This window comes from Streptomyces sp. JHA26 (assembly GCF_002005565.1).
In the GTDB taxonomy this organism is placed as follows: Bacteria; Actinomycetota; Actinomycetes; order Streptomycetales; family Streptomycetaceae; genus Streptomyces.
In genome coordinates, this window is the sequence record NZ_BDJC01000043.1 from 1 (window position 1) to 57671 (window position 57671).

Sequence of the window (57671 nt, forward strand, 5' to 3'; positions counted from 1 at the left end):
CGGCTCTCCCGCCGCTCCCCCCGCGTACGGTTCGGCGGCCCCGGCGTCCGCCCCGGCGGCCGGTCCCGCTCCCCGGCCCGCGGCGCCCGAGCCGCCGCCCCCGGTCTCGCCGGAGGACGACATCCCGGAGGACGACGACCCGGACCTCGACGAGTCGGCCCTCTCCGGGAAGGACCTGCTCGTACGGGAGCTGGGGGCGACGGTGGTGGAGGAGATCGCGCACGAGTAGGCGCCGCACGCCGACCCGAGCACGACCCGGTGACCCGAGCACGACCCGGTGACCCGAGCACGACCCGGTGACCCGAGCACGACCCGGTGACCCGAGCACGACTCGCGGCCCCGGACACGACCCGGCGACGGGCGCCGACTGGAGAAAGCCACAAGTCGTCCCCGGCCGCGTCTTCGGAAGCCCGCACAAGGCACCCGGGCCCGTTCCCATTAGGCTGGCCCCCGTGAAGGTCCTTGTCATCGGCGGCGGCGCCCGCGAACACGCCCTGTGCCGTTCCCTGTCCCTCGACCCCGACGTCACCGCGCTGCACTGCGCACCCGGCAACGCCGGCATCGCCGAGGTCGCCGAACTGCACCAGGTCGACGCCCTCGACGGCGCGGCCGTGACGGCACTGGCCACCGGGCTCGGTGCCGACCTGGTCGTGGTCGGTCCCGAGGCACCCCTCGTCGCCGGGGTCGCCGACGCCGTGCGCGAGGCGGGCATCCCGGTCTTCGGCCCCTCCGGTCAGGCCGCGCGGCTCGAGGGTTCCAAGGCCTTCGCGAAGGACGTGATGGCCGGCGCCGGGGTACCCACGGCCCGCTCGTACGTCTGCACGACCCCGGCCGAGGTCGACGCGGCCCTCGACGCCTTCGGCGCCCCGTACGTCGTCAAGGACGACGGGCTCGCCGCCGGCAAGGGCGTCGTCGTCACCGACGATGTCGAGGCCGCCCGGGCGCACGCGAACGCCTGCGAACGCGTGGTCGTCGAGGAGTACCTCGACGGTCCCGAGGTGTCCCTCTTCGCCGTCACCGACGGCGTGAACGTGCGCCCGCTCCAGCCCGCCCAGGACTTCAAGCGCGCCCTCGACGGCGACGAGGGCCCGAACACCGGCGGCATGGGCGCGTACTCGCCGCTGCCGTGGGCCGACCCCAAGCTCGTCGACGAGGTCGTGGAGAGCGTGCTCCAGCCGACCGTGGACGAGATGCGCCGCCGCGGCACCCCGTTCTCCGGCCTGCTCTACGCCGGCCTGGCGATCACCTCGCGCGGCGTCCGCGTGATCGAGTTCAACGCCCGTTTCGGCGACCCCGAGACCCAGGTCGTGCTGGCCCGCCTGAAGACCCCGCTCGCCGGTCTGCTGATGGCCGCCGCCACCGGCAACCTCGCCGACCTCGAACCCCTGCGCTGGAGCGCGGACGCGGCCGTCACCGTGGTCGTCGCCTCCCACAACTACCCCGGCACCCCGCGCACCGGCGACCCGATCACCGGCCTCGACGAGGTGGCCGCCGAGGACGCCCCGCACGCCTACGTCCTGCACGCCGGCACCCGGCGCGAGGGCGACGCCGTCGTCAGCGCCGGCGGTCGCGTCCTGTCCGTCACGGCCACCGGCGCGGACCTCACCGAGGCCCGCGACCGCGCCTACCGGGCCGTCGCCCGCATCGGCCTCGACGGCTCCCAGCACCGTACGGACATCGCGGCGAAGGCGGCGGCGGACGCGGCGGCGCAGGGCACGACGGGGGCCTGACCGCCCCGGCGGGCACGCGCTCCGCACCCGGCCCGACAGGCCCCGGCTCCCTCCCAGGAGCCGGGGCCTGACCCTTGCTGTCCGTCATCCACCTTTCCCCAAAGCCATTCCATCGAGTGACCGATGCGCCATACGGCTGACGGGCGCCGAGGCCCCAACTAGGGTGCCGCGCAAGCGTTCCGGCACTTGGCCCACCGGCATTGCGATGTCAGTGGCGGGTGCCACAGTGGGGGAGTGAGCAACAGCGACAGCGCAGTCCCCGGGCGGCGAGGAGGGGGTGAGGTCCGGTCGTGACCGGTATCGGTGGTGTGGAGACGGGCGCGCAGGCCGCGCGCTCCCGGGCGCTGGCCGTGCTGCGCGTCCGCAGCCGGGCGCTGGCCGTCGCCCTGCTGCCCGCCGCCGCCGCGGTGATCCTGCTCGCGGGCGGTTCCACCGGCCGCCTCGTGGGTGCCGGCTGGGACGCCGCCCGCTGGACGGTGTCCGCGCTGGCGCTCCTCGTCCTGGCGGCCGCCGCGGGGGTCGCCCTGGTCGTCGCCCGCGCCCGGCCCGCCATGACCCCGACGGTCCCGATCGCCGAGGAGTCGGCGCCGGACCTCTACCGGATGGTGCGCGACCTCGCCGACCGGCTCGAGGTGCCCGCCCCGTCCGCGATAGCGCTCACGCCGGACTGCGACAGCTGGCTGGAGGACCGCACCCACCCCGCCCACGGCCCGCCGCCCGGGGAGCGGCGCGGCGACGTGGCCGGTCCGGGCGGACCCGGCCCCCACCGGGGACCCGCCGCGCCCGTCCTCGTCATCGGTTCGCCCTTCCTGTGGTGGATGCGCGTGGGCGAGCTGCGCGCGGTCCTCGCCCCGGTCGTCGCCGGCACGGGACCGTCCGCGCACCCCGACATAGCCGCCGCCCGGCGCTTCATACGGGGCCTGGACGCCGCGGTCGCGGTGGCCTCGACGCGGAACCGCCGCCTGCCGTCCCGCGTGGTGTGCGCGGGCCTCGGACAGGTGTCCCGCCTGCTGCTGCGCAGCTGTCGCGTCCACGCCGCCGAGATGGAACGGGGGGTCGCGGCGGCGGCCGCCGAGCGCGCCCAGGCCGTGGACTACGGGCTGCGGATCGTCGCCCAGGAGCAGGTCGGGCTGGCGTACGCGGGCTGGGACCGGCTGCTGACGCGGGTGGCGCTGCCCGCCTGGCGGATGGGCCGCTGGCCCGCCCGGCTGGACGTGGGCGTCGTCGCGGCGCTCACGGAACTGTCCCGCCGGGACCGCCTGGCCGAGGGCTTCACCTCACGCCTGGGCGAGCGTCCCGCCTGCGACCTGCTGGAGGAGCCCGGGCTGATCGACGAGGCGGTCTCGCTGCTCGCCGCGCGCCTCTTCCACGGGGGACCGGCGGAGACCGGACCGGACTGGGCGCCGGTGGGGTGGGACGAGTATCCGGAGGAGGTCGTCGACCGGACCTGGCGCGCGGACGCCGCCCGCCTCCACCGCGTCCTGGACGCCCTGGGCGTCCGCCGCACCGCCGGGGGCGCCGCCCCGGGCGCCGACGGCCCCACCCTGGCCCGCGTCCTGGACCACCTCGCGGACCGGCCCGCCCCGGCGCCGTCCGCCCCGTCGGCGGACCGGGAGGAGCACGGGGCCGGGGCCGGGACGCGGCCCGTGACGACGGGGACGGGACCCCGGCCCGTGCCGGGGACGGGAGACCCGACCGGGACCGGTGCCGAACCGGGCGTCCACACCCCCGTGCCCCCCACCGGCCCCCACCACGCACCCGGCGACGACGAGGACGACCTCGCCGGCGCCACCCCCCGGGGCGCCGCCCTGGCCGCCGGGCTCAGCGCGCAGCTGGCCCGCGAGGAGGCCGGAACGGCCGGGGCCCCGGCCCCCGCCTCCGGAGCGGCCGTGGGACGGACAGGGCCCGACAGCGCCCTCTGGGACGACCGCGCGCTGCCCCTCCTCCCGCTCCAGCCCCCGCGCACCGGCCGCGAGGTCCTCACCGACCACATCACGGCGATGGTGTGCTGCGCCGCGATGGACACCGCCGGGGCCACCCCCGGCCTGGACTGGCTCGACGGCCCGTCCCTCCTGGTCGACGGCGTCCGTGCCGCGGACCTGGCCCCCCGCGTCCGCAGCCTCGTCGAGACCGGCGACCCGGCTCCCCTGCGCGCCTGGCTGACGGAGCTCGGCATACGCGCGGAGAAGCCGGTACGCCTGGTCTGAGACCGCCCGGCCCACCGGGAACACCCACCAGGACACCCACCGGGTCCCGCACCGGGCTCCCTGGATCCGGACTCCTTTGTTCCACTTTCGGTCACTTCGCGACGAACAGTGACAGCACGCGCGCCACATGTGATGTGCTGGGACCGATCGCGCACATGGCAAAGGCGTTCGTCATACGCACGACCACGGGGACACGAGGGAGGGGGCGGTCCCATGGGGCCCGAGCACATCCGCCGCTGGGAGTCGGGGGCACTCGCGCACGCCGTGACGGATCCCTTCGGCCAGGGACCCGTGCCCTGGCTGCGCGGCGGTGAGACCTACTTCGACGACACCGGCCAGGTCGTCCCCTGGTACGTGGACACCGAGCTGGACCCGGCCGGGACCGGAACGGGCCGGCGGAGCCCCGAGCGGCGCTCCGGCACCGGAGGTCCCCGAGCCGCCGACGACGTCCGCCGCCAGATCAAGGGCTTCACCGCCACCGGGGCCGTCGCACCCGGCGAGGCCATCGACTTCCACGTCACCGTCGACCCGCCGCAGGAGTTCGGCGTCGACGTCTACCGGATCGGCCACTACGGCGGAGACGGCGCCACCAAGATCACCACCAGTCCCCGCCTGTCCGGCATCGTCCAGCCCCCGCCGCTCACCGCCGACCGCACGGTCTCCTGCCACCACTGGTGGCTGTCCTGGCGGCTGCAGATCCCGTCGTACTGGAACATCGGCGCGTACGTCGCCGTCCTGACCACCGCCGACGGCTACCGCTCCCACGTCCCCTTCACGGTCCGCGACGACCACCCGGCCGACCTGCTGCTGGTCCTGCCCGACATCACCTGGCAGGCGTACAACCTCTACCCGGAGGACGGCCGCACCGGTGCCAGTCTCTACCACGCCTGGGACGAGGAGGGCCGGCTGCTCGGCGAGGCCGACGCCGCGACGACCGTCTCCTTCGACCGCCCCTACGCGGGCGCCGGCCTGCCCCTGCACGTCGGCCACGCCTACGACTTCATCCGCTTCGCCGAGCGCTACGGCTACGACCTCGCCTACGCCGACGCCCGCGACCTGCACTCCGGCCGCGTCGACCCGACCCGCTACCGGGGCCTGGTCTTCCCGGGCCACGACGAGTACTGGTCCACGGCCATGCGCCGCACCACCGAGCAGGCCCGCGACCACGGCACGTCCCTGGTCTTCCTGTCCGCCAACACCATGTACTGGCAGGTGGAGCTGTCCCCCTCCCCCTCCGGCGTCCCCGACCGCCTGCTGACCTGCCGCAAGCGCCAGGGCCCCGGCCGGCCGGTGCTGTGGCGGGAGATCGACCGCGCCGAGCAGCAGCTCCTCGGCATCCAGTACGCCGGCCGCGTCCCCGAACCCCACCCGATGGTCGTCCGCAACGCCGGCCACTGGCTCTGGGAGGCCACCGGCGCCCAGGAGGGCGACGAGATCGAGGACCTGGTCGCCGGCGAGGCCGACCGCTACTTCCCGCGCACCCCGCTCCCCGAGCACGACGAGCGGGTCCTGCTCGCCCACTCCCCGTACACCGACGTCCACGGCGTCCGGCGCCACCAGGAGACGTCCCTGTACCGGGCGCCGTCCGGCGCCTGGGTCTTCGCGTCCGGGACGTTCGCCTGGTCCCCGGCCTTGGACCGCCCGGGCCACGTCGATCCGCGGATCCAGCGGGCCACCGCCAACCTCCTGGACCGCATCTGCAAACGCGACTGACCCCGTCCGCGCCCACCCCGGACGCGGCCCGGCAGCCAGATACGGGAGAATCGACGCACTTGGCCCTCCCGTCTCCCACCACCACCCTGTGGGAGCCCTACGGGCGCCCCTTTTGTTCGACCACGGGGAGGAACCGTGTCCGGATTCGTCGAAAAGCCCGAGCCGCTTGAGGTTCCGGGTCTGGTGCACCTGCACACCGGCAAGGTGCGCGACCTGTACCAGAACGAGGCGGGCGACCTCGTGATGGTCGCCAGCGACCGCATGTCCGCCTACGACTGGGTGCTGCCCACCGAGATCCCCGACAAGGGCCGGGTGCTCACCCAGCTCTCCCTGTGGTGGTTCGACCAGCTCACCGACCTGGTCCCGAACCACGTCCTGAGCACCGAGCTGCCCGAGGGCGCCCCCGCCGACTGGCAGGGCCGCACCCTGGTCTGCAAGTCGCTGCGGATGGTCCCCGTGGAGTGCGTGGCCCGCGGCTACCTCACCGGCTCGGGCCTGGCCGAGTACGACGAGTCCCGCACCGTCTGCGGCCTCGCCCTGCCCGAGGGCCTGGTCGACGGCTCGGAGCTGCCCGCCCCGATCTTCACCCCGGCCACCAAGGCCGAGGTCGGCGAGCACGACGAGAACGTCTCCTACGAGGAGGTCGCCCGCCGGACCGGCGCGGACACCGCGGCCCGCCTGCGTCAGGCCACCCTGGCCGTCTACTCGCGAGCCCGGGACATCGCCCGCGAGCGCGGGATCATCCTGGCCGACACCAAGTTCGAGTTCGGCTTCGAGGGCGACGAGCTCGTCCTCGCCGACGAGGTCCTCACCCCGGACTCCTCCCGCTTCTGGCCCGCCGACCAGTGGCAGCCGGGCCGCGCGCAGCCGTCGTACGACAAGCAGTTCGTGCGGGACTGGCTGACCTCGGCGGAGTCCGGCTGGGACCGGAAGAGCGAGCAGCCCCCGCCGGCGCTGCCGCAGCAGGTCGTGGAGGCGACCCGCGCCAAGTACGTCGAGGCCTACGAGCGCCTGACGGGCGTGCGCTGGTAGGACACGGAGACACGAAGAAGCCCCCGGCCGTGACCGGGGGCTTCCTCATGTGGAGCGAACGACGAGGTTCGAACTCGCGACCTCAACCTTGGCAAGGTTGCGCTCTACCAACTGAGCTACGTTCGCCTGCGCCGCGGGCTTCGCCGTGGTGCGGTAGCCACTATACCCAACCACGCTCCCGCGCGAGGCGCACTGCCGCGTGCCGGTTCTCCGCGCCGAGCTTCGTGACGGCCGACGACAGGTAGTTCCGTACCGTCCCCTCGGCGAGCGCGGCCCGCTCGGCGATCTCCGCGACGGGCGCCCCGTCGGCCGCGTGCTCCAGCACCTCGGCCTCCCGCGCGGTCAGCGGCGAGTCCCCGGCGGAGATCGCGTCCGCGGCCAACTCCGGGTCGACGTAGCGGTTTCCGGCGTGCACGGTGCGGATCAGCTCGGCGAGCCGCTGGGCGCTGACCGTCTTGGGGACGAATCCGCGCACACCCGCCGCGAGCGCCCGCTTCAGATGTCCGGGCCGCCCGTGACTGGTCACGATCAGCACCTTGCAGCCGGGCAGTTCGGTGCGCAGGGATGTGGCGACCTTCACACCGTCCGCGCCGGGCATCTGGAGATCCAGCACGGCCACGTCCGGCGCGTGCGCCCGCGCCATCGCCAGGGCCTCCGGGCCGGTGGCCGCCTCGGCGACCACCAGGAGGTCGTCCTCCAGGGAGAGCAGGGCGGCCAGCGCGCCCCGGATCAGGTGCTCGTCGTCGGCGAGCAGGACGCGTACGGGGTCCGTCACGACGCCGCCTCCAGCACGGTTCCGGCGGCCAGGGGCAGCGGCACCTCGGCCGTGAGCCGGAACACGCCCCTGCCGACGGGTCCGGCCTCCAGCGTGCCGTCCACGGCGGACAGCCGTTCCCGCAGCCCGGCGAGCCCGGAACCGACGGAGGCGCCGACGCCTCCGGACGCACCGGGGGAACCCGCCGTCTCCGGCACCCCGTCGTTCTCCACCGTCAGCACCACACGCCCCTCCGACGACCGCACCACCACGGCACACGTCCCCGCGTCCCCGTGCCGCAGCACGTTCGTGGTCGCCTCGCGCACCACCCAGCCGAGCGCCGACTGCACCTCGGCGGGCAGCCCGGCCGTGTCGCCGCGCACCTCGCAGTCGATCCCGGCCGCGCCCAGCACGCCCCGGGCACCGGCGAGTTCGACCTCCAGGTCGGCCTCCCGGTAGCCGCGGACGACGTCGCGGACCTCCCGCTGCGACTCCTGCGCGATGCGCTGCACCTCGATCATCTGTTCCACCGCCTCGGGCCGTCCGCGCCGGGACAGCTGTACGGCCAGCTCGCTCTTGAGGGCGATCACGGCCAGGTTCCTTCCCATCACGTCGTGCAGGTCGCGCCCGAAGCGCAGCCGTTCCTCGGCGACGGCGAGCCGGGCCCGGGTCTCCCTGGCCTCGTCGAGCGTGTAGACCGCGTCGAGCAGCCAGACGGAGAAGACCGAGGTGAAGGCGAGGAACCCGCCGCCCAGCAGCACGAAGCACGCCACCATGAGCGAGGTGAGGTCCGGCCTGCCCAGCGGGAAGGACACGGCGCCGGCGCCGAGCGCGAAGCCGACGACGACGGCGACCACCCGGCGCCGGTTGCGCACGCCGAGCGTGATCATGCCCGCGCCGAAGCACAGCACGCCCCCGAAGACCTCCCCCGCCACGGATTCCACGTCCGGCCCGCCCGGTCCGCGCTCGGCGAGACCGATCGCGCCGACGGCGCTCGCCGCGGTGAACGCGGTGAGCGCCCACAGCAGCCGGACGGGCTGCGGACGCCGGCCGCGCGTCCAGTCCAGCGCCCGCGAGGCGACCAGCGCGCAGAGCGCGGAGTGCGCGGCGATCAGCAGGGCCAGCCCGGTCGCGAGCCGCGGCTCGATCCGACCGAAGTTCGACACCCCCAGCACGAGGAACTCGATGAGCCCGAAGAAGTGGAACGACCACCGCGTGTACGTCTCCACCTTCGCCGGCGTGCTCTTCCGCCGCCACCAGTGCCGCGGCCTGCGCATCTCCCCACCCACCTCGCCCTTCCCGGCCCGGACCCGCCCGTACGTCAGCGTCGCGGTTCCCAGCGGAACCACCGCCGTACAGCAAACACCGCGAGCACCGTCCAGGCCACCGCCGCGGCGAGCGCGCCCAGGGACTCGGAGGCCGACAGGTCGCCGGTCCAGCCGCCGCGCACCAGGGTGACGACGGGGGTCAGCGGCAGCAGTTCGCAGACGGAGGCCAGCCGGTCGGGCAGCAGTTCCAGGGGGAGGAACAGGCCGGAGCCGAACATCGAGACGAACGTCAGCGGCAGCGGCGTCACCTGGGCGCTCTCGCCGGTGCGGGTGAAGCTCGCGGTGACCGCGGCGAGCGTGGCGCACATCACCAGGCCCAGCAGCAGGCCGACGATCGCGAGGTGGGGTGCGGGCGGGGCGGGCAGGTCCAGCAGGGCGAAGCAGCCGGCCGCGAGCAGCAGGCTCTGCACGAGCCCGCTGAGGACGGCGGGCATCGCGGACCCGCCGAGGATCTCCACGTCCCGCAGCTCGCCGGTGCGCAGCCGCTTGAGGACGAGTTCCTCGCGCCGGACGACGAAGACGCCGACGAGGGCCGAGTAGACGGCGAACAGCAGGGAGAAGCCGATCGCGGCGGGCAGCACGAGCGTGCCGGTGGTCAGTCCGGCCTCGTCGAGGTCCATCTCCTTGGACGCCGAGTACACGCTGAACGGCAGCACCAGCGGCACGAACAACGCGGCGAAGACGGTTCCCTTGTTCCGTCGCAGCAGGGTGAGTTCGGCGCGGGCGAGCGCCGTCATCCGGCTCGTGGGCGTGGTGGCCGCGGGCCTTCCGGCGCGCGGCGCGGGCGTCTTCGTGTCCGTGGCGCTCATGCCGCGTACTCCTTCGTCGTCGTGGCCCCGGCCGTCCTCGTGGACGCCTCCTTCGCGATCCCGAGGAACGCCTCCTCCAGGGACGCCGACCGCACGTCCAGGCGGCGCAGTTCCACCCCGGCCCGTTCGGCCCACACGAGCAGCCCGGTGGCCGCGCGCTGCAGTTCGCGGGTGCGCAGCCGGACGAGCCGGCCGTTGGTCTCGTGACCGCTCACGCCCAGTTCGCCGAGCGGCGGCAGGTCTCCCGGGAGGTAGCCCTCCGGCAGCTCGAAGGAGATGCGGGAAGGCTGCGCGGCGGTCACCTCGTCCGGGGTGCCGGTGGCGGCGATCCGGCCCTCGTGCATGATCGCGAGCCGGTCGGCGAGGTTCTCGGCCTCCTCCAGGTAGTGCGTGGTCAGCAGCACCGTCGTCCCGCCGTCGCGCAGCGCGCTCACCAACTCCCAGGTGGCCCGGCGGCCTTCGGCGTCCAGTCCGGTGGTGGGCTCGTCGAGGAAGAGCACCTCCGGGTCGCCGAGCAGGGCGAGCGCCAGGTCCAGGCGGCGCCGCTGGCCCCCGGACAGCTGCTTCACCCGGACGCCGGCCTTCGTCTCCAGCCCGACCAGGTCCAGCACCTCCGCCGGCGGCCGCGCCCCGCTCACGCACCCCGCCCACATCCGCGCGGTCTCGGCGACGGTCAGCTCGGAGGGGAAGCCGCCCTCCTGGAGCATCACGCCGGTGCGGGGGCGTACGGCGGCCCGCTCGGTGTACGGGTCGTGCCCGAGGACGCGCACCCGCCCGCCGGCCGGTGCGGCGAGGCCCTCGAGGAGTTCGACCGTCGAGGTCTTGCCGGCCCCGTTGGTGCCCAACAGCGCGAAGACCTCCCCGCGGCGCACGGAGAAGTCGATCCCGCGCACCGCCTCGAACCCGCCCCCGTACACACGCCGCAGGTCGGTGACCTCAATCACGTGTTCGTGTCCGTTTGCTCGCATGCTCCGAGCATCCCGGCGCCGGGGACCGTGCGTCAGTGCGAACCGTCATCACCCGGAATGACAAATGTCAGACGGCGCTCCGCTACCCCGTTCCGCCCCGGGCCGTACGAAAAGACCCCGGTCCTGGAGGACCGGGGTCTGATTCCCGAGCGGACGACGAGGCTCGAACTCGCGACCTCAACCTTGGCAAGGTTGCGCTCTACCAACTGAGCTACGTCCGCATTGCCCCCGACCAGCTCTCACTGATCGGTGCGAGCACCAGCCTACCTGATCGACTTGCGTGATCGGTACGGCGATGCAGAGCGGGTGACAGGAATTGCACACTGCGCCTTCCCCCTGGAAGGGGGATGTTCTACTACTGAACTACACCCGCATGTTCCGTGAGCTGGGCTTTTTCGGCCTCGCCCCTCGGCGTGCTCCAGACTTTAGCTGATCACCCGGGGTGCTGCGCAAGTCGGGTGCCACGGGGAGGGGCTGAGCGACCGTCGGTGATCCGCGCGGGACCGCCGGCCGCCGTACCGCGGGCACCGGGCGGGCGGGGCGGCCGCCGGCCGCGACCGCTCACTGCGCCTCGGCGAACGCCTCGTAGACCTTCTTCGGGATCCGGCCCCGCGCGGGCACGTCCATCCTGTTCGCCTGGGCCCAGGCCCGGACGGCCGCCGGATCGGGCGCGACCTCCGTCTGCCGGTACGCCTTCCCGGACCGCGCCCGCTTCCGGCCCGCCGACACGTAGGGCTCGAGAGCCTTGCGCAGTTCCCGGGCATTGGCTTCGTTCAGGTCGATCTCGTACATACGGCCGTCGACTCCGAAGGCGATCGTCTCCGCCGCTTCCGAGCCGTCGATGTCGTCGAAGAGGGTGACCACGACACGCTGCGCCACGAATATCGGTCCCTTCGTGCGGCACCTCCGTGATGACGTGCCAGGACACCACGATGATGCCGACTGTTCGCCTGCAATTGGGCAAAGTATCGGCTAATGACATTTCATTTGTACAGTGCCCGGCATTGAAATGGGAAGCCCGACTAAATCTCCCCGCGTGTCCGCCGCGCAATAGACATCGACGGCGGTTCCGGGATCTTTTCCAAAGCTTTTCGCCCGGAGCTCCCGCCGAAGCCCGGCCGTGATGGGGGTCACGTACTTTCCTCCAAGGCTACGCGCGTAGAAATTTTGTGCGGGTAGTCTGAAGGAACCTGCTCAGCACCACACACCGGGAGTGCCAGTGGCACGCGTCGTAGTCGACGTCATGCTCAAGCCGGAGATCCTCGACCCCCAGGGCCAGGCGGTGCAGCGCGCACTGCCGCGACTGGGTTTCGAAGGGATCTCGGACGTCCGCCAGGGAAAGCGTTTCGAACTGGAAGTTGACGGGCCGGTCGACGAGGCCGCCCTCGCCCGCATCCACGATCTTGCGGAATCCTTCCTCGCCAACACCGTGATCGAGGACTTCACCGTCAAGGTCGAGTCCGAGGACGTTGTCACGGAGGCTGTGAAGTGACCGCTCGTATCGGCGTCGTCACTTTCCCCGGCAGCCTCGACGACCGGGACACGCAGCGCGCGATCCGCGTCGCCGGCGCCGAACCCGTGGCGCTCTGGCACAAGGACAAGGACCTCAAGCAGGTCGACGCCGTGGTGCTGTGCGGTGGTTTCTCCTACGGCGACTACCTGCGCGCCGGCGCCATCGCGCGCTTCTCGCCGGTGATGGACACCGTCATCGACCAGGCGAAGGCCGGTCTCCCGGTGCTCGGCATCTGCAACGGCTTCCAGATCCTCACGGAGGCCCACCTGCTGCCCGGCGGGATGCTCGGCAACGACCACCTGCACTTCATCTGCCGCGACCAGAAGCTGCGCGTGGAGAACGCGGACACCTCCTGGACCAGCGACTACAGCGCCGGCCAGGAGATCCACATCCCGCTGAAGAACATGGACGGCCGCTACGTCGCCGACCGGCGCACGCTGGACGAGCTGGAGGCCGAGGGCCGCGTCGCGTTCCGTTACGTCGACTTCAACCCCAACGGCTCGCTCAACGACATCGCCGGCATCACCAACGCAGCGGGCAACGTCGTCGGCCTGATGCCGCACCCCGAGCACGCCGTCGAGCCCCTGATCGGCACCGGCCGCACCGACGGCCTGCCGTTCTTCACCTCGATCCTCAAGAAGCTGGTCAACGCATGAGCCGGACGCCTCTGGACACGGTCGAGCACGCGGCCGCGACCCCCGACGTCGAGCTGCCCTGGGCCGAGCTGGGCCTGAAGAAGGACGAGTACGAGAGGGTCGTGGAGATCCTCGGCCGCCGCCCCACCGGGGCGGAACTGGCCATGTACTCCGTGATGTGGTCCGAGCACTGCTCGTACAAGTCCTCCAAGGTCCACCTGCGCCAGTTCGGCGAGAAGGCCCCCGAGAACGACGCGATGCTCGTCGGCATCGGCGAGAACGCCGGCGTCGTCGACGTCGGCCAGGGCTACGCGGTCACCTTCAAGGTCGAGTCGCACAATCACCCGTCGTACGTGGAGCCCTACCAGGGCGCGGCCACGGGTGTCGGCGGCATCGTCCGCGACATCATCGCCATGGGCGCCCGCCCGGTCGCGGTCGTGGACCCGCTGCGCTTCGGCGCCGCGGACCACCCCGACACCAAGCGCGTGCTGCCCGGCGTCGTCGCCGGCATCGGCGGCTACGGCAACTGCCTGGGCCTGCCCAACATCGGCGGCGAGGTCGTCTTCGACGCCTGCTACCAGGGCAACCCGCTGGTCAACGCCGGTGCCATCGGCGTCATGCGGCACGAGGACATCCACCTCGCGAAGGCGTCCGGCGCGGGCAACAAGGTCATCCTCTACGGGGCCCGCACCGGCGGCGACGGCATCGGCGGCGCCTCGATCCTGGCCTCCGAGACCTTCGACGACGCCAAGCCGTCCAAGCGCCCCGCCGTCCAGGTCGGCGACCCCTTCCAGGAGAAGCTCCTCATCGAGTGCACCCTGGAGGCCTTCAAGGAGAAGCTCGTCGTCGGCATCCAGGACCTGGGCGCCGCGGGCCTGTCCTGCGCGACCAGCGAGCTGGCCTCCAACGGCTCCGGCGGCATGCGCGTCACCCTGGACGACGTGCCCCTGCGCGACTCCACGCTCTCGCCCGAGGAGATCCTCATGAGCGAGTCGCAGGAGCGCATGTGCGCGGTCGTCGAGCCGGGCAAGGTCGACCGCTTCCTCGAGATCTGCGAGAAGTGGGACGTCATCGCCACCGTCATCGGTGAGGTCACCGACGGCGACCGCCTGGAGATCTACTGGCACGGCGGCAAGATCGTCGACGTCGACCCGCGCACGGTCGCGCACGAGGGCCCGGTCTACGAGCGCCCCTACGCCCGCCCCGACTGGCAGGACGCCCTCCAGGCCGACGACGCGAACAAGCTGCCCCGGCCGCAGTCCGGCGAGGAGCTGAAGGACCAGGTCCTGAAGCTGGTGTCCTCCCCGAACCAGGCGTCCAAGCAGTGGATCACCCAGCAGTACGACCACTTCGTGCAGGGCAACACCGTCCTCGCCCAGCCCGAGGACTCGGGCATGATCCGCGTGGACGAGGAGAGCGGCCTCGGCGTCGCGATCGCCACGGACGGCAACGGCCGGTACGCCAAGCTCGACCCGTACACGGGCGCGCAGCTGGCGCTGGCGGAGGCGTACCGCAACGTCGCCACCACCGGTGCGAAGCCCCTCGCGGTCTCCGACTGCCTGAACTTCGGCTCGCCGGAGGACCCGGCGGTCATGTGGCAGTTCGCCGAGGCCGTGCGCGGTCTGGCGGACGGCTGCCAGCAGCTCGGCACCCCGGTGACCGGCGGCAACGTCTCGCTGTACAACCAGACCGGCGAGGCCGCCATCCACCCGACCCCGGTGGTCGCGGTCCTCGGCGTCATCGACGACGTGGCCCGCCGCACCCCGGTCGCCTTCCAGGAGGACGGGCAGCTGCTCTACCTGCTGGGCGACACCCGCGAGGAGTTCGGCGGATCGGCCTGGTCCCAGGTGATCCACGACCACCTCGGCGGCCTGCCCCCGAAGGTCGACCTGGAGCGCGAACGGCTGCTCGCCGAGATCCTGATCTCCGCCTCCCGCGACGGCATGGTCGACTCCGCGCACGACCTGTCCGACGGCGGCCTGATCCAGGCGGTCGTCGAGTCGGCGCTGCTCGGCGGCAAGGGCGCGCGCCTGGTCGTCCCGGACGGGCTCGACGCCTTCACCTTCCTGTTCTCGGAGTCGGCGGGCCGCGCGGTCGTCGCCGTCCCGCGTTCGGAGGAGCTCCGCTTCACCGACATGTGCGGCGCGCGCGGCCTGCCGGTGACCCGCATCGGCGTGGTGGACGGCGACGCGGTGGAGGTCCAGGGCGAGTTCACCCTGCCCCTGACCGACCTCCGCGAGGCCCACGAGGGCACGATCCCGGCGCTGCTGGCGTAGCCGTACGCTCGCCGCGAGAAAGGTCCCGTCCGGTTGCTTCCGGACGGGACCTCGTCGTTTCAGCGGACGTAACTCCCCAGGATCTCGGTGTCGAGTTCGATGCCGACCGGGTCGGGGAGGACCACCGTCTCTCGGGAGCGGCGGACGCGATCGTCTCGAACTCGTCCACCGACATCTGAGACGTGCGCTCGGCCATAACCGTCATGTCGCCCCTCCTCCCAGGCGCGGACCAGTGTCTCCGTCCCGCGGCGCTCCGGGGCGGGTTTCCCCGTCAGACACACGTACGAGTAACGGTCGCCCCACGTGCACCACGCCAACTCCTGCGAACCGCACGGCCACTTCCGGCCCCCCCCACCGGGCGCCGCGTCCGCATAGGCTCCCTGCATGCCGCCCGCCAGGAGACGCCCCCGCACCTACGACCCCGCCCGCACCCGTGCCGCCGTGTTCGCCCAGTTCGGGCACGTACGGGCGGCCGTGCGCACCCTCACCCCCGAGCAGCTCGCACTGCCCACCCGCCTGGGCGACTGGACCGTACGGGACCTGGTGGCGCACATCGGGATGGCCCTGACCGCCCTGCACCGTGCCGTGGACCGGCCCGCCCCGCCCCGGCAGGACGTCCAGGTCGTCGAGTGGCCCTTCGCCACCGCCGGCGACTCCGCCGCGATCGACGACTTCACCCGCAGGCTCGCCGCGGACCACCCCGACCTCGACGCCCACCTCGCCGGCATCGAGGAGAGCCTGCGGGCGCTGCTCGCCGAGCACCCCGGCAGCCGGCTCCTGGAGACCAACGCGGGCGCCCTGCCCCTGGACGACTACCTCGTCACCCGCACCGTCGAACTCGTCGTCCACACCGACGACCTCGACGCCGCCGTGCCCGGCCTCGACATCCCCCACGACCGGCAGGCCCTGGCCGCCGCGACCCGGCTGCTCGCCGACGCGCTCGCCGTGAAGGCGCCCGGCGGGTCGACGGAGGTGCGGGTACCGCCGTACGCCGTCGTGCAGTGCGTCGAGGGCCCCCGGCACACCCGCGGCACCCCGCCCAACGTGGTCGAGACCGACCCGCTGACCTGGATCCGGCTCGCGACCGGGCGGCTGGCCTGGAAGGACGCCGTGGCGGAGGCGAAGGTGAGCGCGAGCGGCGAGCGGGCCGACCTCGGAGGACTGCTGCCGCTGATGAGCTGACGGGAACCGGATCCTCCGAGCCTCCGTCGAATCGGCATGTACAGGCAGAAGCAGCAGCGCAGCAGCACCCTGACCGTGATGGTCGTCGCCGCGCTCGTCCCGCTCGCGGCGGCCTGCGGCAGCCAGGCGGCGGACGGCGGCAGCGGCTCCGTGGGCGCGGACCGGCCCTTCACCGGCATCCGGTGGAGCATCGACAGCGTCACCGTCGACGGCACCACCCACCGGGCACCGGACACCGCACGGGTCCGGATCGACGACGACGGGGAGGCGGCCGGCAGCACCGGCTGCAACACCTTCGGCGCCCGCGCCGACGTCGACGGCGAGCGCGTCCGGTTCAGCGACGCCGCGTTCACGGAGAGGGGCTGCGAGAAGACCTCCATGGACTTCGAGAAGTCCCTCGGCCGCGTCCTCGCCGGCGGTCCCCTCACCGCCGACACGGCGGACGACCGCCTGACCCTCACCACCTCCGCCGGCGACGCGGTCCGTCTCAGCAGGCCCGAGGACGCGCCCCTGTACGGCACGGAGTGGACCGTCACCGCCCCCGCCGGGCAGGGCCGCGCCCACCTCACCTTCGACAAGGAGGCGGGCACCGTCTCCGGCCGCCTCGCCTGCAACCACGTCGAGGCCGGGGCCACCGTCCGCGACGGACATATCACCCTCGGCGCTCCGGTCACCACCCGAATGGTGTGCGAAGACTCACTCATGGACGCCGAGAAGAGGACGCTCCACCTCTTCGAGGGCCGCGTCGCCTACCGGATCGATCACGAAACCCTGACGCTGACCAGCGAAGACGGCACCACCGTCCGGGCCGTGGCCGGCGAATGAGCCGCAGGTGAACCGGGATCCCCAATTCGGACCAGTGGTCGATCTCGCCTACACTCGGAAACGTGCCACGTGGTGACGGTCGACTCAATCACGATCTACTCCCCGGCGAGAAGGGCCCCCAGGACGCTTGTGGCGTCTTCGGTGTCTGGGCTCCGGGCGAAGAGGTCGCAAAGCTCACGTACTTCGGGCTCTACGCCCTCCAGCATCGGGGCCAGGAATCCGCGGGAATCGCGGTCAGCAACGGCTCCCAGATCCTCGTCTTCAAGGACATGGGCCTCGTGTCCCAGGTCTTCGACGAGACCTCGCTCGGTTCGCTCCAGGGTCACATCGCGGTCGGTCACGCCCGCTACTCGACCACCGGCGCGTCCGTGTGGGAGAACGCCCAGCCCACCTTCCGGGCCACCGCGCAGGGCTCCATCGCGCTCGGCCACAACGGCAACCTCGTCAACACCGCCCAGCTCGCCGAGATGGTCGCCGACCTGCCCAAGCAGGAAGGCCGCTCCACGCGGGTCGCGGCGACCAACGACACCGACCTGCTGACCGCGCTCCTCGCCGCCCAGGTCGACGAGGACGGCAAGCCGCTGACCATCGAGGAGGCCGCTCACACGGTCCTCCCGCAGGTCATGGGCGCCTTCAGCCTGGTCTTCATGGACGAGCACACGCTCTACGCCGCCCGCGACCCGCAGGGCATCCGCCCGCTGGTCCTCGGCCGCCTGGAACGCGGCTGGGTCGTCGCCTCCGAGTCCGCCGCCCTCGACATCTGCGGCGCCTCCTACGTCCGCGAGATCGAGCCGGGCGAGTTCGTCGCCATCGACGAGAACGGCCTGCGCACCTCGCGATTCGCAGAAGCGAAGCCCAAGGGCTGCGTCTTCGAGTACGTGTACCTGGCCCGCCCGGACACCGACATCGCCGGCCGCAACGTCTACCTCTCGCGCGTCGAGATGGGCCGCAGGCTCGCGAAGGAGGCCCCCGCGGAGGCCGACCTCGTCATAGCGACCCCGGAGTCCGGCACCCCCGCCGCCATCGGATACGCCGAGGCCTCCGGCATCCCCTTCGGCAACGGCCTGGTGAAGAACGCCTACGTGGGCCGCACCTTCATCCAGCCCTCGCAGACCATCCGCCAGCTCGGCATCCGCCTGAAGCTGAACCCCCTGAAGGAAGTCATCAAGGGCAAGCGGCTGGTCGTCGTGGACGACTCCATCGTCCGCGGCAACACCCAGCGGGCCCTGGTCCGCATGCTCCGCGAGGCCGGTGCCGCCGAGGTCCACATCCGGATCTCCTCCCCGCCCGTGAAGTGGCCCTGCTTCTTCGGCATCGACTTCGCCACCCGCGCCGAGCTCATCGCCAACGGCATGAGCATCGACGAGATCGGCACCTCGCTGGGCGCCGACTCCCTGGCGTACATCTCCATCGACGGCATGATCGAGGCGACCACCATCGCCAAGCCGAACCTGTGCCGCGCCTGCTTCGACGGCGAGTACCCGATGGAGCTCCCCGACCCCGAGCTGCTCGGCAAGCAGCTCCTGGAGACCGAGCTGGCCGCCGGGCCCGCCGGCACGGCCGCCGCCGACGCCATCCGTCGCCCGTAGCCGTCCGTCCGCAATACCTGCCGTACGACACAAAGGTTCTCATCGTCATGCCTGACACAACTGGTGCCAGCTACGCAGCCGCGGGCGTCGACATCGAGGCGGGCGACCGCGCCGTCGAGCTCATGAAGGAATGGGTCAAGAAGACGCAGCGGCCCGAGGTCCTCGGCGGCCTCGGCGGTTTCGCCGGCCTCTTCGACGCCTCCGCCCTCAAGAAGTACGACCGCCCCCTGCTGGCCTCGGCCACGGACGGCGTCGGCACCAAGGTCGACATCGCCCGGCAGCTGGGCGTCTACGACACCATCGGCCACGACCTGGTCGCCATGGTCATGGACGACATCGTGGTGTGCGGCGCCGAGCCGCTGTTCATGACCGACTACATCTGCGTCGGCAAGGTCCACCCCGAGCGGGTCGCCGCGATCGTCAAGGGCATCGCCGAGGGCTGTGTCCTGGCCGGCTGCGCCCTGGTGGGCGGTGAGACGGCCGAGCACCCCGGCCTGCTCGGCGAGGACGACTTCGACGTCGCCGGCGCCGGTACGGGCGTCGTGGAGGCCGACCGGCTGCTCGGCCCGGACCGTATCCGCAAGGGTGACGCGGTCGTCGCGATGGCCGCCTCCGGGCTTCACTCGAACGGGTACTCACTCGTCCGCCACGTGCTGCTGAACGAGGCCGGCCTGGCCCTGGACGCGCACGTGGACGACCTCGGCCGCACCCTCGGCGAGGAGCTCCTGGAGCCGACGAAGATCTACTCGCTGGACTGCCTGGCCCTGACGCGCACCACCGAGGTGCACGCCTTCAGCCACGTCACCGGCGGCGGACTCGCGGCCAACCTGGCCCGCGTGATCCCCGACGGCCTGCACGCCACCGTCGACCGCTCCACCTGGACCCCGGCCCCGGTCTTCGACCTCGTCGGACGGACCGGCAAGGTCGAGCGCCTGGAGCTGGAGAAGACCCTGAACATGGGCGTCGGCATGATCGCCGTCGTGCCCCAGGAGTCCGCCGACGTGGCGCTGGCGACCCTCGCCGACCGCGGCGTCGACGCCTGGGTGGCCGGCGAGATCACCGACCGCGGCGACCACAGCACGGGCGCCACGATGACCGGCGACTACGCCCGCTGAGCCGAGACCGGCACGGCGATGCGGGTAGCACAGAACCCGGTCGGTGACCGAAGTCACCGACCGGGTGAGTGTTCAGTGCAGGGTCAAGCGCCGCGACGATGCTGCGGGGACTGGCCGTCCTCGTCCTCGTCGTCCTCGTAGAGGTCGGCGTACTTTGCGTACAGCTCGTCGTCCTGCTCATCGTCCTCGAACCGCCCGCCGTTAGGCGGTTGCGGACTCGACGTCGATGCGCCCAGCTCCTCGGCCAGGCGGGAGAGATCAGTCCCACCGCTGTTGTACTTCAGCTGGCGGGCGACCTTCGTCTGCTTGGCCTTGGCCCGGCCGCGCCCCATGGCTCGACCCCCTCAACGACGGGGCTCGACGGCCCCAGAGTCTTGACACGCGTTCATGGTCCGGAACGGGCTCTCCGCGGAGAGACCGGTCCGTAGGGCTTCCACGGTACCTGAGCCCACGCCCATACGGTACGTCGCCCGCAGGACGTGGCTACGCCCAGGACCTTCGAGGCGCCCCGTCCTCGCTGGTCAACGGCGATTTTAACCACCTTTCGACGGCCGACCCGCCGGGAGAAGTGAGAGTTCTCTCCAACTGCCCCCCGGCGGGTACCGGACAAGCGTTCGAACACGGCCGCCGGACCGCCCTCCGCACAGCGCGGAGGGCGGTCTCCGGTCAGCGCCGCGCGCGCGCCTCCGACATCCGCTGCTCGGCGATCCGGTCGGCCGCGGCGGCCGGCGGAATACCGTCCTCCTTCGCACGTGCGAAGATTGCGAGCGTGGTGTCGAAGATCTTCGCGGCCTTCGCCTTGCACCGCTCGAAGTCGAAGCCGTGCAGCTCGTCGGCGACCTGGATGACACCGCCGGCGTTCACCACGTAGTCGGGCGCGTAGAGGATCCCGCGGTCGGCGAGGTCCTTCTCGATGCCCGGGTGGGCGAGCTGGTTGTTGGCCGCGCCGCACACCACCTTCGCGGTCAGCACCGGCACCGTGTCGTCGTTCAGCGCGCCGCCGAGCGCGCAGGGGGCGTAGATGTCCAGGTTCTCGACCCGGATCAGCGCGTCCGTGTCGGCGACGGCGATCACCGACGGGTGCCGCTCGGTGAGGGCCCGCACGACGTCCTTGCGCACGTCCGTGACGACCACGTGCGCGCCCTCGGCGAGCAGGTGCTCGACCAGGTGGTGGCCGACCTTGCCGACGCCGGCGATGCCGATCGTGCGGTCGCGCAGCGTCGGGTCGCCCCACAGGTGCTGGGCGGCGGCCCGCATGCCCTGGTAGACGCCGAAGGAGGTGAGCACGGACGAGTCGCCCGCGCCGCCGTTCTCGGGGGAGCGCCCGGTCGTCCAGCGGCACTCGCGCGCCACGACGTCCATGTCGGCCACGTAGGTGCCGACGTCGCAGGCGGTGACGTAGCGGCCGCCGAGCGAGGCGACGAACCGGCCGTAGGCGAGCAGCAGCTCCTCGGTCTTGATCTGCTCCGGGTCGCCGATGATCACGGCCTTGCCGCCGCCGTGGTCGAGGCCGGCCATGGCGTTCTTGTACGACATCCCGCGCGCGAGGTTCAGCGCGTCGGTGACGGCCTCCGCCTCGTTCGCGTACGGGTAGAAGCGCGTACCGCCGAGCGCGGGACCCAGGGCGGTGGAGTGGAGGGCGATGACGGCCTTGAGGCCGCTGGCACGGTCCTGGCAGAGCACGACTTGCTCATGACCCCCCTGGTCCGAGTGGAACAGGGTGTGCAGTACATCAGCAGGTGCGCCGGTTACGTCGGTCACGGTGGTGACTCCTGTGTAGGTGCGGCGGGTGAAGACGGTCCCCGTGCGGGTGGCGGGGACTGTGGCACGAGATTAGAGCCTGGTGGTGGCCGCCCGCCGCACAGTGCCCGAGATCACCTCCACACGGAGTACGGACGTGCGACGATTTGCAGAGATTCCCGCGCGTTTGTGATCGGCTCCCGCAGGTTTTCGAAGCGGGGTGCGGGGGAGGGAGCAGGCGTGCCCAAGGTGTCCTCGGTGATCGTCCCCTACGCGGCGTACCTGCGCGTCTACGAGCCGCTGGCCGCCTTCCCCGAGCCGGAGCGCGCCCACTGGGCCCGTTACGCCCGCCGCACCGACCTGCCCTCCTACCAGGACGAACTGCGCCGTTCCCTGACCGACCTGCTGCCCACCCCGCCCGTGCCGGTCCCGGTGCACGAGAGCGGCGACGCCTTCGTGACCGAGGTCGACGGGGTGGTCTGCGTGTGTCCCTGGCGGACCCGGCTGCGCGGCTGGCAGGCCCTCGGAGAGCTGGCCGAGGACTTTCCCGAGCCCGTCCTGGACGCCCTGCTCCCTCCGGTCGTGCGCCGCCAGACCAGGCAGGACTACGAGCGCTGGCTGGAGGGCAACCCCGACGCCCGCCCCTGGATCCGCACGGCCACCTGGCAGGTGCCGATCAACTGGTTCGTGCTGGTCGCCGACGAGGAACGGGAGTACGACAAGGGCGGCGACGGTGCCGGGGCGGCGGCGCCGGTGCTGCGCTACCGGACGCCGATGGTGCAGGCGCGGCGGCGGGTCGCCCGGGGGCTGCGGGCGCTGAAGGAGGCCATGGACGAGGGGCCGCTGATCGACGGCCTGGTGGACGTGGGGCGCTGGCTCGAGGAGTTCCACCCGCGCTCACTGGTGGAACTGGACTACGGCGGACTGGTGCACGCCCTGCCGGCCGGAGAGCTGGAGGACGACCACTCGGCGGCGGACGTGGCCGAGGGCATCGAGGCGCTGCGCGACGGGGACGGGGCGACGGCGGGCGCCGCGTACGGGCGGCTGGTGGAGCGGTGGCGGTCGGTGCGGGACCGGCGGTCGGCGAACTGACGTTTGACGTACCGCCCGATGTGGGGTTTCGTCTCTCGCTCAGACGCCTGTTCGGTGTGACCTGATACGCCGTCACCCGAGGACGTACGTCCCGATCCGGGCGTATGTGTCAAGCGTGACGGACCGCACGTACGCCACTCTTGCGCCCCTTCCCTCTCCTCATGCCAAAATAGGACAAGGAGTCCGGGGAGGGCTCCTTCCGTCCTGTTGTGATGCACTGTGGGCGGAATCTCAGCATTGCACGCTTTGGGGGGTCTGGTGGCGTCTGATCATCCTGTGACTGATCGTCACAGGGGCGTGACTGTCCGCTATGGCATGGTCCATCGGCATCCGTCGCTGATGAACACCTGGGAGGGCAATTCCATCGGTTTGGCCGACGCGGCTGGACGGATGGTGTAGTTGTAGTGCCGAGGACAAGCCGTTCGTCCTATAACCGACTCGACTCGCGTCCGCCATTTCGGGCAACGCGGGTCAAGGTGCAGAATTTAGAGGAAAGAACCGAGAAGGTTCGGTTCTCCCGAGGAGGCCGCTCATGACCGCTCGCACCCCTGATGCCGAGCCGCTGCTGACCCCGGCTGAGGTCGCCACCATGTTCCGCGTCGACCCGAAGACGGTCACGCGCTGGGCGAAGGCCGGCAAGCTCACGTCGATCCGCACGCTCGGCGGGCATCGCCGCTACCGCGAGGCCGAGGTCCGCGCTCTGCTTGCGGGCATTCCGCAGCAGCGCAGCGAGGCCTGAACCATCGCATAACCGGGCAGAACGGCAGGTCCCCCAACCTGCCGGAGCGCCTGGAACCACAGCTCCACCCGACGCGGGTCCTGCCCCAACAGGCCCCACGCCCAAGCCGTTCGAACACGTCGGACGAACGGTCGGGTACGTCGTGGATCGCGCTGGACTCCGCCGGGTCCAGCGCGATTTTTTTGTGCCGGCCCTCGGGCCGCCGAGAGCGGCCTTGTCGGACTCTGGGCGAGGCTGTCGGATCCGCTGTGAACGGGCCGTGGAGGAAGGTGCGAAAGCACCCTCCGGGAGAGTGCAATTGCACATATTAAATCGTCCAGTTGTAGGAGAGGCGTAAGTGCCACCGTTTCCAAAACTCATGCGGTGACACCCGTCACACGGCCTGGCGCTTGTTGACTCTGGCACATGTGCGCTAATGGAGCCGACGGTTCCAGCAGCCTGCCGGGACAGGGGCGTTGGGGCCGGACAGGCTCACGCGCCGGCGGCGCCCTCGCCCTCGACGACCTCTTGACGGCCCGTCGGACGCAGGAGCGGGGACTGGACCGGCGGGGCGGCGGAATCCCACGCCAGCCGCAGCAGCCGGTGGCAGATCGGACAGTGGCGCGTCAGATGGCGGTACGACGACGCGGCCGACAGGTGCGCGCGGAGCAGCGCCCGCGTCTCGTGCCTGACCGCTGCCGCCATACGCCACCTCCGGGGCCGTACGGAGAACGTGCTCTGCCTCTGGAGTACCGAGCGAATGTGACGTCGTCAAGGCCGCGAGAGGGGCACTGAGGGCTCCCCAAGCCCTCAGTGCCCCTCTCGGGCCCTCTGCGCTGCGGTCCTGACGGGATGTGCCGTGTCCGATTGCAGTTGCGCCGCGGGCGCGGCGTCCGCCTGGGCGGGGCGACGAGCATGTCGCACGAGACGCTGAGGCGAACGCAGAAGACCCGCACCGATCGGTGCGGGTCTTCTTACTGCGGTCCTGACGGGATTTGAACCCGCGGCCTCCACCTTGACAGGGTGGCGAGCACTCCAAACTGCTCCACAGGACCAGGTTTTGCGGCGCCCTTCGTGCGTTGCGCTGCGAGAAGGACTCTACAGGAGGGCGGGCCCGGGGTCGAACTCACCCTCCGTGCGCTTCTCGTCACGGCACCGCCGCTACGGTGCCAGCGCGTCGATCGCCTTCACGATCCGCTTGTCGGAGATCGGGTACGCCGTCCCCAGCGCGTGGGCGAAGTAGCTGACCCGCAGCTCCTCGATCATCCAGCGGACGTCCAGGACCTGCCGCGGGACCGGCCGCCCCCGCGGCATCTGCTCCAGCAGCCACGCGTACTCGTCCTGCATCTCGTGGACCTTCTCCATGCGGGTCGTGTCCCGCTGGACGTTGGCCGGCATCTGCTGGAGGCGGCGGTCGGCGGCGACCAGGTAGCGCATCAGGTCCGGCAGCCGCCCGATGCCCGCCGCCGTCACGAAACCGGGCTTCACCAGGCCGTCCAGCTGCGTCCGCACGTCCTGGAGGTTCGGCAGCAGCGCGGGACTCCGCACGGCCTTCAGGCGGCGCTCACAGGCCTGCCAGGCGGTCAGCACCTGCTGCACCTGGCCCACCGTACGGACGGTCGTGTCGACGATCTCCGCGCGGACCTTGTCGTAGAGCTTCCGGTACGACTCCTCGTCCCACGTCGGTCCGCCGAAGTCGGTGATCAGCTTGTCGGCCGCCGCCATGGCGCAGTCGTCGAACAGGGCCTGGATCGAACCGTGCGGATTCGCGGACAGACCCAGCTTCTGCTGGTTCGTCAGCTTCTCGGACGCGAACTTCGCCGGATTGACCGGGATGTTGCGCAGGATCAGCCGACGCGTGCCCCTCCACATCGCCTGGGCCTGCTCGGCCTCGGTGTCGAAGAGACGCACGGACACCGTGTCCCCGTCGTCGACCAGCGCCGGGTAGGCCTTCACCGGCTGACCGGCCCGGCGCGTCTCGAAGACCCGGGACAGCGTGCCGATCGTCCAGTCCGTCAGACCGGAGCGCTCCAGGGACTCGCCGCCACTGCGCTCGGCGATGGCCGCCGCGGCCTGCGACAGCGCCTTGCGCGCCTTCGGCTTCAACCGGAGCTTCAGGGCCTCCAGATCCTTGTCCTCGGCCAGCTTGCGACGCCGCTCGTCGACGATCCGGAACGTGATCTTCAAATGGTCGGGGACCTTGGCCCAGTCGAAGTCCTCCGCCTCGAAGGGCACCCCCACCATGCGCTTGAGCTCCCGCGCCATGGTCACCGTCAGCGGCTCCTGCATCGGGACGGCCCGCTCCAGGAACGCCTGCGCGTAGTTCGGCGCCGGCACGTAGTTGCGGCGGATCGGCTTGGGCAGGGATCGGATCAGCTCCGTGACGACCTGCTCCCGCAGACCCGGGATCTGCCAGTCGAAGCCCTCGTCCGTGACCTGGTTGAGCACCTGGAGCGGAATGTGGACGGTCACACCGTCCGCGTCCGCCCCCGGCTCGAACTGGTACGTCACGCGGAACTTCAACGGCCCCTGACGCCAGGAGTCCGGATAATCGTCCTTGGTGACCGCCCCCGCCTTCTCGTTGATGAGCATCTCGCGCTCGAAGTCGAGGAAGTCGGGCTGCTCGTGCCGCTTGTGCTTCCACCACGAGTCGAAGTGCGCCCCCGAGACGACGTGCTCGGGCACCCGCTGGTCGTAGAAGTCGTACAGCGTCTCGTCGTCGACCAGGATGTCCCGGCGCCGGGCGCGGTGCTCCAGCTCCTCGACCTCGGTCAACAGCCTGCGGTTGTCCGCGAAGAACTTGTGGTGCGTCCGCCAGTCGCCCTCGACCAGGGCGTTGCGGATGAACAGCTCGCGGCTGACCTCCGGATCGATCCGCCCGTAGTTCACCTTGCGCTGCGCCACGATCGGCACGCCGTACAGCGTCACCTTCTCGTACGCCATCACCGCCGCCTGGTCCTTCTCCCAGTGCGGCTCGCTGTAGGTGCGCTTGAGCAGGTGCCCGGCGAGCGGCTCCACCCACTCCGGTTCGATCTTCGCGTTGACACGGGCCCAGAGCCGGGACGTCTCCACCAGCTCCGCCGACATCACGAAACGCGGCGGCTTCTTGAACAGCGCCGAACCGGGGAAGATCGCGAACTTGGCGTTGCGCGCGCCCAGGTACTCGTTCTTCGCCCCCTCCTTCACGTCCTTCATACCGACGTGGGAGAGCAGGCCCGCCAACAAGGACACATGCACCCGGTCGTCGGGCGCGGGATGCTCCTCGTCGTTGAGGTGGATGCCCATCTGCCTGGCGACCGTGCGCAGCTGCGTGTAGATGTCCTGCCACTCACGGATGCGCAGGAAGTTCAGGTACTCCTGCTTGCACATCCGACGGAAGGACGACGAGCCGCGCTCCTTCTGCTGCTCGCGCACGTACCGCCAGAGATTGAGAAAAGCGAGGAAGTCACTGCTCTCGTCCTTGAACCGGGCGTGCTGCTGGTCGGCCTGCGCCTGCTTCTCCGCCGGCCGCTCCCGCGGATCCTGGATCGACAGCGCCGCCGCTATGACCATGACCTCGCGGACACAACCGTTCTTGTCCGCCTCCAGCACCATCCGGGCCAGCCGCGGGTCCACCGGCAACTGAGCGAGCTTGCGGCCCGTGTCCGTCAGCCGCTTGCGCACGTCCTTCTGCGCCGGATCCAGCGCGCCCAGCTCCTGCAGCAACTGCACACCGTCGCGGATGTTGCGGTGGTCCGGCGGATCGATGAACGGGAACTTCTCGATGTCACCGAGACCGGCCGCGGTCATCTGAAGGATGACGGAGGCCAGATTGGTGCGGAGGATCTCCGCGTCCGTGAACTCCGGACGGGCGTTGAAGTCGTCCTCGGAGTACAACCGGATGCAGATGCCGTCGGACGTACGACCGCAGCGGCCCTTGCGCTGGTTGGCGCTGGCCTGCGAGATCGGCTCGATCGGCAACCGCTGCACCTTGGTGCGGTGGCTGTAACGGGAGATGCGGGCGAAACCCGGGTCGATGACGTACTTGATGCCCGGGACGGTCAGGGAGGTCTCGGCGACGTTGGTCGCCAGCACGATCCGGCGCCCCGTGTGCTGCTGGAAGACACGGTGCTGCTCGGCGTGCGAGAGCCGCGCGTACAACGGCAGGACCTCGGTGAACCGGTACTTCTTCTTCTCCAGCGCGTCCGCCGTGTCCCGGATCTCCCGCTCACCGGAGAGGAAGACGAGGATGTCACCCTTCCCCTCGGCCATCAGCTCCTCGACGGCATCGGTGATCGCCGTGATCTGGTCCCGGTCGGCGTCGTCGCCGTCCTCCTCCAGCAACGGCCGGTACCGCACCTCCACGGGATACGTCCGCCCGCTGACCTCGATGATCGGGGCGTCACCGAAGTGCCGGGAGAAGCGCTCGGGATCGATCGTCGCCGAGGTGATGACGACCTTGAGATCGGGACGCTTCGGCAGCAGCTGGGAGAGGTAGCCCAGCAGGAAGTCGATGTTGAGGGACCGCTCGTGCGCCTCGTCGATGATGATCGTGTCGTAGGCGCGCAGCTCGCGGTCGGTCTGGATCTCGGCGAGCAGGATGCCGTCCGTCATCAGCTTGATGAACGTGGCGTCCGGGTTCACCTGGTCGGTGAAGCGCACCTTCCAGCCGACGGCCTCGCCGAGGGGCGTGTCCAGCTCGTCCGCCACCCGCTCGGCGACGGTGCGCGCGGCGATCCGACGCGGCTGGGTGTGCCCGATCATGCCGCGGACACCACGGCCCAGCTCGACGCAGATCTTCGGGATCTGCGTGGTCTTGCCGGAGCCGGTCTCACCGGCGACGATCACGACCTGGTGATCACGGATGGCCGCCGCGATCTCGTCCTTCTTCTGGCTGACCGGAAGCTGCTCGGGGTAGCTGACGGAGGGCACACGGGCCCGCCGTTCGGCGATGCGCTGCTCGGCCTTGGCCACCTCCGTCTCGATCTCGGCGAGGACGGCGGCGCGGGCCTCCGGCTTACGGATCTTCCGCGCACCCTCCAGCCTGCGGCCGAGCCGGTGCGCGTCGCGCAGCGACAGCTCGGTCAGCCGGGGGGCGAGGGTGCCGAAAGCCGGGGCGGCGGGGGCAGAGTGCGTAGACATACGCGATCCAGGATCTCACCTCCGGGAAATACCTGGCGAACGATTTGTCGCGCCCACCCCGGACCACGCAGGACAGCAGCACCGCAGATGCGAACCGCCCTCGATCGCCTGTGCGAATGATCGCTGGAAGAGGTGATCGACAGTCGATCGCCAGACCGAACCGACCTCGCGATCTAGATTCTCATCCGTGAAGCTCGCCATCCGCGTGAAACTCCTGCCGACACCCCACCAGGCATCGGCCCTACAGGCCACCCTGCGCACCTGCAACGAAGCCGCCAACCACGCATCCCGACACGCCTTCACCACCGGCATCAAGGAAAACCGCGAGCTCCGCACCCAGATCTACCTTCAGATCAAGGAACGCTTCGGCCTCGGAGCCCAAGCCGCACAGCTCGCCATCAAGAAGGCCAGCGACGCATACGCGTCACTCCACGGGAGCCTCAAAGCCGGCCACCTCGGCCGCCCCGGCACCAAACGCCACACCAAAGCCACCAGCAAACCCCTCACCTTCCGCCCCGACGCCGCCCAGCCCTACGACGACCGCATGCTCTCCTGGCAGACCGAGCAGCGAACCGTGTCCATCTGGACCGTCCAGGGCCGCATGAAACGCATCCCCTACACCGGCCAGGAAGACCAACTGCTCCTCCTCGCCCACCGACGCCAGGGACAATCCGACCTGCTCCACCAGAACGGCCACTGGTACCTGCTGGCCACCATCGACGTCCCCGAACCACCACAGAACCCCGCCCCACGGGACTTCATCGGCGTCGACCTCGGCATCGAGAACATCGCCACCACCTCGACCGGCAGGCGGCACAGCGGCCGACAGACCAACCGCGCTCGGCAAAACGACCGCCGCCTGTACCGCCGCCTCGCCAAGAAGAAGACCCGCTCGGCCGCACGACGGGCCAAACGCCACGCGGGCAGGCAGGCACGGCGCACCCGCGACATCAACCACAAGATCAGCAAGCACATCGTGACGGAGGCACAACGCACCGGTCGCGGCATCGCCCTCGAAGATCTGAGCGGCATCCGCGAACGGGCACGGCTGAAGAAGCCCCAACGCGTCACGATGAACTCCTGGGCCTTCGGGCAGCTCGGCTCCTTCATCGCCTACAAGGCACGCAAGGCCGGAGTGCCCGTGGTGCACGTCAGCCCGGCGTACACCAGCCAGGAATGCTCCCGGTGCCATCACATCGACAAGCGCAACCGGCCCTCCCAGGCCGTGTTCGCCTGCAGGTCCTGCGGCTTCGTTGAGCACGCCGACCTGAATGCGTCCCACGTCATCGGCCGTCGCGGCTGGTGGGTGTGGGTCTGCGGGGCCGAGTCACAGGTCCCTGCCCTCAGACTGATCGTCTAGGGCTGGATGCGCCGGTTACGCCGAAGCCGTCGGCGGGGCCGAGCTGCAAGCCGGGGTGTTTGGCCGGCAGCGGACGCGGACGCTCGTACACGGAGCGACGATGCACGAGACGTACATACAACAGGGCCCCGATCCGAAGATCGGGGCCTTTGCTGTGGCTGGGGCCGGGGTCGAACCGGCGACCTATCGCTTTTCAGGCGATCGCTCGTACCAACTGAGCTACCCAGCCGCGAGGTTTCACGTGAAACCTCAGCGGTCCTGACGGGATTTGAACCCGCGGCCTCCACCTTGACAGGGTGGCGAGCACTCCAAACTGCTCCACAGGACCAAGCTTCGTACGACAGTGTCGCACATGTACCGCGTGCCCCCAACGGGATTCGAACCCGTGCTACCGCCTTGAAAGGGCGGCGTCCTAGGCCGCTAGACGATGAGGGCTATCGGCCCGCCTGCGCGCCTTTCAGCGCGTCGGGGACGTGAGAAGCATATGGGATGGCGGGAGGTATCGCCAAAACGGTTTACGGAGTGCGGGGAGCCGGGCTGCCCGGGGGACCGGTGGCGTCCGTCGGGGACGGGTCCGTGCCGGACGGTGACGGTGTCGCGCCCGGCTGGTTCTCCTTCGGCAGGTGGCGGCTGACCTCGGCCGTCGTCAGGCCCAGGCCGCCGAGCCTGATCTCGTCCCAGGCCTGGAGGCGTCGGCTGTCCCGGTCGAAGTAGAGGATCGACGCCTGGACCGGGTCGGGGTGCTTGCCCTCGACGGCGCGCAGGCCGCTGCCGCCGGTGGAGCCCTCGATGCGGAGCCGGGTGCCGTACTTCATGACCTCCATGTCCTCGTGGTGGACGTGGCCGGCCAGCACCAGCGGGACCGTCCCGTCGGTCTCGCGGGCCGCCGACGGTTCGTGGGCGACGGCGACGTCCACGGGGGTGCCGGCCCTGGTCTGGTCGCGCAGGGCGGAGGCCAGTCGGGCGCCGGCCAGTTCCTGGGAGGCCTCGGCGCCGGGCTTCGTGGAGCGGTCCGGGGTGTACTGCGGATCGCCGATGCCGGCGAAGCGCAGGCCGGCGATCGTGCGGGCCCGGCCGTCGTCCAGGACGTGCACGTTCGCGAGGCCCTCCAGGTAGTCCTGGGTGGCGCGGGAGTCGTGGTTGCCGCGGACCCAGACGTAGGGGGCGCCGAGGTCCTCGATGGGGTCGAGGAAGCCGTTCTCCGCGGCGGTGCCGTGGTCCATGGTGTCGCCGGAGTCGACGATCACGTTCACCTTGTACTGGCGCACCAGCGAGGCGATGATCTTCCAGCTCGCCGGGTTGAGGTGGATGTCCGACACGTGCAGGACGCGGATCGTGGTGGGGTCGGGCTGGTAGGCGGGGAGCGTGGAGGTGACGTCGTAGAGCTTGGTCACGTTCGTCACCAGGCGGGCCAGTTCCTTCTGGTAGACGTCGAACTCGGTGACGATGCTGCGTGCGTTGCCGACCAGGGACGGTGCGGAGGAGAGCAGGCCGGAGAACTTGGGTTCCAGGACGGAGTCGGGGTTCCAGGTCGCGTACGCGGTGCCGCCGGAGGCGACGAGGAGGGTGAGGGCGAGTCCGCCGGCCGCGAGGGCGCGGCGGGGGCGGCGGTAGACGGCGAGGCCGAGGGCGGTGGCGCCGGTGACGACGGCGACGCAGGAGCGGAGGGCCAGGTCGAGCGTGCCCTGTTCGACGTCCTGCGCGACTTCGTCCTGGAGGCCGGAGAGGCGTTCGGGGTGGTCGACGAGTGCCTGGGAGCGGTCCGGGTCGAGTTGGTCGACGTTGACGTCGAGGCGGACGGGGGCGATGTGGCTGTCGAGCTGGAGGGCGCCCAGCGGTGAGACGTTGATCTTCGTGCCGCCGGTCAGGGAGGGGCGCAGGGTCATCGTCGTGTTCATGGGGCCGACCGGGACGCGTACGTTGCCCACGATCAGCAGGCCGAGCCAGGCTCCGAGCAGGACGACGGTGACGAGGCCCAGGGCGCGGGTCCAGGGGTGGGTGCGGGGGGTGAGGTCCGCCGTCGTGGTCGCCGGGCGGGCGCGGTGGCGGCGGGTGAGGGCGTGCGGGGCGCTGCGGATGCGGTTCATCACCTCGGCCAGGACGTGCAGGACTGCGGCGGGGACGCGGGCCATTGGTGCCGTATGCCCACGTCCGCGGGCGGATATGCGGGGGGTGGCGGTGGGTGGTGGCGGTGTCGTACTCGATGTGTCGTACCCGACAATGGGCCTGTGCTGGAGATGACGCGCGAGGAGTTCGAGGAACTGGTCGCCGAGGCGTTGGACCGGATCCCGCCGGAGCTGACGCGGTTGATGGACAACGTCGCGGTGTTCGTGGAGGACGAGCCGCCGGCGGACGATCCCGAGCTGCTCGGGCTGTACGAGGGGACGCCGCTGACCGAGCGTGGGGAGTGGTACGCCGGTGTGTTGCCGGATCGGATCACCATCTACCGGGGGCCGACGCTGCGGTTCTGTGACAGTCGTGAGGACGTGGTGGCGGAGACCGAGGTGACGGTGGTGCACGAGATCGCGCACCACTTCGGGATCGACGACGCGCGTCTGCACGCTCTCGGGTACGGGTGAGGGCGGCGGCCCGCGGCGCGCGGCTCGCGGTCCGGGAGTCGGGTGACGGTCTTCGGTGCGGGGCGCGTGTCCTGTCGCGGGTGGCGGGAGTTGGGCACGGCGACTCCTGACCCCCGGAGGTGGCCGCCGTGCGCCCCTTGCCCGTACCCGTCCGTCTGGCCGCCACGGTCGTGGCCGTCGTCGCCGCCGCCGGCTGCATGAGCGTCGGTGACGAGTCCGGTGGGGACGCCGGGCCGTCGCACTCGGCCGGGGAGCGGGGTGACGAGGAGCCCGGTGGTGAGCCGGCGGTGTCGGGTGGCGGGGCCGGGAACGGCCCGGCGGCGGCCGGAGAGGGGCGTGGCCACGGCAGGGGGAGGAAGGGCGAGGACGGCCGCGGCAAGGGCAAGAAGGGCGAGGGCGAGGACAGGGGGCGCGGCAAGGGCGACGGGGGCAAGGACGCGGCTCCTTCGGGTTCGCCCTCCGCGCACCCGATCGGCTCCGCCCCGGCGAAGGACGGACCGGGCGAGCCGACGCCCCCGTGGACGGCCGACCCGGAGCCCCCGCGGACGGTGGAACCGGAGCCGACGCCGCCCCCGGAGCCTCCCGCCTCCCCCACTCCGGAGCCGTCGCCGGAGCCGTCCTCGTCGGCGCACGAGCCGCCGGGGACGCAGTTGGCGCATCGCGAGCCGGCGCCGGAGGCGGGGGCGCCGGCGTAGGCCGGGCGGTGCGGTCCGGGCGGTGCGGTCCGGGCCGGGTGTCGGAGGGGTGGACGGAGGCCCGGGGACGGGGGCGAAGGACCGGCTGAGCTGGGCATGTGCTACCCGGTTTGCCATTCGGGGGGGTGGGTGCGTATGGTGGTAGATCGTTTGATCCCATTTGCCCGGCGCCATCGCAGAGCGCGCCGTGTGGCGCGTACTCTCTCCCTTGCCGTGGTGGACCGCATCGAGGCGGTCGTATTGCGAATCGCGATTCACGGAGTTGACGGGCGCGTGCCGACGAGAGACTCCGGAAGGTTTCGCATTCGCATGTCCATCATCAGTACTGATCACGCCGTCGTGCCCGAGAACGCCGAGGGCGTCTCCGAGGGTCAGCAGGCTCCCGAGGCCGTCGAGGCCTCCGAGACCGCCGGCGCCCCCGAGACCACCTTCGCCGACCTCGGTCTGCCCGAGGGCATCGTGCGCAAGCTCGCGCAGAACGGCGTGACCACCCCCTTCCCGATCCAGGCCGCGACCATCCCGGACGCGCTGGAGGGCAAGGACATCCTCGGCCGGGGCCGCACCGGCTCCGGCAAGACCCTCTCCTTCGGCCTGCCGACCCTGGCCACGCTGGCCGGCGGTCGCACCGAGAAGCACAAGCCGCGCGCGGTCATCCTGACTCCGACCCGCGAGCTGGCCATGCAGGTCGCCGACGCGCTGCAGCCCTACGGGGACGTCGTCGGGCTGCGCATGAAGGTCGTCTGCGGCGGTACGTCCATGGGCAACCAGATCTACGCCCTGGAGAAGGGCGTCGACATCCTGGTGGCCACGCCGGGCCGTCTGCGCGACATCATCAACCGCGGCGCCTGCTCCCTGGAGAACGTGCAGATCGCCGTTCTCGACGAGGCCGACCAGATGTCCGACCTGGGCTTCATGCCCGAGGTCACCGAGCTGCTCGACCAGGTGCCGCCGGGCGGTCAGCGGATGCTGTTCTCCGCGACCATGGAGAACGAGATCAAGACCCTCGTCGACCGGTACCTGAACAACCCGGTCAGCCACGAGGTCGACGCCGCCCAGGGCGCGGTGACGACCATGTCGCACCACATCCTGATCGTGAAGCCCAAGGACAAGGCGCCGGTCACCGCGGCCATCGCCTCCCGCAAGGGCCGCACCATCATCTTCGTCCGCACCCAGCTGGGCGCCGACCGCGTCGCCGAGCAGCTGCGCGACGCGGGCGTGAAGGCGGACGCGCTGCACGGCGGCATGACCCAGGGGGCGCGCACCCGCACGCTGGCCGACTTCAAGGACGGCTACGTCAACGTCCTGGTCGCCACCGACGTCGCCGCGCGCGGCATCCACGTCGACGGCATCGACCTGGTGCTGAACGTGGACCCGGCCGGTGACCACAAGGACTACCTGCACCGCGCCGGCCGTACGGCCCGCGCCGGCCGCACCGGCACGGTCGTCTCCCTGTCGCTGCCGCACCAGCGTCGTCAGATCTTCCGGCTGATGGAGGACGCGGGCGTCGACGCCACGCGTCACATCATCCAGGGCGGCGCGGCCTTCGAGCCGGAGGTCGCCGAGATCACCGGTGCCCGGTCGATGACCGAGGTCCAGGCCGAGTCCGCGGGCAACGCGGCGCAGCAGGCCGAGCGTGAGGTCGCCCAGCTCACCAAGGAGCTGGAGCGGGCCCAGCGGCGTGCCGCGGAGCTGCGTGAGGAGGCGGACCGGCTGGTCGCCCGCGTGGCGCGGGAGCGGGGCGAGGACCCGGAGACGGTGCTGGCCGAGGTGGCCACCGCCGCCGTCGAGGCCGAGGTCTCGGTGCCGGCGCAGGCGTCGGGTCCGCGTGAGGTCGAGAAGACCGAGCGCTTCGAGCGTCGTGACGACCGTGGTGGTTTCCGCCGTGACGACCGGGGTGACCGGGGCGGGTTCCGCCGGGACGACCGTCGTGATGACCGTCGTGATGACCGTGGTGGTCGTTCGTTCGAGCGTCGTGACGACCGCGGTGACCGCGGCGGCTTCCGTCGTGACGACCGTCGTGATGACCGTGGTGGTCGTTCGTTCGAGCGTCGTGACGACCGCGGCGACCGTGGTGGTTTCCGCCGTGACGACCGGGGTGACCGGGGCGGGTTCCGCCGGGACGACCGTCGCGATGACCGTCGTGATGACCGTGGTGGTCGTTCGTTCGAGCGTCGTGACGACCGCGGTGACCGTGGTGGCTTCCGCCGCGATGACCGTCGTGATGACCGTGGTGGTCGTTCGTTCGAGCGTCGTGACGACCGCGGCGACCGTGGTGGCTTCCGCCGCGACGACCGCCCCGGCCACCGTGGCAGCGACCGTCCGTTCAACCGCGACCGTCGTGACGACCGCCCCGGCTTCCGCGCCGGTGGTCACGAGCGTCCCTTCGGTCGCCGTGACGACCACCGCGGTTCGTCCTTCGGCCGTCGTGACGACAAGCCGCGCTGGAAGCGCAACGGCTGACGCCTGCCGCTGACACCGAGGGCCGTGGCCCCTGCCCGACCGGGTGGGGGCCACGGCTCTTCCCGTGGTGGGCGGGCTCCTCGACCGAGGCGGCGGGTTTCCGGCCGCGGAGTGACGCATGTCACGTCCCCGGCGGGGGAATTGCTGGGGGCATGACAGATGACGCCAAGGCGAGCGGACCCTCGGACGAGGAACGGCTGGCCCAGCTCGGCTACACCCAGGTCCTGGCCCGCCGCATGTCGGCGTTCTCCAACTACGCGGTCTCCTTCACCATCATCTCCGTCCTCTCCGGCTGCCTGACCCTCTACCTGTTCGGCATGAACACGGGCGGCCCCGCCGTCATCACGTGGGGCTGGGTCGCCGTCGGCCTGATGACCCTCTTCGTCGGTCTGGCGATGGCCGAGATCTGCTCGGCGTACCCGACGTCGGCGGGCCTGTACTTCTGGGCGCACCGCCTGGCACCCCCGCGCACGGCGGCGGCCTGGGCCTGGTTCACGGGCTGGTTCAACGTGCTGGGCCAGGTCGCGGTCACCGCCGGCATCGACTTCGGCGCCGCGTCCTTCCTCGGCGCCTACCTGAACCTCCAGTTCGACTTCGAGGTCACCCCCGGCCGCACGATCCTGCTCTTCGCCGCGATCCTGGTCCTCCACGGTCTGCTGAACACCTTCGGCGTCCGCATCGTCGGCCTGCTGAACAGCGTCAGCGTCTGGTGGCACGTCCTCGGCGTCGCGGTCATCGTCGGCGCGCTGACCTTCGTGCCCGACCACCACCGGTCGGCGTCCTTCGTGTTCGGCGAGTTCGTGAACAACACGGGCTGGGGCAGCGGCGTCTACGTCGTCCTGATCGGCCTGCTGATGGCCCAGTACACCTTCACCGGCTACGACGCCTCCGCCCACATGACGGAGGAGACCCGCGACGCCTCCACCGCCGGTCCGAAGGGCATCGTCCGCTCCATCTGGACGTCCTGGATCGCGGGCTTCGTCCTCCTGCTCGGCTTCACCTTCGCCATCCAGTCCTACGAGGGCGCCCTGGCGTCCCCGACGGGCGCGCCGCCCGCCCAGATCCTGCTGGACGCGCTGGGCGCCACCGCGGGCAAGCTCCTGCTCCTCGTCGTCATCGGGGCCCAGCTCTTCTGCGGCATGGCGTCGGTGACGGCCAACAGTCGCATGATCTACGCCTTCTCGCGCGACGGGGCGCTGCCCTGGTCCCACGTCTGGCACACGGTGAACCCGCGCACCCGCACGCCGGTCGCGGCGGTGTGGCTGGCCGCGCTGGGCGCGCTGGTCCTCGGTCTGCCGTACCTGATCAACGTCACGGCGTACGCGGCGGTGACGTCGATCGCCGTCATCGGCCTCTACATCGCGTACGTCATCCCGACGTTGCTGAGGGTCCGCAAGGGCGCCGCCTTCGAACGGGGGCCGTGGCACCTGGGCCGCTGGTCCCGGGCGGTGGGCGTGGTCGCGGTGACGTGGGTCTGCGTCATCACGGTCCTGTTCATGCTGCCCCAGGTCTCCCCGGTCACCTGGGAGACCTTCAACTACGCGCCGATCGCCGTCCTGGTCGTCCTCGGCTTCGCCGCGACCTGGTGGCTGGCCTCGGCCCGGCACTGGTTCCTCAACCCCGACCACGAACGCACCCGCGCCCGCGCGGCCGCCCGGGCGAACGCCCCCGAGCCGGTGGACCCGTGACGCCGTCCCCACCCGGTGCCACCCGGTGACCGGCGATCGCACTCCCCCCATGGCGCCCGCCGACACGGCCGAGTCCCCGATACCCGATCGGCGTCCCGGCCGCGTCGGGCTATGCTCGGTGTGGCAACATCGCGCAGCACCGCGCGACACAACGCCTGGGCCCTTAGCTCAATTGGCAGAGCAGTGGACTTTTAATCCATTGGTTGTGGGTTCGAGTCCCACAGGGCCTACCGCGCGCAGGCAGGCTGTGTGCCCTTCGACCTGCCAGGGAGCGTCCGGTTCGGCTTCGGCCGACTCGGACGCTCCTTCGTTTTCGGGGTCTTGCGCGAGCGATGCGTGATCGGCCGGCACGCCGCCTGCGGATTCCCTGCCGGTGACGCGGCAGTTCGCGACCGGTCCGCACGCAGAGCCTTGCGACCGTCTTGGAGCGCTCCTCCCGCTCGGTCGGCCGGCGGACCCCGACCGCCCCGCCGCCCCGGTATGCGATCCCCCTCCGACCGCGGGTGTGACTCAGGTCACAAGGAAAGGGTGACAGGGTGTTGTCGCGGACGGCTGGGACCGTCGACGGCATGACGATCACCGATGAGGACTGCCTCCAGGAGACCCTGGCGTTCAACGAGCAGTTCGAGGTTGCCGCTGCGAGCCGGCCGGCTCGCGGACGGATGCCCGACGCAGCCGGGCTGGCGCTCCTGCGGCGCAACCGGCTCGGCGGTGACACGCCGCCGGTGAGACTGCCCCACGGCCGGGACCGCGTCGTCGACGGCGGAGTGAACGTGCGGGTCTTCGTGCCGGACCACGTCGAGGGCGTGTACCTGCACCTCCACGGAGGAGGCTGGGCGTTCGGGTCCGCGGGCGGACAGGACGAGCGGCTCTGGCGGCTCGCCGAGCGGACACGGCTGGCCGTGGTGAGCGTGGACTACCGCCTCGCACCGGAACACCCCTTTCCCGCCGGGCCCGACGACTGTGAAGCCGCGGCCCGTTGGCTGGTGGCACACGCCGCGGCCGAGTTCGGTACCGAACGGCTGCTGATCGGCGGTGAATCGGCCGGTGCTCACCTGAGCGTCGTGACGCTGCTGCGCCTTCGCGACAGGCACGGCATCGCCGGTGCCTTCCGGGCGGCCCACCTGCTCTTCGGCCCCTACGACCTGTCGATGACCCCGAGCCAGCGGAGGTTCGGCTCGCGACAGCTGCTGAGCAACACGGAGAGCCTGCGGGGCAGCTACGAGCTGTTCACGCCGGGGATGGGGGAGGAGCAGCGCCGTAGTCCGGAGGTCTCGCCCCTGTTCGCGGACCTGGCCGGGCTGCCGTCCGCCCGGATCGTCGTCGGCACCGAGGATCCGCTGTTGGACGACTCCCTGTTCCTGGCCGCACGGTGGCGGGCGGCGGGGGCGCCCGTGCGGCTTGGCGTCGTCGCCGGCGCGATGCACGGCTTCACCCTGTTCCCGCTGACCGTCACCGAGCGGGAACTGCGGAGAGAGCGGGACTTCCTGGCCGCCGCGTGACGGTAGCGTCGGCGACATGAACCGCACCGCCCGGCTGTACGCGCTGGTGGAAGAGCTGCGCGCGGCAGCGCCGCGGCCGCTGACGATCGCGGCGCTCGCCACCCGGTTCGAGGTCAGCGCCCGCACGGTACAGCGGGACCTCCAGACATTGATGCAGACCGGAGTCCCCGTACGCACCACGCCCGGGCGAGGCGGCGGCTGGTCGATCGACCCGACGATGACCCTGCCCCCGATCCACCTCACCGCGGAGGAAGCCTCGGCGTTGACCGCCGCGCTCGCCGGGGCCGGCGCCTCCACCCCCTACGCCGGCGCGGCCCGCACCGCGGCTCAGAAGATCGTGGCCTCGACGGCCGGCCCCGCCTCGGCGGCGGCCCAGGAACTCGCCGCACGGATCGTCACACTGCCGACGCGCGTCGACCCCGCGGTCCGTACCGCGGTGGAACAGGCCTTGGCCGACAGCGTGGCGCTGCGGCTGTCCTACACCGACGCGGCGGGGCACGAGAGCGACCGCGTGGTGGAACCGGCCGGACTCCTCGCCGCCGACGGCCGCTGGTACCTCATCGCCTGGTGCCGCACCCGCCGGGCCGGCCGCGGCTTCCGGCTGGACCGGATCACAGCGGCGGCACCGACCGGTGAGCGGACCCAGCCTCACGACCTGACCGAACTCCTGCTCGGCTCGGCCGCCGCCGACGCAGTACGACCCCCCGCACTGACCGCACTCACCACCCCACCGGGAAACCCCTAAGGCACCCACCAGGAGCGTCACGACCATGCGTGCGCAACCAGGCCGCGCTCTCCCCACTGCGCCACGGAGCTGCGGCCACACGGGAGGGGCTGTCGCCATGCTTAGAAGCGCTGGATCTCTTGGCCGTCTGGAACCTTGTAGCAGCCGGACACGACGTCCAGGCTCAACATCGGCGGGTCCTCCTTCGCCATCTTGACGACCACGACGCTGGCCTTCTCCCGGTCGTTGTCGGCTGTCATCCTCACGTTCCTGTTCTTGCTGCTGTCCGGCCCGTAATCGACGATGTTCCACCCGTGCTTCGGCAGTTCTGCTTCAAGCCGGTCCATGGCTACATCAAGGTCGCTTGCCGCAGTCGGGCGAAAGCTCCAGGGGTGGAGAATCTGAAAGTAAGTGTTTTTGTCTTTACCCGGGCAATCGGTGACTGTCGAGTGACTGTCGGATGCCTTTCCTTTCACGCCGATCAAGTCGTATATACCACTGGAGACTCGTTCCATCTCATCGGCGGCATCAAGTGAAGTGCTGGTTCCGGCGAACGGAATGCTATCGGATTCGTCCTTGCTCATGCTGCATCCAGTGAGGGTTGTAAGGGCCAGGGGCAGGGCCAGGGCCAGGGTCAAGGCGGGTTCGAGGGCGGCGCTCGGTCGAGACGTCACATCAGCTCCTACTTAACGTGTTCCCATGGGTTCGGTGGCGACTTCAGTGGTACATCGTCCCCCTTGCCGACGACAACTAGTGCCTGATACAGCAGGCTCTCTTTCTTTGCTTTCCAGTAATCACTGTGACCTTCGGTGTCAGTGATCATCTGGTTGGCGCCGAACGAAGGATCACTGGGGATAATGAAGCCGTCTCCGCCGTGCCCCCAACGGCCGATGTCCGGGACCACGTCACCGTCGGCTTCCTGATTCCACACGTGTCCTTTGGGTACGTCCAGTTCATCGGCGCCAGACACCTTGACGCCAGGACTGCCCGCGAAAATGATGTCATCCGCATTGAGTCGCCCCGTTTGGGCTGCCGCGCCGACGAGAGTCGTGCCGTACGAATGGGCGATAACAGTTGTGTGCGAAGGGCCTCCGGCATGTGATGTGTCGAGCCCATTCATAAAGTTTCGGAAAGCTGGCGCCCCGTCGTACGCGTAGTGTTCGAAGGGGGCATCCTTTGCCACACTGTCAGGTGCGTCATAACCCAACCACGTGATAGTCGAAATGGACTCAGTGTCAACCTTGCTTTCGGCTGCTTTCCAGACATTGACCATCCGGTCGATGTCTCCCTTTATATTCCCCAAGTCCGCCGTTGTCCCTGGGACGTATACCGCGGTGTGGTCTGCGGTGTCAGGGTTACCGTTCGCGATAATGGCGCGACCGTCTCCGTCGGCACTGAAGCCCAATAGATATGCTTCCGGAAGTCCTTTTGTGCCGGTCGCGTCGAAACGGTCCTGGATCGCTTGCATGCCGTCGAGGGGGTGCTGCAACTCTTTCCGTCTGCTTTCCCATGCGAGCCAATCATCTGTGGGTACTTTCGCTATCCATCGCTCACCTGTCTGGGCATTGATGATCTCTCGCTCGACGTAGGCCGGCTTGGGTTCCTTTGCTATCCAGGAATCAAGCTCAGTCTGTGCCACGCCGTGCGCTTCGGCGAGCACGGTTCGATTCGCCTCGTCCCGCACTGGTGCGGGAAGGCCATCCATCCAGCCGATTGTGTCCGGATGCACTGCCATGTAGGCGGCACGTTGCTCTTCGGTAAGTCCGCCCCACCATTTGGCGTTCTCCTCAGGTGTCCCATTCCTGGGTGGCTCGCTGAAGGAGTCCAAGTAGCCATTGGCGCCCTTGAGGACACTGGTGGTGTCCTCCTTGGTATCGGCCCAGTCCGCGTCGGAGACGGTGAGGTCGTCGTCCGCTTTGAGGGCCCGCAGCTTCGGGGCCCATTTTTCGTCGGCCTCGGTCGCCTCCTTGAGTGCGGTGGCGATCAGGTCGGCGCAGTCCTGGGCGAGGCGGTGGTGGGGGTTGGGGTCGAAGTTGGCTGCCTGCCGACCGACGGCCGAGGCCGTGCTGTCCGTCAGGCCGCTCACCGTGCCACCGTCCGGGGTCTTGCCGTCCTCGCCCTTCTGGCCGCCGGGCGGGTAGGTGACCGATCCGTCGGGGTTCACGGTGAGGTTGGCCGCCTTGGCGTTCTCCAGGGCCGTGTCGAGTTTCCGCTTGGCCGCTTCCATCTCGTAGGAGAACGCTTCGAGAGCGGTGCTGACGAGGCCGCACTGCGTCTGGATGTAGTGGAAGTTCCGGCTCAGCTCCCCCAACTGCGTGACCGCCGTGGTGGCGGCCTTGCCCTTCAGCTGGTTCCTCATGGCCACCGCTGTCTGGTTTTCGATGCGGTCCTTGACCGTGCTCGCCATGTCGGAGGTGCTGCGGTAACCGTCGGCCGCTTCGGAGTACTGGGTCGGCTTGAGGGCTTTGAGCGTCGCGAGATCCATGATGTCCGGTTACCGCCCCTTGTCCTGCCCGCCCACGGGCGGCGTGTCCGCGTACGTCACCACGAGCTTGGTGAGCTCGGCCTCGACCGACTGGTCTGTCTTCAACTGGTCGTTGCCCGCCTTCACCAGCAGGCCCGAGAGCTTCCCGCAGCGTCCGCTGACCTTCTCGACGTAGGTCTCCCAGGAGCTGTAGACGTCCTTCTGAGCGGCGGCGGTCAGGCAGCCGGTGTCGCTGCCGAGGCCCGTCTGGCCGTCCTTGAGTTTTGCCGTGGCCTTGCCGATGTCCTCCCGCAGCGAGCCGATGTCCGTGCCGGCCCTGGTCCAGGCCGGCTTGTTCGAGATGAGGTCGCCGGTTCCGCCGCTCCGCTCGGCCGGTAACTGGTTCAGCTGCATCTGCGCGCTGTCGCGTTCGGCCGCTGCGGCCTTCAACTGTTCCCATTCGTCCCACGCCATGCGTGGCCCCCCTGCCGCGGACTGTCGAGTGGATGTCTTCGTGAACGTGTGGCCGTGTGATGTCGGTGGTCGGGCCGTACGCTAATGACCGTCTTGTGACGGGGCATCGGTACCGGCCACCAGCGGGTCTGAGTACCCGTACTCAGGCCGGTGCCGGAAAGCGGCTCTCGTCCGGGTGGCCCACCGGTCTCGTGATGAGCCGGGTTCGGTGTCGACGTGCCGGGAGGGTGGTGTCCGCGGAGAGGATTCGGCTGTGCCGGAGGCCTGTGGGAGGGCCTTGCCGCCGGGTGGCCGGGCGATGCTCGCCACGTCCCTCGAGGCAGTCGTCCGCCTACCGCAGGCCACCTCTGCGGTGGATCCCGTTCCGTCGTGACGCCGCCCCGTTATCTTCTTCGCGGTCCTGCAAGAGGGCCGTTGGCCCCCGGGCCCGGCATGACTGTTGCTCCCTGTCGATGGGATGACCTGGGGGGTGGTGCCATCGGGTCCGAGGGGTGCCGTCGGAGACGCTGATCAGAGGTCCGACCGCCGCCCGGCCGGGTGCAATGCCCGGCCGTGTCCGGGCGGCAGGTCTGCATAACGTGGCTGCGCGAGAACGGCACCCGACCCTGGGGGCCGGCACGCGTCGACACATGTGGGGGCACGGTGATCAGCATCGACGCAGTGGGTGTCTTCCTGGGCCTGGACGTCGGCAAGCAGACGCATCACGGCCACGGTCTGACCCCGGCCGGGAAGACGGTCTTCGACGAGCAGCTGCCCAACAGCGAACCGAAGCTGCGGGCCGTCCTCGACAAGCTCACGGCCAAGTTCGGCACCGTCCTGGTGGTCGTGGTCGGGGGGTTCGGGCGCGTCGAGGCGGAAGCGGAGGCCGATGACACGGACCAGGAAGCAGGCCGTCGCCGCTCCCAGCGCGGCCGGGAGGCCGTAGAGGGCCGTCTCGATGGTGGTGACGGTCACCGCCGCGCCCACCAGGGCGGGGATGGCGTACAGGCCGCTGCTCAGCACCGTCGGGATCCGGCGGACGAGCGTGTCGCGGATCGTCCCCCCGCCCACTGCGGTGATCACTCCCAGCAGGATCGCGGGCGCGACGCCCAGCCCGGCGTCCCGTGCCTTGCTCGCGCCGATCACCGCGAAGATGCTCAGGCCGACCGCGTCGAGCACGGTGATCGCCGCCTCGATCCGGCGCAGGTGCCTGCTGAGCGCGAAGGCGATCAGGCCGCCGGCGGCGGCGAGTGTGTAGTAGCGCCAGTCCAGGAGGGTGGCGGGTGGCAGCGAGTCGATGAGGACGTCACGGACGAAGCCGCCGCCCAGTGCGGTGATCATGCCGAGGACGACCACGCCGACCACGTCCAGCCGCGCGGGTTCGGGGCTCATGCGGCATGGGTACCCCGCGACGGCGCCGTCGCCGCTGCTCCCGCCCCGTGGTCGAGGGGCCGTCCCTCGCGTGGGTGGCGCGGGACGGCGTCCTGCGCCGGTGGATGTGGTTTCTCGAGCGGCTCCCCGGCGGCCGCCTGTTCCCGGTGCACGGCCGGTCGGGCGAACCGCTCATCCCGGCCCCCGGTCCTCCGGCCCTGGTCCCGCCTGGTTGACCAGGGCGGGACCAGGGCCGCTGTGGCGTCGCTCCCTCGTCGGACGAGGGACCGACGTCACTTGATGTAGACGAGACCGTCGGTGGTGATGGTGGGACGGCCGCTGGTGCCGACCACGACGATCTTGACGGTGTGCTTGGCGCTGCCGGACCAGGTCTTCGTCCAGATCGCCTGCCGGTACTGGGTGGTGGAGGACTTCAGGTCGACCGTGCTGACCTTGACGCCGTCGACGTAGACGTACACCTGGCCCGAGCTGGAGGCCCGGGAGACCACCCAGGAGGCGGAACGGCCGGTGAAGGTCCAGGTGAGCGCGGCGCCCTTGGAGCCGCTGGAGTACGACTTGCCGCCCAGGTAGCTGGAGGAGGAACGGCTCGTCCAGCTGCCGGACCTCACCGCCGACGTCTCCTGCAGGATGACCGGCGTGTAGGAGGCGGAGGCGTTGCGGTAGTTGCCGGCGTAGTCGTATGCCTGCATCGACCAGCCGACGGTCTTGCCGGACGCGGCGGTGCGGTTGGAGGCCGTGGTGGTCGGCCCGAAGGACGCGGCCGCCGGGGTCAGCAGCTTCACCCCGCGCAGCGCCTTGTCGTCGGCCGCCTTCCAGCCGAGCGTGACCGGGACGGCGGCGGTGTTGACCGTGCCGGTGCGCAGGGAGAGCCTCGGCGTGGTGCTGAAGGTGGGCGCGGTCGTCTCCGCGACGACCTTCAGCGTGGCGGTGGTCACGGTCCTGCCGGACTGGTGCACCGCCCGCACCGCGACGGTGTGGCTGCCCGGAGGCAGGGTCGTGCTCGCGGAGGTGGCCGTACCGGAAGCGGTGACGACGGCCTTGCCGTCGACCAGCAGCTGGAAGTTCTTGACGAGCGACGCGGGCGTGGTGGCCGCCCACTTCACGCTGAGGGCGCCCCTGGTGTAGTACGTCGTGCCGGACAGGCCCGCGCCGCCGACCGAGGTCACCTTCAGCCCCTGCACCGGGCCGGCCGCCCAGGCGCGGATGGTCGGCAGCTGGGCGTAGAGGGAGTTGCCGGGGCACTGGGTGTTGTAGCCGTCGCGGTGGCCGGAGATCCGGTTGAAGGTGTACTTGGTGCCCGTGACGAATCCGGTGCCGAAGTAGTTCTTCTGGCTCGCCCCGGCGCTGAGCTGCACCGTCCCGGCCGGGTCGGCGCCGTACTGGCCGAGCTTCCAGGCGGCGACGCGGGCGACGGAGGCCAGCGCGGCGTTGGAGGCGGGGGCGGAGGCGTACTCGCCGAGGACCGCGATGCCAGCGGCCTCGCGGTTCCAGCCGTAGGTGTGCGCACCGAGCACCGGCAGGTCGGCGCCGCCCTTGCGGCCCTCGAAGACGGTGCCGCACTTGTCGACCAGGAAGTTGTAGCCGATGTCGTTCCAGCCGTTGACCTGCGTGTGGTACGCGTAGATGCCCCGCACGATCGACGCGGAGTCGGCGCAGGAGTAGTCGTTGGCCCCGTCGGTGTGGTGGACGAAGACGGCCTTCACGTCGGCGTTGTACTCGGACGGGTCCGGGCTGAGCGACTCGTCGGCGCCCCAGCCGGCGCGCGAGGTGAGCGGGGGCTTGGGCGTGGTGGACGACGGGGCGGACGGCGAACCGGTCGGTGCGGGGGACGTGGTGGTCCCGTCGTCCGCCGGCGTCACGGCCGTAGTGCCGGCGAGTGCCGTGGTGTCGGTGGGGGTGGCCGCCGGGTCGCTCTCCTCGGCGACGAACGCCGCCGGATCGGTCGCCTCGGTCTCGGCCTTGGTCACCACGCCCGGATCGACCAGGTTGACCTCGAGCCCCTTGGGCAGCGTGCCGGTGGTGCCGTCCTCGTGGAGGACCTGGGCCTCGACGCCGTCGGAGGGGCCGACCCACAGCGGCTCGGACGCGCCGCGCATTCCGGCCTCCGGGTCCTCCGGCGGGTCGATGTTCACCTCGAGGTCCTGCCAGGCGCTCCACTCACCGCTCTCCAGCTCGCGAGTGCGCACCTGCGCCGTGCCGTCGAGCCCCTCGACGGGCCCCGACCAGGAGACGCCGACCAGCGAGAACTGCCTGGTGCCCGTGCGCGGCAGCTCCCGCTTGCCGCGCGCGGTCCCCTTCAGCGCGAGGTCGTAGACCTTCACGGGCCGCTTGGCCCGGCCCGTCGCACCGGGATCGTCGGACGGGCTGGCGACCGCGTACGTCACCACGCCCCCGCCCCCGAGAACCACAGCGCCGAGCGTCAGCCACGCCCGTCTCTTCATGCTCAACGGTCTGTACGCATGCGACGTACGACGACTCATGACACATCCACCCCATAGGAAGCCCGCGGAGGGCCTCGGAAAAAGTCACGTGGGGCACACTCGTCACACGGGTGACCCCTACCTACAGCGCGCCGCACACGGCGAACATCACGAGGACGCACGCCGCAGTGACCTGGATCACCGCGATCGCGGACCCCGCTCCCCCGGTGAAGCGAAGGAGCCCTTGCCGCGAACGGTGACGACGAGCCCTCGTCCGCGGAGCTCCTGCGCAGCACGTCGAGCGGCGAGCCGAGCGACACCGTACTCGGCGGGCGGGCCGGTCCTCCGGCGGGATGGCCGGTCCGGTGCCGGCCCCCCGTCGCCGGAGGGCGGAAACGGACGCCGGCGGCACGGGCGCCTAGGGTTGCCCCCGCCGCACCCGGCGCCCGTCCGCCCGCCTCACCGGAGTACGCCCATGCCCCTCCCGTACGTCATCCTCTCCGCCGCCGTGTCCCTCGACGGCTACCTGGACGACACCGGTCCCGAGCGGCTCCTGCTGTCCTCCCCGGCCGATTTCGACCGGGTCGACGAGGTGCGGGCGTCCGTCGACGCGATCCTGGTCGGCGCCGGGACGATCCGGGCCGACAATCCGCGGCTGCTGGTGAACTCACCCGGGCGACGGGCCGCCCGGGCCGCCGCGGGGAAGCCGGAGTACCCGCTGAAGGTCACGGTCAGCGGATCGGGCGAACTGGACCCGGCGGCGGCCTTCTGGCACACCGGCGGGGACAAGGTCCTCCTGACCACCGGCGAGGGCGCCCGGCGGGCCCACGCGCTCGGGATCGCCGCCGACGTCGTGCCGCTCGGGGACCCGTTCGACTGGCGGACGGCGCTGGAGTTCCTGCACGACCGGCGGGGCGTGCGGCGGCTGATGGTGGAGGGCGGGGGGACCGTGCACAGCCGGCTGGTGCAGCAGGGGCTCGCCGACGAACTGCAGCTCGTCCTCGCCCCGCTGTTCGTCGGCGACCCGGACGCCCCCCGGCTGTTCGGGCCCGGCGACTACCAGCGCGGGCGGCTCAGGCTGGTGGAGACGCGGCGGATCGAGGACGTCGTGCTCATGCGCTACCGGCCGACCGCCCCGGGCACCGGCGGCCACGTGACCGCCGCCGACCGGCACTGGCTGGCGCTCGCCTGCGAACTGGCCGAGCTGTGTCCGCCGTCCGGCACGGCGTTCAGCGTGGGGGCGGTGGTCGTCGCCGCCGACGGCACGGAGCTCGCGCGCGGGCACTCGCGGGAGGGCGGGGACCCGGTCGTGCACGCCGAGGAGGCCGCGCTCGCCAAGGTCGATCCGGCCGACCCGCGGCTCACCACCGCCACGGTGTACAGCAGCCTGGAACCGTGCGCCCGCCGTGCCTCCCGGCCCGCGCCCTGCGCCCGGCTGATCCTCGACGCCGGGGTGCGCCGCGTGGTCACCGCCTGGCGGGAGCCGGACACGTTCGTGCCGGGTGCCGACGGCAGCGGGGTGCTCGCCGCCGGGGGCGCCGCCGTCGTCGTCCTGCCGGAGTACGAGGCGTCGGCGAAGGGCCCGAACCGTCACCTGCCGGACTCCTTGTAGGTTCGGCCGCTTCGTCAGCAGGAGGTCCTGCTGAGACTGCGGATTCCGCGTCGCGTTAGCAGTGTGTCGATCGGCCGATCTTTAGCAATCGCGTGGCCGCTCCGGTAGTCGGGAGTTCACGGCCAGCAGTGTGTCCTAGCGGGTGGCGGCCCGGTGGTCGTACTTGATTTGGGTGAGGAAGAAGTCCCGGACGTCCTCGGCGAGCAGGTCCGGCACCTCCATAGCGGCGAAGTGGCCGCCGCGCTCGAACTCCGACCAGTGCCTGATGTCGTACAGCCGCTCGGCCAGCGGTCGCACCGACTGCGTGATGTCGTGCGCGAACACCGCCACACCAACCGGTACCGGGCACGGCTCGATCCGCCGCGGAGCCTCGTGGTGCAGCCGCGCCGAGGAAGCCGCGGTGGCGGTCAGCCAGTACAGCGAGATGTCGGTGAGCATCCGCTCGTCACTGATCGGCGAGCGAGGATCGGTCCACTGTGCGAAGCGCTCGGCGATCCAGGCCAGCTGGCCGACCGGCGAGTCGGTCAGCGCGTAGCCGATGGTCTGCGGGGTGAGGGCCTGCAGAGCCTGGTACGGCGGACGGTTCGCCATCAGCTGCCTGATCTTGTCCAGCCTGGCTTCATCCGTTTCGGACAGTTCGATGTCGGCGTCCGGGGCCGGCCGGGTCGGCAGGTAGTTGACGTGCACCCCGACGACCTGCTCGGGTGCCACCGCGCCGAGCGCCGTCGAGATGCCCGAGCCGAAGTCGCCACCCTGCGCACCATAGCGCTCGTACCCGAGACGTCGCATGAGCTCAGCCCAGGCCCGCGCGACCCGGACCATATCCCAGCCGCGCTCGTGGGTCGGCCCGGAGAAGCCGTAACCAGGGATGGACGGAATCACCAGGTGGAAGTCACGCGACAACGGCTCGATCACGTCGAGGAACTCCAGGAACGAACCGGGCCAGCCGTGAGTGAGGATCAGCGCGAGCGCGTCCGGTTTCGCAGACCGGACGTGGACGAAGTGGATGTTCTGGCCGTCGATCTCGGTGGTGAAGTGCGCAAGCTCGTTGAGCTTGGCCTCGTGCTCGCGCCAGTCGTAGCCGGTGCGCCAGTATTCGGCCAGCTCCTTGAGCCGCGCCAGCGGGAAGCCGTAGTCCCACCCGGCGTCGGCGACCTCGTTGGGCCAACGGGCGCGGGAGAGCCGGTCGGTCAGGTCGTCGAGGTCGGCCTGGGGGATGTCGATGCGGAACGGCTTGATCATGGTCTCAACTCCAGAGGCTTCGTTTGGCGTCCAGACGTTCGGACAGCCAGCGTTTGGCGCAAATCGTTAGTCCCACTAACGCTCCTCTCGCCGGCGACGATAGTTTGTTAGTGGGACTAACGCAACGTACGATCGCGGCATGAGCGATAGCACGCCCGACATGGCGACCTCGACCGACCGCCTGGCCACTGCCGCGCGGCTGCGGAATCTGGGGACCCGGCTTCTGTCACTGGCCGCGATCCACTCGGATCGTCTGGTGAACCAGGAGTTGGCGGGCGCGGGCGCCCGCAAGTGGCATTACGCGGCGCTCGCCACGCTGGACGAGTTCGGACCCGCCAGCCAGGCGGAGCTGAGTCGCCGCACGGGGATCTACCGCAGCGACATGGTCACGGTGATCAACGAGCTGACCGAACGCGGACTGGTGGAACGCTCACCCAACCCTGCCGATCGCCGGCAGAACGTCATCGCTGTCACCAAGCAGGGGCACCGGCAACTACTGAAGCTGGACAAACTGCTTACCGAGGTGGAGAACGAGGTGCTTGCGCCACTGACCCCGTCGGAACGCGAGCAGTTGGCCCGACTCCTCACTGCCCTTGTGGATCACCACGGCCAGAACATGTGAACAAGCTGCGCCCTCTCACTCGGATCGAAGCAGTGCACGTACGCATCGCTGTGCACGTCCATCCGTACGCAGCTATGTACATCGATCCGTACGCCGACAGCAGGAGCCACTTGATGCCCTGTGCGGATTCCTCGCTGCGATCGGTCGCCGGTCGGGCAAGCCGGTGCTGATGTCTGCCGAGGGCGGTCACGGGGGCCGTCCGGTCTTCGGGTTCGACATCGGGGCGGACCGCGTCGTGATGCTGGTCGAGCCGCCTGTCGGGTGACGGAGGATCGCGCTGCGTCCAGGAGGCTGAGCAGGTGCTCTGCTTCGTGAGCTGGCTGAATTCCACGCGGCGTACCGAGTCGTCCTCGTACCGGATCGAAGCCGTCGCGGACTCTGACTGCCGGCCCTCACGCTTGTACGCTCGGTGACCATGAGCTGACCGTAAGAAGCCGCCCAGGACCAAGAGGCCGGATGACCGAGAAGTTCCCGGGGCTGACCACCACCGACCACAGGTGCTGCTAACGCGCCCCGGAAGATTGCCAGCCGACTGCTAGAGATCGACCGACACCGCCAACGCAGACCCGGAACCTACAGCTCCTGAGATACGCGTGTGCGTTCCGGTCCCGACATGACGTACACTGGAGACACAACGACGCGGGGTGGAGCAGCTCGGTAGCTCGCTGGGCTCATAACCCAGAGGTCGCAGGTTCAAATCCTGTCCCCGCTACTCAAGGCCGAAGGCCGGAATCCTCAAGGATTCCGGCCTTCGGTGTATTCGCGTGTCCGTCACCCGACCGGTCCTCACGGCTCGCTCCCCGCCCCTCCTCCGGGAAACCTGGAGGCCAGGACGGCAAGCGGCGTGGACGTGCAGGGGCGGCGGGAGACGAGTGGTGTGGCCAGGTGAGGTGGACGACGACGAACCGTGTGCCAGGGCCGGTGGCCGGTTGCCCGGCGACCCGGTGCCCGATCCCGGCCTCGGTGCCGCCCCGGTGCCCGTACCGTCCCCCGGGCGGAAACGGTGGTGGACCCCGTACGGCCGGACCCTCGTGCGCCTGCTCCCCGTCCTGCTGATCGTCGTGGCCGTCCTGTACGACGTCTTCACCCCCCGGTACTTCACCGCCGGGCCCCTCTACACGGCCGCGCCCCTGGTGGCGGCCCCCGTCTACTCGCGGCGCGGCACCGCGCTCACCGGTGCCGCCGTGGTCGCGGCCGTCATCGGGCTCCAGCTGAGCAAGGGCGTCGCCCACTACGTGGACTCGCTCACCGAACTGATCACCATCACGACGGTCGCCGCCCTCGCCGTCTTCGTGAACGCCTTCGTCCGCCGCACCGACGCGCGCCTCGCCTCCACCCGTGAGATCGCCGAGGCGGCCCAGCGCGCCGTCCTGCCCGAGCCCGCCGGGCGGATCGGCGGCTTCGAGATCGCCGCCCGCTACGAGGCGGCGCAGGCCGACGCCTTCATCGGCGGCGACCTCTACGCGGTGCAGGACAGCCCTCACGGCGTGCGGCTCATCGTCGGTGACGTGCGCGGCAAGGGCATGGGTGCGGTGGCCGCCGTCGCCGTGGTGATCGGTGCCTTCCGGGAGGCCGCCGAGCAGGAGGCGACGCTGGAGGCGGTCGCGCAGCGGCTGGAGCGGGCACTGGCGCGCGAGGGAACCCGACGCGACGGACTGGACGCCTTCGAGGGATTCACCACCGCCGTCCTCGCCGAGCTCCCGCACGGCGAGGGAACCGTGCGCATCGTCAACCGCGGCCACCCGCCGCCCCTGCTGCTGCACGCCGACGGCACCGTTCAGCCGGTGCAGGCCGGGGAGTTCGCGCTGCCGCTCGGGATGGGCGAGCTGGGGGTGTGGCCCGACCGGGCGGAGGTGACCGGCTTCCCCTCCGGTGCCACGCTGCTGCTCTACACCGACGGGCTGTCCGAGGCCCGCGACGCCCACGGCCGGTTCTACGACCCCCCGGCGCGGCTGGCCGGCCGCGCCTTCCGGCATCCGGCCGAACTGCTCGACATCCTCGCCGACGAGGTGCGGCGGCATTCCGGGGGCGGCATGGCGGACGACATGGCGCTGCTCGCCGTACGCCGGCACTGAGCGGTACACCGGCACTGAGCGGTGCGGCGGCACTGAGCGGTGCGGCGGTCCCGATCGTCGTCCCGATCGGCGTCACGGTCGGTGACGGCGCGACACCCCTCCGCATAGCAGTTGATGCGACGTCAGAAACGTGTGATGTGAAGTTGTTATCTGAAGAGTGGTCAACTCGCCCCCTTTTCGCCCCTCGTGAGGAGTACGTCCGGGCCGGAATCTTTAACGATCAAGCGGAACGGCTTGGAATCGACGCCTCCCGTCTATTAACGTTCGATAACGCAGCGCGGTCGTCCCAGCCGTCACAGAAGGCGGCTCCGTGCGCACGCGCCGAATCCCACGAGGGAACCGGGGAACCACCACTTTGGGGTGAATCGGGCGTACGCCGCCGTGGAGACACGGCAGGTATACGCGCGTAGGAGACCTTCCTGCTCCGAACCCGTCAGCTAACCCGGTAGGCGGAAGGAAGGAAAGGAGTGCGCCCACGTGGCGTCCAACCGGCCTGCCCCCGAGGCCCCGTTCGTGCCGAGCGGGCACGACACCGAGGCCTTCGGCCACGACGTGCACCGCGCCGACGAGGGCCCCTGGGAGGAGTGGAACCCCACCGCGGAGTCCATCCGTCCCGTACGCGGCCGGCACCGCGTCGCCAAGCAGCGCGGCGGACTCGCCCGTAGCTCCACCGTCCTCGGCGTCGGCGTCATCGCGGCCGTCGGAGCGGGCGGCATGGCCAGCGCCCAGACCGGCAAGCCGCCGATGCCGATCTCGATGCCCGACCTGCCGAACGTCGGCTCGCTGATCCCCGACATCTCCGCCGACGAACCGGAGCCCCAGGGCTCCGCCACCCCGCTCAGCGGCATCGGCGTGACCACCACCGACGCCGCCGAGGGCTCCACCGACGCCGGTGAGGCCCTGCGGGCGCGCATCATGCAGCAGGCCGAGCAGCAGCAGGTCCAGGTCGAGACCAAGGCCGCCGCCGAGGCCGCCGCCAAGGCCGAGAAGGAGGCCGCCGAGGCCGCCGCGAAGGCGGCGAAGGAGGCCGAGGCCAAGGCCGCCGCCGCCAAGAAGAAGGCGGAGGAGGAGGCCGCGAAGAAGGCCGAGGCCGAGCGGCTCGCCGAGCTGGCCAAGCAGTTCACGCTGCCGACCTCCTCGTACACGATCACCTCCACCTTCGGCCAGGCCGGTTCCATGTGGTCCTCCGGCCACCACACCGGCCTCGACTTCGCCGCGCCCACGGGCACCCTCATCAAGGCCGTCCACACCGGCACGATCACCGAGGCGGGCTGGGCCGGCGCCTACGGTTACCGCACGATCCTGACCCTGGACGACGGCACCGAGCTGTGGTTCTGCCACCAGTCGTCGATCAACGTCAGCGTCGGCCAGCAGGTCAACACCGGTGACGTCATCGGCCGCGTGGGCGCCACGGGCAACGTCACCGGGCCGCACCTCCACTTCGAGGTCCACGCCGGCGGCGCCGAGGGCGGGATCGACCCGGCCGCATGGCTGCAGGGCAAGGGCCTCACCATCTGAGAACGGGACGTCCGACGGCGCCGCCCCCGGGAACCACGGCGGCCCCGGCCACGCCCCCCGACACCGGGACCACCGGTTTGCGCGTTCTTTGCACCGCCTCGGAATGACCAGTTCCGGGGCGGTTGTTGTCGTAGGACATGACTTCTCTGCGCAAGCTCGGTTCCTCCGACCTCGAGGTCTTCCCGCTCTCCCTCGGCGGCAACGTCTTCGGCTGGACCGCCGATCAGGACACCTCCTTCGCCGTCCTCGACGCCTACACCGCCGCCGGCGGCAACTTCGTCGACACCGCCGACTCCTACTCCGCGTGGGTCGAGGGCAACAGCGGCGGCGAGTCCGAGACCCTCATCGGCAAGTGGCTCGCGGCACGCGGCAACCGCGCCGACGTCGTGATCGCCACGAAGGTCAGCCAGCACCCGGAGTACCCCGGCCTGTCCGCCGCCAACATCAAGGCCGCGGCCGACGCCTCCCTGCGCCGCCTGGGCACCGACCACATCGACCTCTACTACACGCACTTCGACAAGCCCGAGGTGCCGGTCGAGGAGATCATCGGCGCGCTCGACGACCTGGTGCGCGCGGGCAAGGTCCGGTACATCGCCGCCTCCAACATCACGGCCGAGCGGCTCGCGGCGTCCCTGGAGTTCTCCGACCGCGAGGGCCTCGCCCGGTACGTGGCCCTGCAGCCCCACTACAACCTGGTCTCGCGCGACACCTACGAGGGCGAGCTGCGCGACCTCGCCGAACGGTCCGGTCTGGCCGCCGTTCCGTACTACGCCCTCGCCTCCGGCTTCCTCACGGGCAAGTACCGGCCCGGGACGACCGTCGACAGCCCGCGGGCGGGCGGTGCCGCGAAGCACCTGCAGAGCGAGCGCGGCCGACGGGTGCTCACCGCCCTGGACGAGATCTCCGAGGCCCACGGCGTGCCGGTCGCCACGGTGGCCCTGGCCTGGCTGGCGGCCCAGCCGACGGTGGCCGCGCCGATCGCGTCCGCGCGGACGGTCGAGCAACTGCCGGCGCTGCTCGGGATGGCGGACGTGGAGCTGACGGAGGCGGAGGTGCGGAGGCTGACGGAGGCCTCCGCCTGAGGCATCCGCCTGAGGGGCGCGCCGGGGGGAGGGTCCGAGGGGGCCGAGGGGCTTCGCCCCTCCGTCCCCGCCCTCCGCCCGCGTCACGTCCGGTACGGGTTGTGGAGCGGGTACGCGGTGCCGGGCGCGTAGGCGGGCGCGGCGTACGAGGTGACGTACGGGGGCTGCGCGGTGTACCGCACCGGTGCCGCGTGCGGCCCGTACGCCGGCCAGGGCGGTACGGCCACCGGGAGGGGCGGCGCCGTGGCCCGGGCCGCGTAATCCAGTGCCGGGCGCGCCACCCCCCGCCGGTGCCACAGCTCGGTCAGCAACTCCCCCTCCCGCACGACGTAGTCGGCGCCCGCCCGGCCCTTGCGCCCCCGTTGCCGCAGGAACGCCAGCGAGGTCGCGTACGCCTCGTACTCCGCCACCGCCCGCGCCGCCGGTTTCCCGGCGTGACGGCGGGCGTGCTGCCGGGCGATGCGGCGCGCGCGCATCGAGCCGAGCGCGAACGGTTCGGCCGGTGCCAGCCAGCCGGCCACCACGTAGACGGGCAGCTCGGTCCGCACGGCGGCGAGTCCGCGCTGCCGGGACCAGATCGCCAGCCAGGTCAGCAGGCCGAAGACCGGCACCATGAACGCCGCGTACACGGCGAAGAAGCCGTACTCGCCGAGCGCGGCCGAGCCGTTCCACAGCGCGTGCATGCCCATCGCGAGCAGCAGGCCGGACAGGGGGAGCAGGACGCGGCGCAGGGGGCGGCGGTCGGCACGGAGCGCGGCGACGCCGAAGCCGATGCCGGTGAGCACGGTGAACAGCGGGTGGGCGAACGGCGACATGACGACGCGGACGAAGAAGGTCGCCGCGGTCACGGAGGCGATGCCCCGGTCGCCGGTGAGCTGGTCGGTGCCGAAGGCGGTGCCCAGGTAGAGGATGTTCTCGGTGAAGGCGAAGCCGGTGGCGGTGACACCCGCTATGACGACGCCGTCGACGATGCCGGTGAAGTCCCGCCTGCGGAAGAGGAAGACGAGCAGGACGGCCGCGGCCTTGGCGGACTCCTCCACGACCGGCGCTATCACGGTGGCGCCCAGGGTGTCCGCGCCGGTGGGGTCGGCGGTGGCCGTCGCTATCCACCGCGTCGCGAAGCTGTTGGCGATGATCGCTATCAGCGCCGCCGCGCAGGCGCCCCAGGCGAAGGAGAACAGCAGGTTCCGCCAGGGGCCGGGATCGACCCGGTCCAGCCAGCGGAAGGCGGCTATGAGCAGCGGCACGGGAAAGACCGCCAGCCCCAGCCCCACCAGGAACCCCTGGGTGCCGGTCTGCTCGCGCACCAGGGCCAGGATCACCAGGCCGGAGAGCGCGAGCAGGGTGATCAGCGCGCCGTAGCGCACCCAGGTGCGCTGCCACCAGTGCGGACGCGTGTGCGCGAGGGTGGGCGGACGCGTCGGATACGGGGGACAGGTGGCCACGGCATGGACCCTAACCGGTGGGGGGAAGCTCCTGTACGCGACGGAAGAGCAAGTCGTTCACCACATGTCCCTTGTCCAGTCCCTGGCCCTCGAAACGGGTCAGTGGCCGGTGGGCGGGGCGCGGCGCGAAACCGCCGCCGGCCACGGTGTTCTCGAAGCAGGGGTGCGCGGTGAGGACCTCGAGCATCTGCTCCGCGTACGGCTCCCAGTCGGTGGCGCAGTGCACGACGGCGCCCGGCGCGAGGCGGGACGCGGCCAGGGAGAGGAACTCCGGCTGGATCAGGCGGCGCTTGTGGTGCCGCTTCTTCGGCCAGGGGTCGGGGAAGTAGACGCGCAGTCCGGCAAGGGAGTCGGGGGCGAGCATCTCGCGCAGCAGGATGATCGCGTCGCCGTTGCCCACGCGGATGTTGGACAGACCGTTCCGTTCGGCGAGACCGAGCAGGTTTCCCTGGCCGGGGGTGTGGACGTCGACGGCGAGGATGTTGGTGTCCGGGTCGGCGGCGGCCATCTGGGCGGTGGCCTCGCCCATGCCGAAACCGATCTCCAGGACGACGGGGCGGGTGTTCCCGAACAGCTCGGCGAGGTCGATGACCCGCTGTCCGTCGATGTCCAGTCCCCACTTCGGCCACAGTCGCTGCAGCGCGTCCGCCTGCCCGGTGGTGACCCGGCTCCGGCGCGGCTGGAAACTCCGGATGCGCCGCTCGAAGTGCGACCCGGCGGGATCGGCCTTCGGGCCGTCGGGGAACCGGGGCTCACCCTTGGCGCGAACCGGCTGCGGGGTCTCGGGGGCATGGCGTGAATCAGACACAGTGAGTCGATTTTACGGCCGGACGGAGGCGGGAACCGCCTCGCCGTCCCAGCACCGGGCACCCCGCCGTCCCGGCACCGGGCACCCCGCCGTCCCGGCGCCGGGCGCCCCGCCGTCCCCGTCACCCCGCCGCCCCCGTCCCCAACGCGGCCAGTGCCCGTCGCCCCACCTCCCGCCCGATCGGCAGCGCCGCCGTCGCCGCGGGGGACGGCGCGTTCAGGACGTGCACCGCGCACGCCCCCTCCTTGATCAGGAAGTCGTCCACCAGCGTCCCGTCCGCCAGGACCGCCTGCGCCCGCACCCCCGCCGGCGCCCCCACCAGGTCGTCCTCCGTCACCGACGGCAGCAGCCTGCGCACCGCCGACGTGAACGCCCCCTTGGACACCGACCGCCGCAGCTCCCCGGCGCCGTACCTCCAGTGCCGCCGGGCGATGCGCCACGAGCCCGGCCAGGAGAGCACGGCGCCCAGCTCGCGGGGCCGGACGACGCCCCAGCCGTAGCCCTCGCGGGCCAGGGCCGGTACCGCGTTGGGGCCGATGTGCACGCTGCCGTCGATGCCGCGGGTCAGGTGCACGCCGAGGAACGGGAACGCCGGGTCCGGCACCGGATAGACCAGGCCCCGCACCAGCTCCGGCCGGGCCAGCTCGTAGTACTCGCCCCGGAACGGGATGATCCGCATCCCCGGGTCGTCCCCCGTCATCCGCGCGACCTCGTCGCAGTGCAGGCCGGCGCAGTTGACCAGGACCCGGGCGCGGAGCACGTCACCGGTACGGGTGCGGACGGCGACCCCGAGGTCCGGGCGCCGGTCGATGCGCAGGACCTCCGCGCCGTAGCGGATCTCCGCCCCGGACGCCCGGGCCAGCTGCCGTGCCACGCCGACGTAGTCGCAGACGCCGGTGGTCCCGACGTGTATGGCCGCCAGGCCCCGGACCTCCGGTTCGTACGCGTGGATCTGGGGCGTGCCCAGCTCCCGCACGGGGATGCCGTTCTCCCGGCCGCGCTGCACGAGCGCGTGCAGCCGGGGCAGCTCGGCCCGCTCGGTGGCGACGATCAGCTTGCCGGTGACCGCGTGGTCGACGCCGTACTCGGCGCAGAACTTGATCATTTCGGCGGCGCCCCGCACCGCGTAGCGGGCCTTCAGCGAGCCCGGGCGGTAGTAGATGCCGCTGTGGATCACGCCGCT

43 protein-coding genes, 9 tRNA genes, 3 pseudogenes and 1 riboswitch (1 of these 56 running past the window's edge) are annotated in these 57671 nt (G+C 71.0%); of the genes and pseudogenes, 29 read left to right on the forward strand and 26 right to left on the reverse strand.

Going from position 1 to position 57671, the window contains the following annotated elements:
* The 5 genes and pseudogenes from JHAT_RS23810 to JHAT_RS23830 all read left to right on the forward strand — a co-directional run.
* Positions 1-229: pseudogene (locus JHAT_RS23810) on the forward strand (DNA polymerase III subunit gamma/tau); the annotation flags it as partial.
* 223 nt (positions 230-452) lie between these two features.
* Positions 453-1730: a phosphoribosylamine--glycine ligase gene (gene purD, locus JHAT_RS23815; protein WP_077800298.1), complete on the forward strand. Its 1278-nt coding sequence runs from the start codon at positions 453-455 to the stop codon at positions 1728-1730.
* 290 nt (positions 1731-2020) lie between these two features.
* Entirely contained in the window at positions 2021-3937 is a 1917-nt protein-coding gene (locus tag JHAT_RS23820; protein ID WP_077800299.1) for a hypothetical protein, read from the forward strand.
* 213 nt (positions 3938-4150) lie between these two features.
* A complete protein-coding gene (locus JHAT_RS23825) occupies positions 4151-5650 on the forward strand; it encodes a N,N-dimethylformamidase beta subunit family domain-containing protein (RefSeq protein WP_077800300.1) in 1500 nt (499 codons plus the stop codon).
* Between the two features lie 135 nt (positions 5651-5785).
* Positions 5786-6682 (forward strand): phosphoribosylaminoimidazolesuccinocarboxamide synthase, encoded by an 897-nt coding sequence (locus tag JHAT_RS23830; RefSeq protein ID WP_077800301.1) that lies wholly within the window; start codon positions 5786-5788, stop codon positions 6680-6682.
* A gap of 50 nt (positions 6683-6732) precedes the next feature.
* Here the strand turns inward: JHAT_RS23830 and JHAT_RS23835 are convergent.
* From JHAT_RS23835 to JHAT_RS23870, 8 genes are all read right to left on the reverse strand, one after another.
* Positions 6733-6808, reverse strand: a tRNA-Gly gene (locus JHAT_RS23835).
* A gap of 34 nt (positions 6809-6842) precedes the next feature.
* Positions 6843-7457 (reverse strand): response regulator transcription factor, encoded by a 615-nt coding sequence (locus JHAT_RS23840; protein ID WP_077800302.1) that lies wholly within the window; start codon positions 7455-7457, stop codon positions 6843-6845.
* On the reverse strand, positions 7454-8713 hold the full coding sequence (locus JHAT_RS23845) for a sensor histidine kinase (RefSeq protein ID WP_077800337.1): 1260 nt from the start codon (positions 8711-8713) through the stop codon (positions 7454-7456). Before JHAT_RS23845 ends, JHAT_RS23840 begins: the two co-directional genes overlap by 4 nt.
* A gap of 44 nt (positions 8714-8757) precedes the next feature.
* Positions 8758-9573: an ABC transporter permease gene (locus tag JHAT_RS23850; protein ID WP_077800303.1), complete on the reverse strand. Its 816-nt coding sequence runs from the start codon at positions 9571-9573 to the stop codon at positions 8758-8760.
* Positions 9570-10541, reverse strand: a complete 972-nt coding sequence (locus JHAT_RS23855; protein WP_077800304.1) for an ABC transporter ATP-binding protein — start codon at positions 10539-10541, stop codon at positions 9570-9572. Before JHAT_RS23855 ends, JHAT_RS23850 begins: the two co-directional genes overlap by 4 nt.
* A gap of 148 nt (positions 10542-10689) precedes the next feature.
* Positions 10690-10762 (reverse strand) — tRNA-Gly (locus tag JHAT_RS23860).
* A gap of 80 nt (positions 10763-10842) precedes the next feature.
* Positions 10843-10914 (reverse strand) — tRNA-Gly (locus tag JHAT_RS23865).
* A gap of 188 nt (positions 10915-11102) precedes the next feature.
* Positions 11103-11420 carry an Lsr2 family protein gene (locus JHAT_RS23870; protein WP_077800305.1) on the reverse strand — a complete coding sequence of 106 codons (318 nt, stop codon included), beginning with the start codon at positions 11418-11420 and terminating at the stop codon, positions 11103-11105.
* Positions 11421-11760: 340 nt separating this feature from the next.
* Here JHAT_RS23870 and purS point away from each other — a divergent pair, with 340 nt between their 5' ends.
* From purS to purM, 7 genes are all read left to right on the forward strand, one after another.
* Positions 11761-12033: a phosphoribosylformylglycinamidine synthase subunit PurS gene (purS, locus tag JHAT_RS23875; RefSeq protein WP_077800306.1), complete on the forward strand. Its 273-nt coding sequence runs from the start codon at positions 11761-11763 to the stop codon at positions 12031-12033.
* The gene (purQ, locus tag JHAT_RS23880; protein ID WP_077800307.1) at positions 12030-12710 is read left to right on the forward strand and encodes a phosphoribosylformylglycinamidine synthase subunit PurQ; all 681 of its coding nucleotides are present in this window, start codon (positions 12030-12032) and stop codon (positions 12708-12710) included. Before purS ends, purQ begins: the two co-directional genes overlap by 4 nt.
* Positions 12707-14965 carry a phosphoribosylformylglycinamidine synthase subunit PurL gene (purL, locus tag JHAT_RS23885; RefSeq protein ID WP_077800308.1) on the forward strand — a complete coding sequence of 753 codons (2259 nt, stop codon included), beginning with the start codon at positions 12707-12709 and terminating at the stop codon, positions 14963-14965. The genes purQ and purL overlap by 4 nt, the downstream gene beginning before the upstream one ends.
* Before the next feature lie 384 nt (positions 14966-15349).
* Positions 15350-16147, forward strand: a complete 798-nt coding sequence (locus tag JHAT_RS23895; protein ID WP_077800310.1) for a maleylpyruvate isomerase family mycothiol-dependent enzyme — start codon at positions 15350-15352, stop codon at positions 16145-16147.
* 36 nt (positions 16148-16183) lie between these two features.
* Positions 16184-16972: an META domain-containing protein gene (locus JHAT_RS23900; protein WP_077800311.1), complete on the forward strand. Its 789-nt coding sequence runs from the start codon at positions 16184-16186 to the stop codon at positions 16970-16972.
* A 62-nt stretch (positions 16973-17034) separates the two neighbouring features.
* Entirely contained in the window at positions 17035-18561 is a 1527-nt protein-coding gene (gene purF / locus JHAT_RS23905) for an amidophosphoribosyltransferase (RefSeq protein WP_077800312.1), read from the forward strand.
* Positions 18562-18608: 47 nt separating this feature from the next.
* The gene (gene purM, locus JHAT_RS23910) at positions 18609-19676 is read left to right on the forward strand and encodes a phosphoribosylformylglycinamidine cyclo-ligase (protein WP_077800313.1); all 1068 of its coding nucleotides are present in this window, start codon (positions 18609-18611) and stop codon (positions 19674-19676) included.
* An 83-nt stretch (positions 19677-19759) separates the two neighbouring features.
* On the opposite strand, the gene JHAT_RS23915 is transcribed toward purM, so the two are convergent.
* Together JHAT_RS23915 and JHAT_RS23920 are read right to left on the reverse strand one after the other, a co-directional pair.
* Positions 19760-20008, reverse strand: a complete 249-nt coding sequence (locus tag JHAT_RS23915) for a DUF3073 domain-containing protein (protein ID WP_077800314.1) — start codon at positions 20006-20008, stop codon at positions 19760-19762.
* 334 nt (positions 20009-20342) lie between these two features.
* Positions 20343-21437: a Glu/Leu/Phe/Val dehydrogenase dimerization domain-containing protein gene (locus JHAT_RS23920; RefSeq protein ID WP_077800315.1), complete on the reverse strand. Its 1095-nt coding sequence runs from the start codon at positions 21435-21437 to the stop codon at positions 20343-20345.
* Between the two features lie 219 nt (positions 21438-21656).
* Between JHAT_RS23920 and JHAT_RS23925 the strand changes: the two genes are divergently transcribed.
* Complete coding sequence (locus JHAT_RS23925) at positions 21657-22508, forward strand: hypothetical protein (RefSeq protein ID WP_077800316.1); 852 nt, start codon at positions 21657-21659, stop codon at positions 22506-22508.
* A 532-nt stretch (positions 22509-23040) separates the two neighbouring features.
* Positions 23041-23247 (forward strand): developmental transcriptional regulator BldC, encoded by a 207-nt coding sequence (gene bldC / locus JHAT_RS23930; protein ID WP_003949541.1) that lies wholly within the window; start codon positions 23041-23043, stop codon positions 23245-23247.
* Positions 23248-23718: 471 nt separating this feature from the next.
* Here the strand turns inward: bldC and JHAT_RS23935 are convergent, their stop codons facing one another.
* The 3 genes from JHAT_RS23935 to hrpA form a co-directional block, all read right to left on the reverse strand.
* Positions 23719-23931, reverse strand: a complete 213-nt coding sequence (locus tag JHAT_RS23935; protein WP_077800317.1) for a DUF6274 family protein — start codon at positions 23929-23931, stop codon at positions 23719-23721.
* A gap of 275 nt (positions 23932-24206) precedes the next feature.
* Positions 24207-24281, reverse strand: a tRNA-Asp gene (locus tag JHAT_RS23940).
* Between the two features lie 106 nt (positions 24282-24387).
* Complete coding sequence (gene hrpA / locus JHAT_RS23945; RefSeq protein ID WP_077800318.1) at positions 24388-28347, reverse strand: ATP-dependent RNA helicase HrpA; 3960 nt, start codon at positions 28345-28347, stop codon at positions 24388-24390.
* A gap of 187 nt (positions 28348-28534) precedes the next feature.
* Here hrpA and JHAT_RS23950 point away from each other — a divergent pair, with 187 nt between their 5' ends.
* A complete protein-coding gene (locus JHAT_RS23950) occupies positions 28535-29707 on the forward strand; it encodes an RNA-guided endonuclease TnpB family protein (protein WP_077800319.1) in 1173 nt (390 codons plus the stop codon).
* Between the two features lie 155 nt (positions 29708-29862).
* Here the strand turns inward: JHAT_RS23950 and JHAT_RS23955 are convergent.
* From JHAT_RS23955 to JHAT_RS23970, 4 genes are all read right to left on the reverse strand, one after another.
* Positions 29863-29936 (reverse strand) — tRNA-Phe (locus JHAT_RS23955).
* Positions 29937-29960: 24 nt separating this feature from the next.
* Positions 29961-30035 (reverse strand) — tRNA-Asp (locus JHAT_RS23960).
* Positions 30036-30069: 34 nt separating this feature from the next.
* Positions 30070-30142: transfer RNA gene (locus JHAT_RS23965), tRNA-Glu, on the reverse strand.
* Positions 30143-30222: 80 nt separating this feature from the next.
* Positions 30223-31839: a metallophosphoesterase gene (locus tag JHAT_RS23970; RefSeq protein WP_107482004.1), complete on the reverse strand. Its 1617-nt coding sequence runs from the start codon at positions 31837-31839 to the stop codon at positions 30223-30225.
* A gap of 96 nt (positions 31840-31935) precedes the next feature.
* Between JHAT_RS23970 and JHAT_RS23975 the strand changes: the two genes are divergently transcribed.
* From JHAT_RS23975 to JHAT_RS24005, 7 genes are all read left to right on the forward strand, one after another.
* Positions 31936-32286 carry a metallopeptidase family protein gene (locus tag JHAT_RS23975; protein ID WP_077800320.1) on the forward strand — a complete coding sequence of 117 codons (351 nt, stop codon included), beginning with the start codon at positions 31936-31938 and terminating at the stop codon, positions 32284-32286.
* A 128-nt stretch (positions 32287-32414) separates the two neighbouring features.
* A complete protein-coding gene (locus tag JHAT_RS23980) occupies positions 32415-32981 on the forward strand; it encodes a hypothetical protein (RefSeq protein WP_077800339.1) in 567 nt (188 codons plus the stop codon).
* Positions 32982-33290: 309 nt separating this feature from the next.
* Positions 33291-35441: a DEAD/DEAH box helicase gene (locus tag JHAT_RS23985; protein ID WP_171991027.1), complete on the forward strand. Its 2151-nt coding sequence runs from the start codon at positions 33291-33293 to the stop codon at positions 35439-35441.
* Between the two features lie 152 nt (positions 35442-35593).
* Positions 35594-37129: an amino acid permease gene (locus JHAT_RS23990; protein WP_077800322.1), complete on the forward strand. Its 1536-nt coding sequence runs from the start codon at positions 35594-35596 to the stop codon at positions 37127-37129.
* Positions 37130-37286: 157 nt separating this feature from the next.
* Positions 37287-37359 (forward strand) — tRNA-Lys (locus tag JHAT_RS23995).
* Between the two features lie 339 nt (positions 37360-37698).
* Complete coding sequence (locus tag JHAT_RS24000) at positions 37699-38631, forward strand: alpha/beta hydrolase (RefSeq protein ID WP_077800323.1); 933 nt, start codon at positions 37699-37701, stop codon at positions 38629-38631.
* Positions 38632-38647: 16 nt separating this feature from the next.
* Positions 38648-39376, forward strand: coding sequence for a YafY family protein (locus JHAT_RS24005; RefSeq protein ID WP_077800324.1), 729 nt, complete (start codon positions 38648-38650; stop codon positions 39374-39376).
* A 101-nt stretch (positions 39377-39477) separates the two neighbouring features.
* Here JHAT_RS24005 and JHAT_RS24010 read toward each other — a convergent pair whose 3' ends face one another.
* The 3 genes from JHAT_RS24010 to JHAT_RS24020 form a co-directional block, all read right to left on the reverse strand.
* On the reverse strand, positions 39478-39939 hold the full coding sequence (locus tag JHAT_RS24010) for a hypothetical protein (protein ID WP_171991028.1): 462 nt from the start codon (positions 39937-39939) through the stop codon (positions 39478-39480).
* A gap of 98 nt (positions 39940-40037) precedes the next feature.
* Entirely contained in the window at positions 40038-41840 is a 1803-nt protein-coding gene (locus JHAT_RS24015; RefSeq protein WP_077800325.1) for an alpha/beta hydrolase, read from the reverse strand.
* A gap of 9 nt (positions 41841-41849) precedes the next feature.
* Positions 41850-42293 carry a hypothetical protein gene (locus JHAT_RS24020; protein WP_077800326.1) on the reverse strand — a complete coding sequence of 148 codons (444 nt, stop codon included), beginning with the start codon at positions 42291-42293 and terminating at the stop codon, positions 41850-41852.
* 642 nt (positions 42294-42935) lie between these two features.
* Between JHAT_RS24020 and JHAT_RS24025 the strand changes: the two are divergent.
* A pseudogene (locus JHAT_RS24025) lies at positions 42936-43121 on the forward strand (transposase); the annotation flags it as partial.
* 174 nt (positions 43122-43295) lie between these two features.
* On the opposite strand, the pseudogene JHAT_RS35470 reads toward JHAT_RS24025, so the two are convergent.
* Together JHAT_RS35470 and JHAT_RS24035 are read right to left on the reverse strand one after the other, a co-directional pair.
* Positions 43296-43664, reverse strand: a pseudogene (locus JHAT_RS35470) (trimeric intracellular cation channel family protein); the annotation flags it as partial.
* A gap of 272 nt (positions 43665-43936) precedes the next feature.
* Complete coding sequence (locus JHAT_RS24035; RefSeq protein WP_171991029.1) at positions 43937-46105, reverse strand: N-acetylmuramoyl-L-alanine amidase; 2169 nt, start codon at positions 46103-46105, stop codon at positions 43937-43939.
* Between the two features lie 454 nt (positions 46106-46559).
* Here JHAT_RS24035 and JHAT_RS24040 point away from each other — a divergent pair, with 454 nt between their 5' ends.
* Positions 46560-47696, forward strand: a complete 1137-nt coding sequence (locus JHAT_RS24040) for a dihydrofolate reductase family protein (protein ID WP_077800328.1) — start codon at positions 46560-46562, stop codon at positions 47694-47696.
* Positions 47697-47831: 135 nt separating this feature from the next.
* On the opposite strand, the gene JHAT_RS24045 is transcribed toward JHAT_RS24040, so the two are convergent.
* The gene (locus JHAT_RS24045; protein WP_077800329.1) at positions 47832-48938 is read right to left on the reverse strand and encodes an epoxide hydrolase family protein; all 1107 of its coding nucleotides are present in this window, start codon (positions 48936-48938) and stop codon (positions 47832-47834) included.
* A 139-nt stretch (positions 48939-49077) separates the two neighbouring features.
* Between JHAT_RS24045 and JHAT_RS24050 the strand changes: the two genes are divergently transcribed.
* The 5 genes from JHAT_RS24050 to JHAT_RS24075 all read left to right on the forward strand — a co-directional run bounded on the left by JHAT_RS24050 (position 49078) and on the right by JHAT_RS24075 (position 54235).
* Positions 49078-49560: a MarR family winged helix-turn-helix transcriptional regulator gene (locus JHAT_RS24050; protein WP_077800330.1), complete on the forward strand. Its 483-nt coding sequence runs from the start codon at positions 49078-49080 to the stop codon at positions 49558-49560.
* A gap of 638 nt (positions 49561-50198) precedes the next feature.
* A tRNA-Met gene (locus JHAT_RS24060) sits at positions 50199-50272 on the forward strand.
* A gap of 163 nt (positions 50273-50435) precedes the next feature.
* Entirely contained in the window at positions 50436-51635 is a 1200-nt protein-coding gene (locus JHAT_RS24065) for a PP2C family protein-serine/threonine phosphatase (protein ID WP_077800341.1), read from the forward strand.
* A 309-nt stretch (positions 51636-51944) separates the two neighbouring features.
* Positions 51945-52101, forward strand: a riboswitch (cyclic di-AMP (ydaO/yuaA leader).
* An 11-nt stretch (positions 52102-52112) separates the two neighbouring features.
* Positions 52113-53153 carry a M23 family metallopeptidase gene (locus JHAT_RS24070; RefSeq protein ID WP_077800331.1) on the forward strand — a complete coding sequence of 347 codons (1041 nt, stop codon included), beginning with the start codon at positions 52113-52115 and terminating at the stop codon, positions 53151-53153.
* Positions 53154-53290: 137 nt separating this feature from the next.
* The gene (locus JHAT_RS24075; protein ID WP_077800332.1) at positions 53291-54235 is read left to right on the forward strand and encodes an aldo/keto reductase; all 945 of its coding nucleotides are present in this window, start codon (positions 53291-53293) and stop codon (positions 54233-54235) included.
* 83 nt (positions 54236-54318) lie between these two features.
* Here the strand turns inward: JHAT_RS24075 and JHAT_RS24080 are convergent, their stop codons facing one another.
* The 3 genes from JHAT_RS24080 to lhgO form a co-directional block, all read right to left on the reverse strand.
* A complete protein-coding gene (locus tag JHAT_RS24080; protein WP_077800333.1) occupies positions 54319-55680 on the reverse strand; it encodes a PrsW family intramembrane metalloprotease in 1362 nt (453 codons plus the stop codon).
* 10 nt (positions 55681-55690) lie between these two features.
* Positions 55691-56488, reverse strand: a complete 798-nt coding sequence (trmB, locus tag JHAT_RS24085) for a tRNA (guanosine(46)-N7)-methyltransferase TrmB (protein ID WP_077800334.1) — start codon at positions 56486-56488, stop codon at positions 55691-55693.
* Between the two features lie 121 nt (positions 56489-56609).
* Positions 56610-57671: the 3' portion of an L-2-hydroxyglutarate oxidase gene (gene lhgO, locus JHAT_RS24090; protein WP_171991030.1), read on the reverse strand. 159 nt of this gene lie beyond the right edge of the window; the window shows 1062 of its 1221 coding nt (coding positions 160-1221); its start codon lies beyond the right edge, outside the window — the gene reads right to left on this strand; the stop codon is at positions 56610-56612.

Coding starts and splice junctions, on each gene's coding strand:
- JHAT_RS23825 (WP_077800300.1), top strand. CDS start 4,151: ATGGGGCCCGAGCACATCCGCCGCTGGGAGTCGGGGGCACTCGCGCAC.
- JHAT_RS23845 (WP_077800337.1), bottom strand. CDS start 8,713: ATGCGCAGGCCGCGGCACTGGTGGCGGCGGAAGAGCACGCCGGCGAAG.
- JHAT_RS23850 (WP_077800303.1), bottom strand. CDS start 9,573: ATGAGCGCCACGGACACGAAGACGCCCGCGCCGCGCGCCGGAAGGCCC.
- JHAT_RS23855 (WP_077800304.1), bottom strand. CDS start 10,541: ATGCGAGCAAACGGACACGAACACGTGATTGAGGTCACCGACCTGCGG.
- purL (WP_077800308.1), top strand. CDS start 12,707: ATGAGCCGGACGCCTCTGGACACGGTCGAGCACGCGGCCGCGACCCCC.
- JHAT_RS23895 (WP_077800310.1), top strand. CDS start 15,350: ATGCCGCCCGCCAGGAGACGCCCCCGCACCTACGACCCCGCCCGCACC.
- JHAT_RS23900 (WP_077800311.1), top strand. CDS start 16,184: ATGTACAGGCAGAAGCAGCAGCGCAGCAGCACCCTGACCGTGATGGTC.
- purM (WP_077800313.1), top strand. CDS start 18,609: ATGCCTGACACAACTGGTGCCAGCTACGCAGCCGCGGGCGTCGACATC.
- JHAT_RS23915 (WP_077800314.1), bottom strand. CDS start 20,008: ATGGGGCGCGGCCGGGCCAAGGCCAAGCAGACGAAGGTCGCCCGCCAG.
- bldC (WP_003949541.1), top strand. CDS start 23,041: ATGACCGCTCGCACCCCTGATGCCGAGCCGCTGCTGACCCCGGCTGAG.
- JHAT_RS23935 (WP_077800317.1), bottom strand. CDS start 23,931: ATGGCGGCAGCGGTCAGGCACGAGACGCGGGCGCTGCTCCGCGCGCAC.
- hrpA (WP_077800318.1), bottom strand. CDS start 28,347: ATGTCTACGCACTCTGCCCCCGCCGCCCCGGCTTTCGGCACCCTCGCC.
- JHAT_RS23970 (WP_107482004.1), bottom strand. CDS start 31,839: ATGGCCCGCGTCCCCGCCGCAGTCCTGCACGTCCTGGCCGAGGTGATG.
- JHAT_RS23985 (WP_171991027.1), top strand. CDS start 33,291: ATGTCCATCATCAGTACTGATCACGCCGTCGTGCCCGAGAACGCCGAG.
- JHAT_RS23990 (WP_077800322.1), top strand. CDS start 35,594: ATGACAGATGACGCCAAGGCGAGCGGACCCTCGGACGAGGAACGGCTG.
- JHAT_RS24000 (WP_077800323.1), top strand. CDS start 37,699: ATGACGATCACCGATGAGGACTGCCTCCAGGAGACCCTGGCGTTCAAC.
- JHAT_RS24005 (WP_077800324.1), top strand. CDS start 38,648: ATGAACCGCACCGCCCGGCTGTACGCGCTGGTGGAAGAGCTGCGCGCG.
- JHAT_RS24010 (WP_171991028.1), bottom strand. CDS start 39,939: ATGAGCAAGGACGAATCCGATAGCATTCCGTTCGCCGGAACCAGCACT.
- JHAT_RS24015 (WP_077800325.1), bottom strand. CDS start 41,840: ATGGATCTCGCGACGCTCAAAGCCCTCAAGCCGACCCAGTACTCCGAA.
- JHAT_RS24020 (WP_077800326.1), bottom strand. CDS start 42,293: ATGGCGTGGGACGAATGGGAACAGTTGAAGGCCGCAGCGGCCGAACGC.
- JHAT_RS24035 (WP_171991029.1), bottom strand. CDS start 46,105: ATGAAGAGACGGGCGTGGCTGACGCTCGGCGCTGTGGTTCTCGGGGGC.
- JHAT_RS24040 (WP_077800328.1), top strand. CDS start 46,560: ATGCCCCTCCCGTACGTCATCCTCTCCGCCGCCGTGTCCCTCGACGGC.
- JHAT_RS24045 (WP_077800329.1), bottom strand. CDS start 48,938: ATGATCAAGCCGTTCCGCATCGACATCCCCCAGGCCGACCTCGACGAC.
- JHAT_RS24050 (WP_077800330.1), top strand. CDS start 49,078: ATGAGCGATAGCACGCCCGACATGGCGACCTCGACCGACCGCCTGGCC.
- JHAT_RS24075 (WP_077800332.1), top strand. CDS start 53,291: ATGACTTCTCTGCGCAAGCTCGGTTCCTCCGACCTCGAGGTCTTCCCG.